This is a genomic window from Pseudomonas brassicacearum (assembly GCF_003732225.1).
Lineage (GTDB): Bacteria > Pseudomonadota > Gammaproteobacteria > Pseudomonadales > Pseudomonadaceae > Aquipseudomonas > Aquipseudomonas brassicacearum_E.
Genome location: NZ_MOBJ01000008.1, coordinates 230,687 through 286,339, shown reverse-complemented (window position 1 = coordinate 286,339; position 55,653 = coordinate 230,687). Strand labels below are relative to the sequence as shown.

The following is a 55,653-nucleotide window of genomic DNA, read 5'->3' as shown; positions in this document are numbered from 1 at the left end:
AACACCAGCGGCACCGCGCCGCCCAGTGGGGTGAACGAGTCGTGCATCGCGTTGACCGCACCGCATGAAGCCGCCGTGGTCACAGCCGCAAACAGGCTGGAGGCGCTGATGCCGAAGCGCAATTCCTTGCCCTCCATGTTGCCCGCTGCCATATCAATGCCCAGCGCGGAAAACTGTGGATTGCCGAGTTGTTCGTAATGGGTGACGGCCACCACCGCGATCACGAAGATGATCGTCATCGTCGCCAGCAGCGCCCAGCCCTGGCGTATGTCACCGACGACATGACCGAACACGAAACACAGCGCGGTCGGGATCAGGAAGATCGCGAGCAACTGGAAGAAGTTGGTGATGGCGGTCGGGTTCTCATAGGGGTGCGCCGAGTTGGCGTTGAAGAAACCACCGCCATTGGTGCCGAGCATCTTGATCGCCTCTTGCGAAGCGACCGGCCCCATGGCGATGGTCTGCTTGTCGGTGCTGGCGGCCTTGGTCAGCGGATTGCCCTGGGCATCCAGGGTCGGCAGGCCGGCGGCATTCAGCACCGGCGCCTGGTACTGCATGACCTCCATCGTCGTGACTTCCTTATAGGGGGCAAGATTCTGGATCGCGCCTTGGCTGACGAAGAACAGCGCGAAGATCAGCGACAGCGGCAACAACACCCACAACGTGATGCGGGTGAGGTCGGTCCAGGCATTGCCGATGCTGTCTGCACTGTGACGGGCGAACCCGCGGATCAGGGCAATCGCCACCACGATGCCGGTGGCGGCGGACAGAAAGTTCTGCACCGTCAGCGCGAGCATCTGGGTCAGGTAACTCATCGTTGATTCGCCGCTATAGGCTTGCCAGTCGGTATTGGTGACGAAAGCGGTGGCGGTGTTGAACGACGAGTCGGGCGTGACCGCGCCAAACCCCTGCGGGTTGAACGGCAGAACGCCTTGCAAGCGTTGCAAGGCATACACCGCCAACAACCCGAGCGCGTTAAACAGGATCAGCGCGAGGGCGTATTGAAGCCAGCCCATCTGCACGTCAGGTTTGACGCCGGCGAGGCGATACAGCGGCGACTCGATGCGCGAGCCGAAGGCAAATCGGCCCTCCATCACCGTGGTCAGCCAGCGCCCAAGGGGCCAGGCCAGAAGCCCCAGCGCCAGCAGAAAGGCGCCGAGTAAAACCCAGGCTTGAATAGTCACAGGAAGTCCTCCGGAAACAACAGCGCGGCGACCAGGTAAACCAGCAAACCAGCGGCGATCAGCCCGCCGAACAGATAGAAGCCCGTCATGACCGTCTCCTGTTAAGCGCGGCACAGCCTTGCGCCAGGCCGACCAGGGTGATGAAAAACAGGGCGCCGAGTAGCAAAAAGATGAAGTCCATGGCGTTTCCTCCGGTAATGAGGAAATGCTAGATCGACGCTTGGTAAGTTGTTGACAGGATTAGGGGCGGGGGAATAAAGATTTGATAAAGATGTTGTTCGGGTACGACGGGCTGTTTAAGGGTTCAGGACTGCATCAATACAGGTCCTACGTAAACCCAAGAATCCGTCACCTTGCCCCTTGATTGGATGCAGCTTATAGTCCGTTCCGTCGCCCATATGGCGACTGGGTTTGGCGACCTGACTAATGAGTGCGAGAGCTGACTGCTTATTTGCAGGCGCCTCCGCATCTGCTATGCCGCTTTCTATGGCGGCTGTGCGCGGGAGACCTTCGGGTCTGCCGGTTACTCGTTTCCGGTTCGCCAACCTGCGTACAGCTGCCACCATTTCGTTTGGCGACGATTTGTTGGCAGCCTCAACAATCTAAACGAGGCTTTAACTATGGATAGATACATGCCCCTCACCGGAATCGACCTGATCCCGGCCTCCCTGCTCATCGACACCCAAGCCCCACTCGACGTACTGCAAGCCACCGCCGACTACCGAATCCGCACCGTCACTCAAGTGCTGGAAAATATCGCTTTTCGTGCTGATATCGAGAGCGACACGGTGGTGCTGGCCGACTTCGCCAAACTGCTGGCCATTCCATTGCGCGATGGGTGTGATTTGATGGATGTGATTGGTAGACGCTTGCGGGAGGAGGCGGCGGGGTGAGTGAAGGCGGGTGCTCTGAAGGCGTGATGCCTGTCCGTTAAGCGTTTAAAAGATCGCAGCCTGCGGCAGCTCCTACGGATTTACGTAGGGACTCGACTGCCCGGCGTAGGAGCTGCCGTAGGCTGCGATCTTGGCTATTCTGCATGCACTGAAAGTCTGCGGTTTACTACGCCCTTGTACTAAAAGGGGCACTCATTACTAAAGGCAACAAGCGACCCAAAGCGGACATTAATTAAGTAAACTGTCTCAGGAACTCACAGGCAGTAACAAGAATGAGAAGCGAATAATGGCCAAGATTGAAGGATTTCGAATAAAAAATTTCAGAACTCTTAAAGACGTTACGCTTGGACGTTTGTGGAATCAACAGCGGTCCGAACCACTTACGCCTATGACTGCGGTCATTGGTAAGAATGGTGTAGGCAAGAGTACGCTGTTTGATGCCTTTGGATTCCTTGCGGACGCTTTAAAGTCTGGTGTTGAAGAGGCGTGCGACTCCCGCGGTAGAGGAGGATTTGAGCGTATTAGAGCGCAAGGTCAAAAAGGCCCTATCGATTTTGAGGTCTACTACAAAGAAGATGGCAACGCCCGGCCCATTACCTATGAAATCTCTATTGATATAGATAGTTCAGGCCGTCCTTATGTCTTGAAAGAGCGTCTCAGGCAGAGGCGCAAGGGGCAAACGCGTGGTTGGCCCTTCTCATTTCTTGTGCTGAATAGTGGAAAGGGTGTTGTATGGAAAGGGGATCAAGAAGGCCGTCAGATCGAGGAAGAACAAGGCGATTTCGACCTGATTGGACTGATGGAATCCATTAAATCAGGTGAGGCAGAAGAGGAGTCTAGAGAAACCGAAGTCGTTGAGCTGGAGGACATGCGCAAGCTCGGGATTGCTACCTTGGGCTCATTGAAACAACATCCGAGGATTTCAGCGTTCCGTAGGTTCATTGAGGGTTGGTACCTCAGCTACTTTACGCCGGACGCCGCCCGGAGCCTGCCACTCGCCGGCCCTCAAAAGCATCTCAACATCCATGGGGACAATCTTGGAAATGTTGTGCAATTCATGGAGCGGGAACATCCAAAACGTTTCCAGGCCATTCTGAACCGGATTGCGGAAAAAATCCCAGGCATCAACAAGATTGACACGGAAAAGACAAACGATGGCCGTTTACTGCTGCGTTTCAATGACAAAGGTTTTAAAGACCCGTTTTATTCACAACAAATGTCTGATGGGACATTGAAGGTCTTCGCGTATCTCCTGCTGCTCGAAGATCCGGCACCACCACCATTCTTATGTATAGAAGAGCCCGAAAATGGCTTGTATCACAAGCTTCTTGAAACTCTGGCGAAGGAATTCCGCGATCACGCTACAGGCCGCAAGGGAGGTTCTCAGGTTTTCATTACGACCCATCAGCCCTATCTGGTCGATGCCTTGGAGCCCGCCGAGGTCTGGATTCTGGAAAAGGGTTCGGACGGCTATTCGGTAATCCGTAGAGCAAGCGACGATGCGATAGTACAGAGCATGGTTGCTGAGGGGTTGCCTTTGGGTGGCCTTTGGTATAGCGATTATCTGGACGCGAGGTGAGCAGGTGCATTTCGAAATCCTTGTTGAAGACCAGTCCGGTAAAAAAGCGCTGAATATCCTAGTCCCCAAAATTATCGGCGCTGACCATACATTCAATATTCATCCATATAAAGGAATAGGCCGCATTCCGAAGAATCTCGGCGCAAACGAAAATGCCGGCAAACGCATCCTGCTCGACCAACTCCCGCGACTTCTTCAGGGCTATGGCAACGCGTTCGCCAAATACCCAGCAGATTGCCCTGCGGCTGTCATTCTGGTGTGTGATCTAGACAACAAGTGTCTCAAAGCCTTTCGCCAAGAGCTCTTTAATATCCTGAACGCCTGTAATCCTCGACCGGAAACCCGTTTTTGCATTGCAATTGAAGAGGGGGAAGCTTGGTTTCTTGGTGACATTCCTGCTGTCAAAACTGCGTATCCAAGGGCCAAGGGCGCTGTCTTAAGTGCATATGTGAATGATTCCATTTCTGGCACATGGGAGCGCTTGGCGGATGCAGTCTATAATGGCGGCTCAAGTGCCCTTTCCTCCAAAGGGTGGCAAGCAATCGGTGCCGAAAAATCTCAATGGTCTGAAAAAATCAGTCCTCACATGGACGTTGCGACCAACGCATCACCGAGTTTTGTCTATTTTCGGCAGAAGTTGCTTGAACTTGCTGGAGTTATAGAGTGATGGGTCAGCCTGACAATACGGTTCGAATTTTGGGGGCGGTTTCCTTAACTAATATCCCTACATGGCCGCTTGCCGCCTATCACGAAGGGCTGCTTCCGACTGTGGATTCAGCCGGTCGGCGTCTACGAAATTAGGGGCGATTCAGGTGGCCTCATGGTGTCCCGTCCTGAATAAGGTTTACACCTGTTTCAGGACTAGACAAAAAACTGATCCTGGCTTGGTCACTTTGTGGGCGATGCGTTTCAACGTAGGGGCTGGCGAAGCTTGCGATCTTTTGGTCCTAACCATGAGCAATCGGCCATGTTTTCAAACCAGTGGGGGTTTGAATGTGCACCACCAAATAGGGCTTTGAATTTGCTCCCAACCCATGAAGACGAACCGGCCCGGAAAAGTTGATTGCGCTGAGCAACGCCTGGACTTTCTCAGGATCAGGATCAAACACATCCAGCGCCACCAGCGAACACCCCTGATCCAGCATCGTGCTGGCGGGATGTTGCGCTTGTTCCCATTGAATCAATGTCGGCGCTGATCCATTCAGCGGCAGGTGGCCATCGGCAGGAATGGTGATCTGCCAGGACAACGTACCTCGGGTCATGGGTTCGGGTTCCCCGATAATGGCGCGGCAGGCTTCGCTTGTTGCGTGGATGTCGTCGGTGCGTGCGACCCAGGTCGCCAGGCATTGCGGCGTATCAGCGGCCAATTGGTCCATGCCGAACCAGCGTGGCCGGTCCGGGCGATTGGCGGACGGGTCCACGGCAATCACTTCCAGATAAGTCTCCGGGCCAAGGCGCAGCAACCGATTATGAGTGCCCATGCGCGGATGCACCCCGCCCGGTTGAAGCTCCACGCCGAGTGCGTTGGTGACGAAGGCACAGCCGGTGTCGAGGTCGGGGGCGACGATGGCGAGGTGGTCAAGGGTGGTTTTCATGCGCCGAACCTCCGGATACCTTTTATTAACGAGGTGGAAATAGTAACAACAGATACACCATGACGTTACGTTGACCGGTTGAGCGCGCCGCCCCCCTTTTTCTCAAAATCATCGATTTTTTGAAATTACACCACTCATGTATTGATTCAAATCGCGCAGATCCTTAATGCTCCAAGCGTGTGGCGGAATCTTTACACCATTCTCTTGCAAAGTTTTTGGAATCAAGTCTCCATTTGGACGAAGTATTATTGAAGACACAATAACGCCCGGATAATCATTTAGTCGTTTTTTGAAAGCGGATGTTGTAAGGTCAAGTGTAGGAGGATTGCTTTTATTAGCCAGTGGTCCTGTTCCTTTGAGATCTATTCCGTGGCACATGACGCATCTCTGCAAATAGAGATTTTTCCCATTGATATTATCCGCGAAGGATAGTGATGTTTGAATTAGCGATAAAATTCCTAGCGAAGCGATGAATGATATTTTCATTAATATGTGGGTTTTGTCTCGTCCGTGAATGCTAGAGAGCGTCTCTACTGAGCTAGCTTTAGTTTATCCGAAGCTGCTTTGCCATAGGCAAGTAGTTCTCATCGGATTGCCATAGATATCCGCCTCGACACAATGCTCTCGGAATACCTCAACAATGCTTCTGCATCATTTGTGTTCAAATCAAATTCAATCATTCGAACGACCTTCTCTATGGGTAGCAAGGTGTTCTGACTCTCGCGCCTGACGAAGTGCCATTTTGAACAAAGATGTTCCCATAAGGCGAATAAGGGAGCGCGTTGGCGCTAAGCAATTACTGGCGACGTTCAGCCGCATTATTCATTTCTTTTAAATGTGTAATCAGGTTTGCGGTAGGGATATATACGGTGTTGGTGTAATAAGCTTTGAATCCATAAGCAGTGATATACACTTGGCATGGGACGCTCTCTTGCCCCGCTAACAGAGTCTCTAATACTGCGCCCGAGGTGATTGGGGTCGGTATGGATATTTCTCTTTCTTCGGTTGTGTTGAATGATAGCGAAGAGCGGAAATAAAAGTGTCCATTTTTACTGGGTGTGGCGTCAGCCTCCAAAAGGCCTATGCCTCGTGTTTTGATTGTATGGTTTACATCGAAATTTTTGTCATGATTCAAGGAGCATACGAGTTTAGGGGTGTTTTGATTCTGTTTTTCGTAGATGTTGAAGACCTTGCTCAGGTTTTGATCTGATTCGAGCGTCACGTAAAGTAGCGCGTCGCCATAGTTTGCAAAACCTACAAACGTCAATGACGCAGTCGGGATGTTGGGTGTCCGAGCGCATGCGCTGCAAATCAGCGCAGTGGTCAATATTAGTAATTTTTTAGCTGACATCATTTTATGTTTTTCACGTACGCATCATAAAGGAAGTCCAGAGCACATTTTGCACCTTGGATCGGGGCAACCATCATGTGGCTCGCAAACGCGTGGTGTATGTTGACTGTTGCATTTATCGTGGGGCCTTGGCTCACAATCCATCGCTCTCCGAAGTTGGCAACGTGGTCTGATGCGTCCGATTTTACCGGATTGGCACGGATATTGATCCACGTGTCGGCGACGGGAGTTGGTTCAGAGTAGTAGATGTCAGAGCCTAACCAAACCAGAAAACCTTTGCCGACAGGATCCAAGGTTATCAGGAGCGCAATTTTGTAACCTTCATCAGACAGTATTTTCGAGAGGTGAGCGCCATTCCATCCGCCTAGGCTGTGTCCGACTATATAGATAGGGCATGATTTGTTAGGGATGAGATTGGTGATGTGTTTTTTGATGTCACCGCCCCCACGAGCCTCGTTATATCCCCATACGTATTTTGTGTATTTTTCAGAAAGTTGTGCGTTTGTCATTCTTTTTGACATTAGTAAGTCGACATCATCAATGTTGTGAAATGCGCCTTGGGAGTAATAGCTTTCTTGATCTCCAGCACCACCAATGTAAAAAATAATGGGTTTTGCGGTGGGTACAGGTACGGCCTTTATTTGTGAGTTATTCACCGGTGTCAGTGTGTGGGTTGCCGCCAGACTTGCTGTGTTGCCACTGGGTAAAATTATTTGCTCTGCTTCCATGTTCTCAATCTTCCAAAAATAACTTGATGCTTTCAGCCAGGTGCGAACTCACCACATGGGTGTAGCCCTGCGCATCACTGATCCCATGTTCAATGCTGCCGTTGGCGCGCTGAATACCGTAGGCATGGTTTGGAATAGGCTCACCCGTAGCTTCGTCGACCAGTTTTATCTTGTCGCTGAAGTGCACCGGCATCGACGATAACCCACTGAAGGGCGCAGGCACGAAGGTGTCACCGATAATGATAGTGCTCGCGCCTGCCGTCACCGTATTGCCATGAGCGCCAACGCTGCCGACGGTGGCGGCATTGAAGCCATTGATTAATACGGTTGAAGAGACGCCGCCGGTGATCGGGCTTCCGCACGCTGAGGTGTCGTTCAGGCGGGCCGCGCCCAGGCCTTCGAAGATCACATCTGATGAGCCGGTTACCAACGAATTGGTGCCGTGACCCGAAACTGGGCACGCAGTGGGATCAGTGATGCGCGCAGCAGGTTTGCCACTCATGGGAACGTCCTTTTCAGGTATTTAAAGGGGGTAGTAGAGGTCAATGGGGGCGTCTGAAAATCGCCAGCATTCATCCATGGGGTTGTACATGGCTCGGTGGTTTTCTTGGGGCGCACTGCAGGCCTTGAGTGCTTGCCAGGCGAGCTCAGTGCAGTCATCCATGGCGTGACAGGAATAATCATCAAGCTGGTTGAGCCAGGCGTTGTAATTGGGCATGCCAACGCTGCGGTAGGCATCAAGCAGTGTCTGCGCGACTTCCTCACCCCAATGCAGGAATCGCCCAGGTGCCCACGGGCCGGTCTGGGCATGGACAAACCAGCCAAGGCTCGGCAAACCACCATTTGCCAGGCGCAGGTAGCCACGCTGTGAGCTGAGCCCGCAGCACAGAAAGACGCTGAGCCAGCCTAGGTGGGCGTGGATGACATCAGTGGGGTCGAATTGTGCCAAAGGGATGGCGCGGTAGCCGCTGGTTGGCATTGATCGGGCGACCAATTCGGCGTCCAATCGCGACACGAATGCTTGTATGGCATTACCATTGCCGCAGGGTGTGCAAAGAATTTCGACCGGTGCGCGGGCAGGGATATCGCTGCTTCCCAAGATACGAACCAACCCATAAAGGCGAAGCGAAGTCTTCAAGCCGCTTGGGTGAACAGCTGGGGCCAGCGTGCAGCTGCTGGAGGGCGGCACGGTGCTTGGGGATGAGTGCATTAACTATTTACGTCCATGTAAATTTTCGGGGCGCAGGATGCACCAGACGGTGCGTGGCTTCAATCGCTTTTTCGAATTCAAAGCAGCCTCGCACGCATCTGCAAATCAAAGTGCACTAAACAAAGAGGGCGGCACCCTTCAAGCCCTGACCCAAAACCGCTATATCGCCTGACTCCCCACTGCCAGCTTGCTCAGCAACCACTCACTAAAACTTCGCGCCATCGGATTATTCTCACTATCACGATGGGTCAGCAGCGCCCAGTTAGGGCCGCGAATGGTTTCCTCAACCAGCGGTTGCAGCAGCCCATTGGCGAGCGCTGGCTGACTCAATAATTGGCTGACCAAGGCGATGCCGAGTCCTGCACACGCGGCGTCCAGCAGTAGGCCGGGGTCGGAGAAGTTCAGCCCCTGATCCTTCTGGCCTACATCGATGCCAGCTTCCACCGCCCAGTGACTCCAGTCCATTTCCCGCTCGCCATGGAGGGTGGTGCGCTGTGCGCTGGGCACCGCCAACAGGCTTGGGTGGCACGCCGGGTAAAGGCGATCGGCGTGCAGCACCTTGAAGCTGCATTCGGCCTGGGAGCTGATGTCGTCTCGCACGGCGAGGTCGATGGTCTGGCTCGTCATGTCCGGGACTTCATCGGTGCTGAAGATCCACAGATCAACTTCCGGGTGCTGGCGGCGGAAGTCTTCCAGGCGGGGCAGTAGCCAGTGACGGGCGAATGCCGGGGTGGTGTTGAGGACCAGTTGGTTGGGTTTTTGGTACTGCCCGAGGCGGCGAATGCCGACGGCCAGTTGTTGCAGCAGCGCCTGGGTGGTGCTGAGCAGGTCGTGACCGGCATCGGTCAGGCTGACGCTGCGTCCACTGCGATAGAACAAGGGTTGTTCAAGGTATGCCTCAAGGCTGCGAATCTGCTGGCTGATTGCCGACTGGGTGAGGTGCAGCTCTTCGGCGGCCTTGTGGAAACTGCCCAGCCGGGCGGCAGCTTCAAAGCCGCGAAGGGTGCCGAGAGGCGGCCAGTGCTTGAGCATGCTGATAAGTTCCTCTAATCATTTATCTACAAAATCCATCGTTTGTTTGCCCGTTTTTGCAGCCGTAGCATGCATGCCAAGACCGCATAGGCAGTTTTCATTGAACACAATGACTTAACTTAAAGGTGCTTGTCATGCAGCAGAATGAAATTCAAAACAATGGTTGGTTGATGCCGGCGGAATGGGTCAGGCACGCAGCGACCTGGATGGTTTGGCCGCACAACCAGGCGCTTTGGGAGTCGGGTTGGGGCGTCACCTTGGCGCTGGTGCAAGAGGATTTCGCTCGCGTGGCCAACGCCATTGCCCGTTTTGAACCGGTGAAGATGGTCGTTGATCCTTCTGCTGTCGCCAGTGCCAAAGCGTTGTGTGGGCCCAACATTGAACTGATCGAGCTGGCGGTGAATGACAGCTGGTGCCGGGACTCCGGCCCGAGCTTCATCTGCCACCCGCAACAGGGTCTGGCCGGTGTGAGCTGGCGCTTCAACGCGTGGGGCGGGAAGTCGGCCTTTGACCTGGACGAAACCCTGGCTCGCCGCGCACTCGATCACCTGGGCGTTCAGTGCTTTGCTCCCACGCTGAGTAACGAAGGCGGCGCCATTCATGTCGACGGCGAAGGCACGCTGATTACCACTGAGTCGGTATTGCTCAACCCCAACCGCAATCCGGGCATGAACAAGGCTGAGATGGAGGAGATCTTCACGCGTCTGCTAGGCGTGAAGAAGATCGTCTGGCTGCCGGGCGATCCAGACTATGTGACCGGCGACATGACCGACGGCCATGTCGATGGCGTGTGCGCTTTCGCCCGCCCAGGCGTGCTGCTGGTGGACGCCACTCATGACAAGAACTCGGTGTATGCCGAAGTTGTACGAGAAAACCGTCGCGCGTTGGAGCTGGCAACCGATGCCCACGGTCGACCGTTTGAGCTGATCGAGTTGTATGAAGCCACCGATGCCGTGGACACCGAGGCTGAAGTGTTTTGTGCTTCCTACACCAACTTCTACATCGCCAACAACGCCATCATCATGCCGGCCTATGGCATTAACGCCGACAAGGTAGCTGCGCAAGTGTTGGGTCAGGCGTTCCCTGGGCGCGAGGTGGTACCGGTGCGGATCAATCATCTGGCCCATGGCGGCGGCGGTGTGCATTGCATTACCCAGCAACAGCCAGCCTGGCCACTGAAGGGGTAATGCCATGACTATCCTGACTGTTGCCACAACCCAAATGCCCTGCACCTGGGATCTGAAACACAACCTCGATCAGGCCGAGCAGTTAGTGCGCGATGCGGCCGCTAAAGGCGCCCAGGTCATCCTGTTGCAGGAGCTGTTTGCCACACCGTATTTCTGTATCGAGCAAAGTCATAAACACTTGGCGCTGGCCGAAGAATATCAAGACAGCCATGTGCTCAAGCGCTTTGCCGCATTGGCCAGGGAATTGGGTGTGGTGCTGCCGCTGAGTTGGTTCGAGAAGGCCGGCAATGCCTACTTCAATTCGTTGAGCGTGGCCGATGCCGATGGGCAGTTGCTGGGTGTGTATCGCAAGACGCACATACCCAACGCCATCGGTTATCAGGAGAAGGAATACTTCAGCCCTGGCGATACCGGCTTTCGGGTCTGGGACACTGCTTTTGGGCGCATAGGTGTGGGCATCTGTTGGGATCAGTGGTTCCCCGAGACCGCCCGTTGCCTGGCGTTGATGGGCGCCGAAGTCTTGCTGTTTCCCACCGCCATTGGCTCTGAACCCGGCTGCGCAGCACTGGATTCACGTGACCACTGGCAGATGACCATGCGCGGCCATGCCGCCGCAAACCTTCTGCCGGTGGTGGCCGCCAACCGCATCGGTCAAGAAGTGGCGACCACCGATCCGACCCTGCAGATGAACTTCTACGGTTCATCCTTTATTTGCAACCACAAGGGCAAGCTCCTCGCCGAAGCGGACCGCGACAGCCTGGGTGTGCTGGTACACAGCCTGGACTTGTCCGCCATGCGCGAAGAGCGCCTGACCTGGGGCATTTACCGCGACCGCCGTCCAGACATGTACGGGGCGCTGTTAAGCCTGGATGGTCGTCACATTAATGCTCGCTGGAATACTCAAGGGGTTTGACATGAACGTGACCAATAAGCTTTTGCTCTGCTCCTTGGGATTGGTTCTAAGCGGTGTCTTGTCGTCGGTGCAGGCGGAGGAGAAGACCCTGAGGTTGTACAACTGGGCCGATTACTTCGCCGAGGACACCCTGTCCAAATTCACCGCCGAAACCGGGATCAAAGTGATCTACGACGTCATGGATGGCAGTGAGACATTGGAAGCCAAACTGATGGCCGGCGGCAGTGGTTATGACCTGATCTTTCCGGGCGACACCGTTGGCGAGCGTTTGATGCGCGCCGGCAGCCTGCAGCCGCTGGACAAGTCAAAGCTCACCGCCCTGGATGACATTGAGCCGGGTCTGCAGAAACTACGGACGCATTATCTTTACTCGAACAAGGCCACCGTCCCCTACACGTGGGGCACCATCGGCCTGACCTACAACGCCGAGCAGATCAAAAAGCGCATGCCGGATGCGCCGGTGAATAGCCTGGACATGCTGTTCAAGCCGGAACTGGCCGCCAAATTTGCGGACTGCGGTATCTCTCTGATCGATTCGCCGGACGAAGTGCTGGCGGTCGCGCTCAACTACCTCGGCCGTGAGCCGCGCAGCGCCAAGCCGGAGGACTTGGCAGCGGCCAGTGAACTCTTGCTGAAACTGCGGCCGTACATCCGCAAGTTCCAGTCGCAACCGGTGACCGATCTGGTGAACGGCAACTTGTGCCTGTCGCTCGGTTACAGCGGCGATATGACCCAGGCGCAACGCGCAGCAGATGCCGCCGGCAAGAAAGCGACGTTCCAGTATCACATCCCGCGCGAGGGCACCACGGTGTGGATGGACACCATGGCGATCCCCGTCGACGCCAGGCATCCAGAGTACGCCTATGCGTTCATCAACTTCGTCATGCGCCCGGAGAACATGGCCGCCATCAGTAACTTCACCGGTTACCCCACCTCCAACGCCAAGGCGCGTCCGAGCGTCGATGCAATGATGCGTAACAACCCGGATATCTACCTCGATGACGCCACTTACCAACGACTGATCCCGGGCAAAGACATCCCGCAGGCTGATATGCGTGCGCGCATGCGGGCGTGGACCAAGTTCAAGACAGCTTCCGCGAAATGACGGCAAAAGGGTTTCAGGCTAGGCACATTCTCCGTAGCAGCTGGCGAAGCCTGCGTTCGGCTGCGCAGCGGCCGTAAATCCGGCCTCCACGGTTAACCTGAAAAAACGCGGTGTCTGATTTTACGACTGCTGCGCAGCCGAACGCAGGCTTCGCCAGCTGCTACGGATCGTGTAGCGGCTTAGCTTATCGGCATTAAGTCTTGCCTTGGATTGGCAAAATTGGCGGCTGCAGGTGCGGTCCGCCAAGACAAAGCACGACAAGAACAGAGAGGTACGCATGTCGACACGTCGTGAGTTCATCAAGCAGGTATCGGTCGTTGCCAGTCTGGGCGCAGCGGCGTCCATGGGTCTGGGCCTGAATGCTCCCCGGGTGCAAGCAGCCATCAAGGGCAGCTGGCATATGCCGGACGAGGGCGACAAACACCAGCAGGCCTTTATCGCCTTTGGTGCTCAGGAGGCCATCCACGAGGACTTCACGCCTTACGTGCAAGATGCCTTGGGCCGGATCGCCCGCACCATCGCCAAATACGAGCCGGTCACCGTGTTTTATCGTGAGAGCGAGCGGGATCTGGCGGAAGAAAAATGCGGCACGGGCAACATCACCTTTGTTGTCACGGCGCTGGACGATATCTGGATGCGCGATATCGCAGCCAACTTCGTCATCGATGGTGAAGGCGGGCTCGGCGCCGTGGATTTCAACTTCAATGGCTGGGGCAACAAGCAGCAGCATGCCGATGATGCGCAGCTGGCCGCGTTGGTCGCCCGGACAGCTGACGCCAGCTACATCCGCAGCCAGTTGGTGGGCGAGGGCGGCGCTATCGAAGTGGATGGGCACGGCACGGGGATCATGACCGAAAGTAGCTGGATCAATGCCAACCGCAATCCCGGCTGGAGCAAGGCAGACGTAGAGGAAGAACTGAAAGCCAGACTGGGTTTGCGCAAAATCATCTGGCTGCCGGGAATCAAAGGCAAGGACATCACTGACGCCCATGTCGATTTCTACGCTCGCTTCGTCAAGCCGGGAGTGGTGATCGCCAACCTCGACAACGACCCTGAGTCCTATGACCACACAGTGACGCTTGCCCATCTGGACATTCTCAAGAATGCCACTGATGCCGATGGCCGCACGCTGCACGTGCACACCGTATCGCCTCCGCTCAATCCACGGAAAAGTATGTTCAGCAAAAACAATCCAGACTTCGCGCCAGGCTACATCAACTACTTCGTGATCAATGGTGCGGTCGTTGCGCCCGAGTTCGGTGACAAGGCGGCAGATACCAAAGCCTTTGACCTGTTGTCCGAGCTCTACCCGGACCGTGAGGTGGTGCAGCTCAATATTGACGCAATCGCCGCCGGTGGTGGCGGCATCCACTGTGTGACCAGTCACCAGCCTTTGGTTTAGCCCGGATCAACTCGTTGCCGTCTACAAACGCCAGATCCAGAAACGAATAAGGCGCCAAAGGCGCCTTATAGGGGTGTGTTAATCAGATGCCCTCGGTCATGACCGGCTGGCGTTCGGGCAGAGGGTTGACCGCGAACCGAACGGCCTGCTTCGCTGCCGTTCCATTAATTTTTGCACTCCGCCTTCACCACTCGGCAGGTACTCGGCGTGCCACCGGATTGGCTGGCATAGCGCATGCAATTATCCAGGGATTTTTGGCGAGCCATGTTCAAGGTGGAGCCCCAAGCCAGGCCGCCCTCGCCGGCAGTGGGTAGCGCTTTTGCGTAGCATTTTGAGCCTGTGCTTGAGGCCGAATAGCGATGCGCGGCAGCTTTGCCTGCACATCCCGCTGTCAGCGCCAGGTTGATGGCGAGCAGGGTGAGCAAGACCCATGACGAGCATTGGCGCGCTGTTTTTCCGGTCATCCCGTTTCCCTTGTATCAGGAGGTTAGAGGTGTGTTTGTGATCGTGCTCTACTCAGATTATACGGTGTCTCTGCTTTGTTGGACGAACCGATCAATCAACCACCTGGCGGCGGGTCCTGGCGGCAGATCCGTGCGATAGATGGCGTCGAAGGTATACAGCCCGCTTTTGTATTCCGGCATTTTCAGGTGGACGAGTCGGCCAGAGTCCAGATCTTCCCGGACCATGGTGATCGGCATGTTCCCCCAGCCAATGCCTTCACGTAGCAACATGTGTTTAGCCCCCAGATCGGCCAGCCTCCACGTGCGGGTACTGAGTACTGCAAATTCCTTGTCTTTTGTCAGGCGCGAGCGGTCGGACAGCACAAGCTGGGTGAACTCACGTCCAGCACCTGGAATATTCGAATCGCTTGAAGCCAGTGGATGATTGGGGGCTGCAACCGGAATCAACTCAACACTGCCGACCGCAATTCTTTCGATACCATCAATCCCCTCATTCATCGGACCACTGACGCCGACTGACGCGCCGCCGTTGATCACTAATTCAGTGACTGCGCCGAGCGCCTCCATATGCAAGTGGAGTGCAACCGTAGGAAATTCCTCTCGAAATGATTTGAGTGCGTCCACCACGCGCTCAGCGGGAAGCATGACATCAAGTACGACATGAACTTCAGCTTCGAGACCCTGAAGCAGGCCTTTTACTTTGGCGCGTAACCCATGAATACCATTGGCGATGGTTCTGGCTTCGGCCAGCACGGTGCGGCCGGCATCGGTGAGCTGGGGTTTACGAGTCGTATGTCGGTCAAACAGCGCCACGCCGAGTTGCATCTCGAGATTGGCGATCGAATAGCTGATGACTGAAGTGGCTCGGTGCAGTTTTCGTGCGGCGGCCGCAAAACTGCCGACCTCGACAACCGTCAGGAACACACGCAGTTGATCGAGAGTGGGAGTGCCTGGGTCTGAGGTCATTTCGATTTCCTCGAACGTAATCGTCGAAATTAGTCGGCTATTACGATTGTAGAGTGGGTGGCAGACTTTCTTCAACGCGGTGCTCCATGGTGGATGCACCCCACTGATGGAAGAACGACCATGTCCCAATCTACAGCTACTACCTCCCGCGACACCCTTGAACTGTCCAGCTCTGTCGCTACCACCACCGCCACGGCGGCTCTGGCCGGCCGTGTGTTCCTCAGCGCCATCTTCATCCTCTCGGGCATCTCCAAACTGAGCGCCCCGGCGATGATGATCGGCTACATCGGTTCGGTTGGTTTGCCGTTCCCGCAACTCGCACTAGCGTTGGCTATCATCATCGAAATCGGTGGCGGTATTGCGCTGATCGCTGGCTACCGCACCCGTACCGTGGCGCTGGTGCTTGCCCTGTTCAGCGTGGTCACTGCGCTGGCATTCCATAACAGCCTGGGCGACCAGAACCAGTTCATCCACTTCTTCAAGAACATCGCCATGGCGGGCGGCCTGTTGCAGGTCGTCGCGTTTGGCGCCGGTCGCTTCAGCCTCGACGCCCGTCGTCGCTGAGCCAATAGCGCCGCAGTGGATGAACGCGTGCGGCGCCTCTCTGGTTTCATCTTTCGAATTAATCCGAGGATTCACCATGAAAGCCATACGTGTGCATGAATACGGCAGCCCAGATGTGCTGCGCCTGGATGACGTCGCCGACCCGCTTGCGGGCGAGGGCGAGGTGTTGATCGATGTGGAGGGGGCAGGGGTCAACCCGATCGATTGGAAGCTTCTTTCTGGCGCCATGAAAGCCTTCATCCCGTTGCCATTGCCCTACACGCCGGGCGTCGAAGTGGCAGGAACGATTTCCGCGATCGGCAAGGGTGTGAGTGGTTTTGCAGTCGGCGATAAGGTCTTTGGTTTTATTGGCCTGGTCGGTGGCTATGCCACAAAGGCCGTCGTCTCGGCAGATCGTCTGGCGCTGAGACCGCGCAGTCTTTCCGCCTTGCAGGCCAGTGGTGTAGCAACGGCGGCACTGACGGCCTGGCAAGCGTTGCATGAGCACGCGGGCATCAAGGCAGGTCAGCGAGTGCTGATTCACGGCGCCGCCGGCGGAGTCGGCAGCCTGGCCGTGCAAATAGCCAGGCATGCCGGCGCCACGGTCATTGCCACAGCGTCGATCGGCAACCATGGTTATCTGAAAACAATCGGCGCGAATCAGCTGATCGACTACCGTCGCCAAGCCTTCGAGGAGGTGGTGGCGGATGTGGACATCGTGCTTGACCTGATTGGCGGCGAAACCCAGCGACGTTCCTGGAAAGTGTTGAAGCAGGGCGGGGTCCTGGTGTCGCCGGTCAGCGCGCCGGACGCGGAATTGGCGAAGGCGCACGGCGTTTCAGCGAAAAACTTCGCCACTCGGGCGGATGGCAAACAACTCACGGCCATCGCCGAGTTGTTTGATGCCGGCCAACTCTCCGTAGAGGTCGAAGTGTTTCCGATCTCGCAGGTGAAGCAGGCCGTCGAAAAAAGTATGGCCGGACATACACGTGGCAAGATCGTGCTTGATCTTGGCCAGTAAAAGTCAGGTAACAAAAGACCGCAAGCATGCAGGCGATCGCTTGATTGGATCGCCTGATTTGTTGAAAAAGTGCAGAAACTTTAACGGTTGAAGTGAATGAAAACGGGCGCCTTCAGGGCTAATGCCCGTCAGTTAAGGCAATACATTCTGTAAAACGAAGCAAAACCAGTGTGGGAGCGAGCTTGCTCGCGACAGCGGTGTGACAGTAAACGTTGATGCCTAATGTAATACCGTCATCGCGAGCAAGCTCGCTCCCACTTTTGATCTTTGCTGTTTCGAACCTGGTGTTCGCTTAACTGACCAGCATTACGCCTTCAGAACACCCGTTTTGTATGTCGAGCGAGTGGGTCATTAACTCACCACAATTGGCTGTGGATTCAACCGGTCGATGCCAGAACGATGTTTGTTCTCGACCCTTCGTCGCCTCTCGACCTCACAAGTAGCCAGTGACTGCTTTGATAAGTGAATGTGATCACACCTTTCAAGGTGTCTACTTCTGGTTAGGCCCTGTCTGTACAGAGAGGAGAGCACGATGAGCAACGAACAGGCGGCACCCGAGACGAAAGGTGTTGCGGTGAAGTTACTTGCAACGGTTGACCTTGGCCCCGAGATCGAGGGCATGGCAGGGCGCCAACTTAGAATGCGTATGGTCACCATTGAGCCTGGAGGCGTCTTCGGGCCGGTTCACAACCATAAAGACAGGCCAGGCACCGTCTACATACTGCAAGGAACGATCACTGACCATCGAAATGGAGTCGCCACGGACTATGGGCCGGGAGTGGGCTGGCCCGAGGATAGAAACACTACACACTGGCTTGAAAACAGAGGAACGATTGCGGCGGTGGAGATCTCGGTCGATATTGTCAGGCAAGAGTAAGCTCAGGCCCGACATCTAACTCGGTCAGCCCCCACTCGACGTGCTGCAAGCCACCACCGATTTACAGGTGTTGACCAATCATTCACTGATCTAAATCGAAAGGCCAAACCGATAATCGTGCTCTGTCCCTTCTTGCCGAGTCCCTTCTCGCCGAAAGGCATGATCGACCAAGAAGCCACACCGTTTGAGTACTTTTGCCGAGCCGATATTTCCAGCGTATACGTTGGCAACCAGTTGTTTAAGGTTCCAATGCAGCTGCGCCTCCTGGATCAGATGCCTCACCGCCAGCGTTGCCAGTCCCTGTCCGCAAGCGCTTTGAGCAATCCGATAGCCGACTTCTGCCGATCGCTCGGATAGGTCGATGCCTTTCAGGTTCGCTCGACCGACTATTTTTCCGTCAGGATCTTCGATGACAAATGGGTGCCAGGTTCCGGCGGCAAAATCGGATAAATAAGCCGCAATGTGGTCGGTGACGCCCTGTACCGAGTAAAAAGCCGAATCGCGTGCATCAATGTAGCGCTCGAACCATTCGCGATTGTCCAGTTCGAATCTCAGCAACGCCTCAGCATCGGTACTTTGCAGGGTACGAATTCTGACGGGCTTCATAAGGTCGCTCCCTGTTCTGGTAGAACTACTTGGATAATTGTGCAGTGGAACAACTGTCTGCGTTTCGAATCAGGCAATCCATTTGGGCAACTCTTTCCGTGTGCTCGCCTGATCGTAAAGGGATGCCGCTTTACTGGCTACCCAAGCGTCTTGAGCAAACGCGGCTAGGCGCGTTCACGCCGGCATAGTCGATCCTATGCCTACCGTACTTCCCGGAGCCTGTATCCAGTGTCTGACATGTCGACTAACGCCGCCTACACAAAACGCTTCAACGTCGTACTCGCCTACATCGACGCCAACCTCGAAGGTGTCCTTTCGGTGAAGACGTTGAGCCGTGTGGCGAACTTTTCGGAATTTCACTTCCATCGACAATTCACCGCATTCGTGGGGGTGCCTGTCTCACGTTATGTGCAACTGATGCGGCTACGACGCGCGGCGCATCGCCTGGCTTCTCTTGCGGATCATTCGGTGCTGGACGCCGCACTCGGTGCAGGCTTTGAAAGTCCCGAAGCGTTTTGCAGGGCGTTCAGGCGGGCGTTCGGTATGACGCCGAGTGCGTTCAGGAAGGAACCGAACTGGCAGGTCTGGAATGCGGTGTTTGCAATCCCTCACTTTTCCAGGAGCATCATCATGCAGGTACGAATCGTAGAATTTTCCGAAGTCAGGGTCGCGGCGCTTGAGCACTGCGGGCCAACCGGGCTCATCAATGAGAGTGTGCGCAGGTTCATCGAGTGGCGTATGCAGAGCGGACAGTCGCCGGTGGCATCGAGTCGGACCTTTGGCATTCCCTACAGCAACCCCGATACGACACCGCCGGAAGAGTTCCGCTTCGCAATCTGCGGCGAGATTCACGAGGCAGTGGCGCCGAATGAGTTTGGCATACGCGAGATCGTCATTCCTGGCGGCCGCTGCGTGGTGGTGCGACACGTGGGCTCGACGGATCATATCGGCGAGTCGATCTATCCGATCTACCGCGACTGGCTTCCGGCCAGCGGTGAGGAGCTTCGTGACCAACCGCTGTACTTCGATTACCTGAGTGCTTATCCCGAGACACCGCAGGATCAATGGCAGACTGATATTTATATTCCATTGCAATAGCGGTTGTGGAGCACGTTGCTTTCGACCTGGAGCTGTCGTTGCCGAATGTCCGGTCAGGTTAAATTGTGTTGAAAAAGTCGACTCTTCAGTGGGCAGCAGGGGCGATAGCCCCATTGTGAAGATTTGCCGGCTCAGGAATGCCAAAACTGTCCTACAGTTTGTGGGACGTCGCCATCCGATACGACGTCCCCCTTCCCACAAAACAAAAACAAGAGAATCGACTTATGACATTCGAGCCCCTTGCCAAATCGCTGATAGCAACTGCACTCGCTATTGGTTGCGCCTGCGCACAGGCTGCTTCGCAAGCCCCGGTCGCTGCCGAAAACGGCATGGTGGTGACCGCCCAACGACTGGCCACCCACGTTGGCGTCGACGTCCTCAAGGACGGCGGTAACGCAGTCGATGCGGCGGTCGCGGTCGGCTATGCGCTGGCGGTGGTTTACCCGGCGGCGGGCAACATCGGTGGCGGTGGTTTTATGACTATCCAGTTGGCCGATGGCCGCAAGACCTTCCTCGACTTCCGCGAGAAGGCGCCCCTGGCGGCCACCGCGAACATGTACCTCGACAAGGATGGCAACGTCGTCCCGGACCTGAGCTCGAAGGGACATCTGGCCGTCGGTGTGCCGGGGACGGTGTCGGGGATGGAGCTGGCGCTGAAAAAATACGGCACGATGAAGCGTGCCGACATCATCGCCCCGGCCATCAAGTACGCCGAGGACGGCTTCGTGCTTGAGCAGGGCGACGTCGACCTGCTCGATACTGCAACTGACCAATTCAAGAAAGATATTCATGACTCGGGCGCGATTTTCCTGAGCAATGGCGAGCCGCTGCAGGTTGGCCAGAAGCTGGTGCAAAAGGACCTGGCCAAGACGCTGCGGGAAATTTCCAGTAAAGGTGCTGACGGTTTCTACAAGGGCTGGGTTGCCCAGGCCATTGTCGACTCAAGCAAGGCTGGCAAGGGCCTCATCACTCAGGCCGACCTCGACAAGTATCATACCCGCGAGCTCGCGCCGATCGAATGCGACTACCGTGGCTACCACGTCGTCTCTGCGCCACCGCCAAGCTCGGGTGGGGTGATTATTTGCGAGATCATGAACATCCTCGAAGGCTACCCGATGCCAAGCCTGGGCTTTCACTCGGCGCAGGGGTTGCACTATCAGATCGAGGCCATGCGTCACGCCTATGTCGACCGCAACAGTTATTTGGGTGATCCCGATTTCGTCAAGAACCCGATAGCGCATCTGCTGGACAAAGCTTATGCAGAGAAGCTACGCGCGGCCATCGACCCGCAAAAAGCCGGTATTTCCCGCGATATCAAACCTGGGGTAGCGCCGCACGAGGGCAACAACACCACGCACTACTCGATCGTCGACAAGTGGGGTAACGCGGTCTCGGTGACCTACACCCTGAACGATTGGTTTGGGGCAGGGGTCATGGCCAGCAAGACTGGCATCATGCTCAACGACGAAATGGACGACTTCACCTCCAAGGTGGGCGTGCCCAATATGTACGGTCTGGTGCAAGGTGAAGCGAATGCCATCGCTCCAGGCAAAGCACCGTTGTCTTCAATGAGCCCGACGATCGTCACCAAAGACGGCAAGACAGTCATGGTCGTTGGCACGCCGGGAGGCAGTCGGATTATCACCGCGACCTTGCTGACCATCCTCAATGTGATCGACTACGGAATGAATATTCAGGAAGCAGTCGATGCACCGCGATTCCACCAACAGTGGTTGCCTGAAGAAACCAATCTCGAAGCGTTCGCCGTCAGCCCGGACACCCGGAAAATCCTCGAAAGCTGGGGGCAGAAGTTCATCGGTCCGCAGGATGCCAACCATCTTGCGGCGATTTTGGTCGGCGCACCTGCACTTGGCGCAAAACCGGTCGGCAAGAACCGCTTCTATGGCGCGAACGATCCGCGGCGTAACACCGGACTTTCGCTGGGCTATTGAGTGAGCGGCGGAGCCCTGGTTCAGGGCTCCGCTGAATGGCGTCTAACTCACCGCTTCGAAGCAACGCAAGCAGTCTTTGGCATGGAAGAAAGATGGCCAATAGCTTTCATTTCAGTCATTTGTACCGTTCGAAGGCGTTTATACTGCGCGGGCTTTTGATAAATGTGCGCTCAACCGCCTGGGTACTCACTTGAAACGCGACCTTCGACTTGCCACTTTGCTGACCTCCCTGGTGTGTGTATCCGTGGTGGTGCTGATTGCCTGGCAGATCTGGACAGCCCGTGAGAACACCCTGAGTGACATCGAAACCGACACGTTGAATTTGACCAATGCGCTCAACACGTACACCGAGGGCACGTTCAAGCAAAGTGAAGTGGTACTGCTGGGGTTGACCGACAGGATCGAGAAAGACGGCACCGGCCCGGAGCAGCTCGAGCGCCTGCGAGTGCTGGTTGCTCAGGAGATGAAGGCGCTGACGCAATTGAACAGCGTGGCGCTGTATGACGCTCAGGGGAACTGGATATTCTCGACCAACAAGCATGTCTCACCCAACAGCAACCACGCTGATCGAACGTTCTTCAAGCATCACCGCGACAATCCGGACCGCGGCATCTTCATCGGTCCGGCGATTCTCAGTCGTGCCACTGGCGTCTGGGTGATTTCGGTCAGTCGACGAATCGATCATCCGGATGGAAGTTTTGCCGGGGTGATCGCCGCCACCTTGAGTCTCGAGCACTTCCTCAAGCTCTATCGAACCATTCAAGTGGGGCAGTTCGGCGCGATCAGCCTGACTTCATCCGAAGGGCGTCTTCTGGTGAGGTATCCCTTTCAGGAGCAGGACATCGGGCGTGACCTATCACCGGCACCGATATTTTCCGAGTACCTGCGCAAGATGTCGTCAGGCACCGTGGATTTTGCTTCAAAAGTCGATGGTGTCCATCGAATCTACGCGTTCACCAGAAGTGATCAATATCCCCTCGTCACGACTGTTGCGGTGGGCCAGGACGAGGCCATGCAAGCGTGGTGGAGCCAGACCAGGCAAACGGTTGCGGTGGTGATGGTGTTGCTGGGACTCCTGATTACGCTTGGGCGCCGATTGATTGCCGATATCAGTCATCGTATTCGGGCAGAGGCAGAGCTGCGAACCACCCAGACTGCGCTGATCGAGCTTAACCAGACGCTGGAAGTTCTCGCCAGCGAGGACAAGCTGACCGGTCTTGCCAATCGCCGGCACTTCGATCAGTTTCTGGACATCGAATTCAAGCGCGCCAAGCGATTGCGAAGCCCTCTGTCACTGATCCTGATCGATGTGGATTTTTTCAAGCGTTACAACGATCACTATGGGCATCTCGCCGGAGACGAGTGTTTGCGGATAATCAGTCAGTCGATCAAACAGTGCGTGCGCCGTCCAGGGGACATGACCGCGCGCTACGGCGGTGAAGAAATCGCCATCGTGATGCCCAATACGGACGAAGCGGGTGCCCGCTCGGTTGCCGAGGCGATCCTGCTCGGTATTGCTCACGCGCGACTTGAACACCTGTCGAGCCCTTTCGGCATCGTGACCGCCAGCCTGGGGCTGGCGACTTTTACCACCTACGATAGCGACCATGATGAAAAGGCCCTGATCGACCTCGCCGATCGCGCACTGTATTTGGCCAAGTCACAGGGCAGAAATCGTCTGAATGTTGCCGCCACTGGCGTGCAAAACGAGTCTGCGTAATCCGCGACTGCGCACTCGCTTCAGGAGCAGGATGCTGCACTATTACGCAGCTAATGATGCGTCTTCGTCGATTTGGGAGACCTGAGGTAGAATGTCGCGCTATGGACGCTCTTCTGTTCATTTCTGCGTCCGATAATTAACACAACAGAATTAGTGTCACCCAAGTAGCTGAAGCCAATGACTAATAAGAAGTCAGCGCGGGAGGGGCCTAAACGTGAGACCGATAGTGTCTGTCGGTCTTATATGTCCACCCATCAGTCTTTCTGAGTGCAGGGTTCGACGGCATGCGGCATTGCATGCGGTGAGCCCGGGCACGTCATGATCAAGAGTGGTGGGTGGATGGCGTTCTATCCTAGGTATTACTGAATGTTAAAAAAAGTGAACACGGGGCTACTTGGCTTGGCCATGTCGATGGTCCTTATGCCCTTGCACGCAGCTGAAACAAAGAAAGTCGATGTGCTCCTCATCGGCGGCGGCATCATGAGTTCGACCTTGGGCGTTTATCTCAATGAGCTTGAGCCTGGCATGTCCATGGAGATGGTTGAACGTCTCGATGGCGTCGCCGAGGAAAGCTCGAACGGCTGGAACAACGCCGGCACCGGTCACTCTGCCTTGGCTGAGTTGAACTACACGCCAGAAGACAAGAATGGCAAGGTCGAGATCCCCAAGGCCGTTGAAATCAATGAAGGCTTCCAGATCACGCGTCAATTCTGGGCCTGGCAGGTCAAGAATGGCGTGTTGAAGAATCCCCATTCGTTCATCAACTCCACTCCGCACATGAGTTTTGTGTGGGGCGATGACAACATCAAGTTCTTGAAGAAGCGCTACGAAGCGCTGCAGGCGAGCCCGCTGTTCGCCGGCATGCAGTACTCGGAAGACCCGGAGCAGATCAAGAAATGGGTTCCGCTGATGATGGAAGGTCGTGACCCGAATCAAAAGGTCGCGGCTACCTGGACTCCGATTGGTACGGACGTGAACTTCGGCGAGATTACCCGCCAGTTCGTCGGCTATCTGCAAACCAAGCCGAACTTCTCGCTGAAGCTTTCGAGCGAAGTGGAAGACATCAAGCGCAATGAAGATGGCAGCTGGCGTGTTTCCTACAAGAACCTGAAAGACGGCTCGGAAACCCAGACCGACGCCAAATTCGTGTTCATCGGCGCGGGCGGTGGTGCTTTGCATCTGCTGCAGAAGTCGGGCATCCCTGAAGCACAAGAGTATGCAGGTTTCCCTGTCGGCGGCTCGTTCCTGGTGACCGATAACCCGGCAATCGCTGAACAGCACATGGCGAAGGCCTACGGCAAGGCGTCGGTCGGCGCACCGCCGATGTCGGTTCCGCACCTGGATACCCGCGTGCTGGATGGCAAGCGCGTGATCCTGTTTGGCCCATTCGCGACCTTCTCCACGAAGTTCCTGAAAGAAGGCTCTTACTTCGATCTGCTGACGAGCACGACCACGCACAACTTCTGGCCAATGACCAAGGTGGGCATCGAGCAATACCCACTGGTTGAATACCTGGCCGGTCAGCTGATGCTGTCGGACGACGACCGCATGAATGCCCTGAAGGAGTACTTCCCGAACGCCAAGAAGGAAGACTGGCGTCTGTGGCAAGCCGGTCAGCGCGTTCAGATCATCAAGCGCGATGAAGAGAAGGGCGGCATCCTGAAACTGGGCACCGAGATCGTCAGCTCCCAGGACGGCAGCATTGCCGGTTTGCTGGGTGCATCGCCAGGCGCGTCCACCGCGGCTCCGATCATGCTGGGCGTGCTTGAGAAGATTTTCAAGGACAAGGTCGCGACCCCGGCCTGGCAGGAAAAGCTGCACCAGATCATTCCGAGTTACGGCACTAAGCTGAACGACAGTCCTGAGCGTGTTTACCAGGAATGGACGTACACCAGTCAGGTTCTGCAACTTGCCACACCTCCTGTGATTGACAAGGCAGCGGCTGCGCCAACAGCCGCTCCTGCTCCAGCGAAACCACAGAAAGAAAGCAATCCGGCGGCTGATATGGCCCTGTAAGACGAAGCCCCGCCAAACGTTGTTTGGCGGGGCTTGCGCGCTGGACCGATCAGAAACAATAAAGCCCAGACTCGTGCTGGGCTTTATTGTTTCTGGAGTTTGTTCCGGCCAAAAAAGAGCGCCGATAAAAGCTCCCAACCTTTGTCAGGCGCCTATTTCCAAGCCACAAAAATGTATGGTCAGCCCATCTCCTGCAACCTCTTTGGCTGTTTTCGGTAAAGCTGGCTTGCGCTAATGCCGGTAACTCAAGGGATTTCAGACTCGGCACATTCCCCGTAGCAGCTGCCGACAGGCTGCGTTCGGCTGCGCAGCGGCCGTAAAATTAGACACCGCATTTTTTCAGGTTAACCGTGGAGGCAGGATTTACGGCCGCTGCGCAGCCGAACGCAGGCTTCGCCAGCTGCTACGAATCGCGTAATGGCATCTAGCGCTGGGCTTTATGGTTTCTGGCGTCTTTTTCGGACAAAAAAAGAGCCTCAAAGCTCTTTGATGGGGAGGAAGTAGAGCCCATGAGGCTCAAGATGCGCATGAAACAAGTGGTGAGCTTGGTAGGGGTTCAGATCACTCACCACCTACGCAACTGCAGGAGCATTTAACAGTTGCGTAAACCTATCGTAGGAAGGTGGAGGAGTACCCTCAAGTACCGTTAGTCGCGTGTCGAAAGGCCCCGTATCGACACCATCAAGTGATGTCCGGTGCCTGGAAAAACCGCTTCGGGATGGCGTCGGCGAAGGGGTAGAGCGAAAAGTACGGCCGGGCTTCGTCGATGACTCGCTGGACGGAGGGTCTGCGCATCAATCGGTCGAAATAGGCACTCAAGTGCTTGAATTCGCCCGGGAACGGCAAGAGCGTGCTGGCATAGAAAAGCGCCGGGGTTGCGGCGCAATCGGCCAGGCTGAAGTCTTGGCCGGCCATCCAGATTCGCGACGCCATACGATGGTCGAGCATGGCGTAGGCCGTCTCCAGCGTGGACCGTTGTTTGCTCAAGTCAGCGTTGGCACTGCGCAGGCGATCACCAACGATCTGTTGCATCGGCTCCTGCACATAGTTGTCGAAAAAACGGTCCCAGAGACGCACCTCCAGCGCGGTCTCCCAATCGTTCGGAATCAACGGTTGCTCACCCGGATAGTAGCGATCGAGGTACTCGATGATAATCGTGGTCTCTGGCAGAGCGCGCTGGCGCAGGTGGTCACTGATGACCGGGAACTTGACCAGTGGCCAGAGGGCTTGAAGCTCCGCCCGGTCCGCGTCGTCCGCAAGATTGATGATCCGCTTTTCGAATTCGGTAGCGTTTTCGTAGAGCGCGATCAGCACTTTGTGGCAGTACGACGATAGCGGATGATAGTAAAGAGTCAGCGACATCGTTCAACTCCTCAGTGGTGTTGCCCCTCATCATAGTCGCTGGAATGACGGCTCGAAGGGGATGACGAGCCACTATGGAACTGCGGGGCTCATAAAGATGAGCCCCGCAGGCGGTCAGACATTCCCCGACAGACTTCCTGTGTTACGCGCGGCGCGGTGCTTCAAGCGGCGGCGTGCCATCGCGAAACAGTGTCTTCAGTTGTGCGCGCAGTTCTGGCGAATCAATGTGCTTGTGAACACTGACCGCATGCTGCGCGGCGGCTTCCAGCAATTCCTTTTCAGAGTCGGCGGACAGCGCGACAGAACACTTGGTTGCACTCGGAAATTCGCGGCAATCGATGTATTTGCGCGTCATGATGTGCTCCTCCATACGAAGGCAGGCCTGCACCTGCGTGAACGAACCGCTCGACACGTCACGGAGTCCATCGAACACGATTGCGCGTCGCATCGAGTTTGGTAATCCATAAAGTATAGGTCGATCGCAGGATCGCCAAAGGCACTTACGGCGTACCGAACATCGCCGTCCAGTAAATTCCCGCGTCACTTTTCGGATCAACCGCATAAGCGGCGCCCAGCTCGCGGAACTGTGGGTTCATCAGGTTGGCGCAGTGACCGGGGCTGGCCAGCCAGCCATCGACCACCTTGCGTACGGTGTCTTGCCCGGCGGCGATGTTCTCGCCGATCTGCTGGCCGGCGTAGCCTGCCAGTTCGGCCCGATCACCTGGCGTGCGGCCATCGCGGTCCTTGTGATCGAAGAAGTTGTTATTGGCCATGGCCCGGGTGTGGGTCTGGGCAGCCGTCGCCAGCGCGGCGTTCCAGGCAAGTGGTTGCGTGGCGGCAAAGGATTGAGCGCCGCACTGGCGCGTTTGCTTGCGGGCAGTGTTGATCAGGTCGAGCAGCTTCTGTCCTTCCGCCTGCCAGTCGCCCAGGCGGCCGGTCAACAAAGGACGCGCCAGCACAATACGCCATGCATTTCCCTCGTGGCTGACGCCGATATCGACGAACTGCGGGTCCAGCACCACCTGACAGAAGCTTTCGCTTACGGCTTTCATGGCCGATTGCGCATCTCGCGGCCCGGACAACGTGATCGCCTGTACGCTGACCATCGGATAAGCCGTACGCGCCAGCGCTTGTTGCAGGTCGCCGACATTGTTGCCGGACAGGATCAGACGCGGGTCGGCCGCGAGCGGTGGCAGCTCCTGCGATACTTGGCCTGCGCAGCGCTGCACCTGGTTGCGGTAGGTGTTGATCGACTCGACCAGCTGCGACTCTTCGGTCGCCATGGCCGTGGCGGCGAACACCAGTCCCAGCGAAAACGTAGCAAGATGCATAACGGATGATATGACGCGCATGGAACTCTCCTTGAGCTGACTGCGCTCATGATGCGCGAATGAACCCCACCCAGTGCAATGCCTTTTTATGCTGAAGCCGATTTTGTCTTCGGCGTCATGGCCATAGGTATCTACACAAGGTTGAAACAGGGTGAAACACTACGTCCGTAGCAGCTGCCGAGTCTGCGAGGCTGCGTTCGAGGACGAAGTCCTCGCAAATCCTGTGCATACCATCTGGCTGGAAGAACGCGATACCCGACTTTACGACTGCTGCGCAGCCGAACGCAGCCTCGCGGGCTCGGCAGCTGCTACGGGAGTTGGAGCGCAAAGATGTGCAGTTTTTTATCGCGTCACGAGACGTCGGCGGGGAGAGACGGGCGGGTTGCCAGAGCTCGGGATCCCAGCGCGATGACGAGTGCAGCGGTGATCAGCGCCAGCGCGACAGCAAAGGTGATCCGCATACCGCTGGCAACCGCCTGGGGACTCACCGTTGTGCTGTCGGTCGTCGCCGATGCGAGCACGAACACCGCGCCCAACGCGGATGCACCGGTGATCAGCCCAAGATTGCGCGACAGGTTGAGCATGCCGGAGATAACACCGCGTTGGTCCGGGGGAATATCGGTCATGACCGCGGTGTTGTTGGCCGTCTGGAACAGTGCGTAGCCGATGGTAATGACGATCATGGGGGCGATGTAGCCGCAGATACCGAACGACTCCGGGATCACCGATAGGATGAGGCAGCCGGCCGCCACTGCGATGAGTCCGAAGAGGGTCATGCGTTGAGCGCCAAAACGGTCCGTAAGGCGACCTGCGGGCATCCCGGTCAGCGCCGCGAAAATCGGCCCGACCGACAAGACAAGTCCAGCAAGAGCAGCGTCAAGCCCGAGCGCATGCGCGAGATAGAAGGGCCCGACCACCAGCGTCGCCATCATCACCGTCGACACGAGCGCGCTCATGGCAAGGCTCCCGCTCAGCACGGGATCGCGGAACATCGCGACTCGAATCAACGGTGATGCAACTTTCGCTTCGACGAGCACGAAGAAGCCGGCGCCGAATACAGCAGCCAACAGCAGGGCCATGTTCAGTGGACCGAAACTGCCGCGCCCAATCGTCATGGCCAGCGCATAAGCCGCGAGCGTCAGAACCAGCAGCAGTGTGCCGCAAGGATCGAAGCCGGCACGAGCAGTCTTCGGCGTTTTGCTATCGGCCGGCAGGTAGCGATGCGCGAGCAGAAACGTCAGGAGTCCCAGCGGTACGGTGATCAGGAAGAGGGCCCGCCAACCGAGGCCGGCGATCAGCACACCGCCGAGCGATGGCCCCAGCGCGGTACCCATCGCAGACATCGTCCCGAGCAAGCCCATGGCGCTACCGGTCCTTGCCTTCGAAACCGTCTCGCCGACAAAGGCCATGGTCAGGGCCATCATGACGGCGGCGCCGAGACCTTGCAGCGCCCGGGCGACAATCAGCAGCCAGAGCGTGGGCGCGAAACCGCACAGCGCCGAGGCCAGCGTGAACACGAAGATTCCGCCCAGTAGCAGCCGCCGCCGACCGGTAATGTCACCGAGCCGTCCGACGCTGACGATCAGGGTGGTGATGGCCAGGAGATAAGCGATAACGATCCATTGGACTTCCTGGAAGGAGGCGTTGAAAGCCTGTGCCAGCGTCGGCAAGCCAACATTGGCGATGCTGGTGCCAAGCGAGGACAGCAGCATGGATAGCGAAAGGCTGGCGAGCGCCCACCGAGCTGAAGGTGTCTGTTGCGAACTTTCTGCTACTGCCTCAACGCGTCCTGCAATGATTGGCTTCATCATGTCCCCTTTGTCTGGCAACTCCCGAAACGGAGCTGTCAGAAATCTACGCCTGCGCATAACATGGCGGAAGGCGCAGTATTTGCACTTTATTCGTGCGTTTGACGCGCTATCACCATCACGCCATTCCAGGGGCGGTACATGTCGACACCTGATCTCAACTTGTTGGTCACCCTTGATGTGCTGCTCGCAGAAGGCAGCGTTGCACGCGCAGCGAAGCGCTTGCGGCTGAGTCCGTCGGCGATGAGTCGGGCGCTGGCGCGACTGCGTGAAACGACCGGCGATCCGCTGTTGGTCAGGGCCGGACGTGGTCTCGTTCCCACCCCTCGAGCGCTTGAACTGCGCGAGCAGGTCAGTCAGCTCGTGCAGGACGCCGAGGCGGTTTTACGTCCTGTTGAAAAGCTCAACCTCGACCAGTTGGTCCGCACGTTCACGCTACGCACCAGTGAAGGGTTTGTGGAAAGTTTCGGCGCGCAACTGATTGCCCGCGTTGGCGAGCAAGCGCCCGGCGTGCGGCTGCGCTTCGTGCAGAAGCCCGATAAAGACAGCACGCCACTTCGCGACGGGAGCGTCGATCTGGAAACGGGAGTGGTGGGGAAAGACTATGGTCCGGAGGTGCGTACGCAAGCGTTGTTCCGGGACCGTTTCATTGGCGTCGTGCGCATGGGGCACCCACTGAGTCAAGGCGCGATCACGCCCGCCCGCTATGCGGCGGGCAGGCACATTTATGTCTCCCGGCGGGGGCTCGACAAGGGACCTATCGATGAAGCCCTGAAGCCGCTCGGGCTTGCGCGGGAAGTGGTGACCATCGTCGCCGGCTTTTCGACCGCGCTGGCTCTCGCCCGGGCCACGGACCTGATCGCCAGTGTCCCTGAACGGCACACCGCCAACCTGCGCGTCGGCATGCACAGCTTTGTGCTTCCACTCGCCATACCGACGTTCACCGTCTCAATGCTTTGGCATCCACGGGTGGATGCCGACCTGGCGCATCGCTGGTTGCGTGGGTGCCTTCGGGAAGTGTGCGCGCAGCAGTGCAGCGATTTGTCTGTGGATGCAAGCGCTGTCGAGGATTGAAGTTGTTGAGTCAACGATCGTTCCGGTTTACGGACGACCCGACGATGAGGCTGTAAACTGGCCGCTCCCTGCACGACCGTCCCTTTACCACCTCAAGCAAGAGATCCCCATGGCAAACCACGACCTCACCTTCATCCCCGACCCCGACCCGGAATCCATCTCATCCGATGTCGCCGGTTTCGGTGGCCTGCTGGTCTCCACCCAGATCCCCACCCGTGCCGACGGCAGCCTGGAGCTGGGCGGTATCGCCCTGCAGAGCGAGTGCACTCTGCAGGCGCTCAAGGTAGCGCTGGAGCGCGCCGGCAGTTCCATGGACCGCGTCCTGCATCTGACCATCTACCTCACCGACATGGCCGACCGCGCCGCCTTCAACGAGGTCTACCAGCGCTTCTTCGCCAAGCCCTGGCCGGTTCGCGCCGCCGTTGGCGTGGCCGCCCTGGCAGTCGAAGGCATGCGCGTGGAAGTCACCGCGATGGCAGCCAAGGGCTGAGCGCGCAGGCTTATCCCGTGAGCTTGTCCGGCGGCCCCGCTCAGCGAGCGGCCGCCACCGGGCAGCACACGGGGACGGTCAAGCGTTACGCCGAGACAATGCAGAGGCCCTGAAGACTCAGCGACAAATACTGTCTGCCAATCTCCTGGCCTGCTGAGTCGCGGCCTCACGCGCACTGCGATCAACGTCTTCGCCCATGATGGTTTTCTCGACAATCACCGAATGCACATCCGTCACGCCGACGAATTTCAGCCAGGCTTCAACATAGGGCTTCTGAAAGTCGAAGCGCGTTGCCGGGGTGATCGACTGCGCCGAAAAATCCAGGCCACGGGCGTACATCACCACGGCGGTTTTGTTGAACAGCATGCCTTCCAGGCCGCGCTCCGCGTCAAAGCTGAACAGGATGTCTTTCTGCGATACCAGGTCGATGAAGTGCTTGAGTTTGTACGGGATACTGAAGTTCCACAGCGGTACGGACATCACCAGCACATCCGAGCGGTGCAGGTGATCTGCCAACTCTTTCAACGTGTTCCAGGCGTCTTGTTGTGCCGGGGTCAAGGGTGTGCCATTGAGTCCGGCGTATTTGGCCTCCATTGCCAGATCATCGAACTCCGGTAAAGCCATGTTCCAAAGGTCGAGCGTGATGATTTCGGTGTCCGGGGCGTGTTCTTGATAACGCGCAATGAAGCTGCGGGCGACTTCAAGAGAGGCCGAACGCTGCTTGCGTGGAGAACATTCAATATGCAGAAGAGTAGTCATGGCGCGCCTCGAGTGGTGGGGGAGATAGAGCAGGTAGGCGCATTGCAACATAGCTGGATTTGAAATATAAATCGTAAATTAATACGCCATTGATCACGTATAAAACTATGTTCGATACCCTGCTGCTCAAAACATTTGTCACTGTCGTCGATGAAGAAGGCTTCAGCCGCGCAGCCCAGAAGCTGCACCTCACTCAGTCTGCGGTCAGTGGCCACGTGCGACGATTGGAAGAACAGATTGGTAAACCCCTGTTGACGCGTACCACCCGCTCCCAGCAATTGACTCCCGATGGCGAGCGCCTGCTCTCTTATGCGCGCACGATCCTTGTGCTGAACCGTGATGCCTGGGCAGAACTGACGCGCACGCCGTTTCACGGACGGCTGCGGATCGGGGTGTCCGAGGATTTTGTCGAATCGCGGTTACTGCGTACTTTTCAGGAGTTCGCGGCGCAGTACCCGGGCATGGAGATCGACGTGCAGGTGGGCATTCCTGGCACGTTGCTGAACCTGATGAAGCAAGGCCATCTGGAGCTGGTCATCGGTTCTCTATGCGAAACCAGCGAAGCGGGGCTGCTGCTGTGGCAAGAACCGCTGGTGTGGGCCTGGTCGGCGCAACCCGTCACCCAGTTACCGACGCCGTTGCCGCTGGCCCTGTTCCCCGAGCCGTGCCCTTATCGAGAAATAGCGCTGACGCGGCTGGCTCAGGCTGGGATCGCCCAACGCACGGCGATGTTATGCAGCAGCGCTGCCGGGTTGCGGGCGGCGGCGCTTGCAGGCTTCGCGGTAGCGCCCATGACACTCAGCCAGTTGGGACAAGGACTGGCGGTTCTTGGGGGCGAACACGGGTTGCCGGATTTGCCGGATGCGCAATTTCGGTTGTTTACCTCTCCTGAAGCGGATCAGCCGATTGTGGCAGCGGTCACTCAGCTCATTGTGGAGTATTGCTCCACGCGGAGGGCTTGAGAGTCATTTGCGAAGGGCTGCTGTCGACCCATTGCAGGCGCTCAAGTGACAGAACACAGATTTACTTTTTTCACTTTCACGCTTTGTCTTTCACTCAGAAAAGTGGAGGCGAGCCGGTGCGGGGCACGCCACAATTCATGCTGACTAAAGCACCGCGTCACACGGTCGGAACTGTTCCACCATCAATCACATATTCGGTGCCAGTAATGGAGCTCGCAAGCGGCGAGACAAGGAATGCGATGAGATCAGCGACTTCCTTTGGTCTGGCGGGGCGTCCGATCGGGATACCTCCCAGCGAGCCCATCACGATTTGGCGGCCACCCTCATAATCGGTGCCGTTCTGCCTCGCGATTTCCTTCACAAAGGCGACTGAGGCCTCCGTCTCCACCCATCCCGGTGACACCCGGACCACACGCACGCCCTTGGGGCTGACCTCTTTGGAAAGACCCTTGCTGTAGTTCGAAAGCGCGGCCTTGGCAGCGGCATACGCCAGGGTGGATTCAGGTAGCGGCAGCTGGTTCTGGATAGAAGTGACATGGATGATGACGCCCGAACCCTGCTTGAGCAGCATGGGCAGTAGTGCTCGGTCGAGGCGAACTGCCGAGAGCAGGTTCAGGTCCAGAGCCCGCTGCCATTCCTGGTCATCGAGCATCGCGTAGCCACCGGCGGGAGCCGATGATCCACCTGCGACATGAACGATGATATCGAGCCCGCCGAGACGATCATGGACGGCATCAATGACGCTGGCACATCCCTCGCTGGTGGTGATGTCCGCCGAGACGAAGATGTTCTCGGGCAGGTGCTCGGGACGCGAACGCGCCGCTACCAGGACTTTTACCCCAGCCTCGTGTAAGCGGCTGACGACGGCTTCTCCAATGCCCTTGGTTCCTCCGGTGACCAATGCCCGGCGGCCTTCGAGTTCCAGTGCGATGCTCATCAGCGGATCTCCAAGGATGCGATTTTGCTGTCGTCGAGTACAAAGGTGTAGGTGAGCTCGACGGGGCTACCAGGAAAGTTTCCGCTTAGCCGAGCGAGCAGGGTGACGGTCAGTCCTTTCTGCGAGCTACTCAATGGCTCGATGCTGTATTGATACTCGGCCTGCGAGGCTTGCTTCCAGGCTTTGATAGCCTCCAGTCCCTTGTAGGTGTGGCCTTCGTCGCGCACGGTGGCGTCCGTGGCGAAGCAGCGCTCCAGTATCTTGATGTCGGTATTTTTTTCAGCTGCAAGGTAGGTGGCGATTGATTCAGGCAATTCGATTTTCATGGCGTATTTCCTCGCTGATGTGAGGATGGCTTCACCCACATGCTCGCTGTAGGCTTACCAAATGGCAAGAACCCACGAAAAAGTAAGTTAGGTAAATATGAGAGAGATTTATACCCCGTCGACCGCGGCCTGCAGCGTGGAAGCAGTGCTCCGGCAACTCGAAGGCCGCTGGAAATTGGTGATCCTGTTCCACCTCTTCGGTGGCCAGGTGCAACGCTTTTCCGAGCTGGAAAAGCTAATCCCCGAGATATCCCAGAAGATGCTCGCTCAGCAGTTACGCCAGTTGGAAGCGGATGGCATTGTGCATCGCACTGTCTATCCGCAAGTGCCGCCTAAAGTGGAATATCGCATGACAGAGTGGGGCCAGGCACTGTGTCCGGCATTGGATGCACTATTGCAATGGGCGGAACTTAGGGAGACGCTCAATCCAGATGCTTGAGCCCCCGAGGTTTCGCAGCCTCACATGAGAGGCTGCTATTGGCCGATTACTGCCTGTCGCGACCGGCTGAATACGTCAGACTGGTGGTGATGCTGACGACATGGCCGCTGCCTTGTTTTTCCATCTCGGCGATGGCGAGTTGGGTGATGTAGAAGAAACCATTCAGGTTCACCGACAGCACAGCAGCGTAGTCTTCGTGGGTAGGCTTTGGATCTTGACGCAGGACCGGCTAACGGGTGTCCCCCATTTCCTCATTTCGCGCCGAACAGCATCGTCCAATAGACGCCGTTGTCGCTACGCGAGTTCGCGGCATAGGCCGCGCCAACCTGGGTAAACATCGGGTTCATCAGAATGGCGCAATGCCCGGGGCTGGCCAGCCAGCCGTCCATAGCCTTGCCCGGCGAACGCTGCCCGGCGGCGATGTTCTCTCCGATCTGCCGGCCACCGTAGCCGGCGGCCTTCGCTCGGTCCCACGGCATATCACCGTTGGGGTCCTGGTGCGCGAAGTAATTGTCGTTGGCCATCGCCCGGCTGTGCCCCTGCGCTGCTGTCCCCAGGGCGGCATTCCAGGTCAGCGGCGGTGCAGCGGCGAAGCGCTGACGACCACACAGGCGCGGTTTCGCCCGTGCCGCGTTGACCTGTGCCAGCAACGTCTTGCCCGCCGCTTGCGGGTCGTCCAGATGCCTATCGAGCAAGGGCCGCGCCAGCACCACCTGCCATTCACTCTCGTCGCGATACACGCCAATATCGGCGAACTGGGTATCGAGCAGGGCCCCACAGTAGCGACTCTGGAGCATGTCAAAGGCCTCCTCGGCATCTTCTGCGTCGACCAGACGGATAGTCCGCACAGACACCGCCTGATAGCCGGAATCCTTCAACGTCTCCCGCGTAACGCCTCCATAGCCGATCGGCAAGGCCAGGTTCGACTTCAGAGCCAGCGGCGTCAAGGCTTGAACCGTGCGCCCCGCGCAGCGCTGCGGTTGGGCGCGGTAGTCGTTGATGTCCTCCACCAGTTGCCTTTCCCCGCCGGCATGGGCGGGACTGGCGAACAGGGGGAGCAAAGGAATAAGGCAGAGCGAGAAAACGCAGGAGGAGCGAACGGTCTGGCGCATGAGGCGGGCAGCTCTGATGGGATGACGACGGTAATGGTGATAGTGGGCTGAGGAATGACCGCAGAGCGTTTCGCTGTATTGGCTCGCAAATGAATTCCAAGGCTGGGCTAAGACTGTGGGCCTCAACACAAGTTTCACGAGCAAAGGGGGGAATTTATTGTTGGAGTCGTGCATCGGCTCCTGGCCGATTGCTGCCCTCCGCGAAGGGCAGCTGTGCGTCGTTTGCTGCCTCTTGCGACCACCCACTTACGGTAACGGGCGGCGCTGCGCAGTAGTCATGACTACTGATGTCATTGAGTGCTATTCAGACCGCCCGCGTCCGGGTAACTGCCAGGCTTTTCTGTCAGTGGTAGCCTTGGTCATCGACTCACGTAATGTCCCAGGCAAGTAGAGACGCTTTCAAGCGTGATATCTAGCGCCGCGACATGACCGCGTTACGCACGGGTAAAGGGGCTTGTTCGGGATGTTGCCGCAAAAAATGCCTGATCGCTTGATCCTGGCGGTCCACCACGCACACGTTCACGCTAGGGCGTGGGACGGTGCATTCGCCAAGCGCGAGGAACCCGCAGTTCAATACGCCGTACACCGCAACCGGTTGCGCGACGGCCGAGCAGTCGTAGACCATCTCGCCAAGGTAATTGAGCTGCCCTTGGGTGACGGTGAAACGCAGCGGTTTGGAGTAAGCCCCCATTACCCCGCGACGGTGACCCAGGCGGCTCACCTCATAGTCACCGGCAGGTAGCCATGCCGAGTAATCATCCTTGGGTCCCCAACCATAAGTCTTGTCACTCTTGATATCGCGAAATTCAAGGTAGGTTCCGTAGGGGCCGCCCTCCAGCAGCGTGCCGACCACTAGACCAGCGTTTTGCGCGTTGTAAACGGGCGAATTCAACGCCATTTCACCTGGCATTGACGAACAACCGGCCAGTAATCCGATCAGGCCAATTGCAAAGATGTTGTGCGAGTCAAGCATTCCGCTACCTCGGTGGGAGACGAAGAAAATCCATAGAGAAATTCAGGGAAGACAGGCGCGCTGGACGGCGGCGACTGCCTTCTCTAGCATGATGGCCTTTCGCCTACTTGTACATCGAGGACGATATATCAACATGTTCTGTTTTTCCCAAGGGCGCATGCGTGGCGCTGTAAGCATTGCCGCACTGTTACTTGGCGGGTGCAGTTTCAACGGTTCCTATCCGGACGCCAGTGGACCCGATGCGGCGAAGCTGCGCTTTATCAGCAGCAATGAAAACTCGACGCTCGACTTGTTCGATGCCGAACACTGCGACGGCCAGACTACGGGGCTGCTCAATAACCTGTTCTCCGCCAATACCCGGCGACGGGCGGCCATGAGCGCCGCTGTACCCGACGATGCCAAGGCCTATTTGGAAGTGAGGCTGCAACCGGGCCATGAACTGTTCGCGCGAGCCAACACCTTAAGCACCGGCAGCGTGTGCACCGTGGCGTTCAACTTTACCCCGCAGAGCGGCGGCGAGTACGAAGCGGACTTCCGCTACGTAGGTCGCAATTGCCAGGTCACCCTCAGCCGTCTGCGCCAGATCGATGGAAAGGTTGTGCGCTCGCCGATCGCGCTGACCAACAAAGGCCTACCCGCCTGCGTCGGCCACAACCCTATTTTCCCCAAGTCCGCCGAAGCACAGCCGCAGTCGGCGGAGCGTGCAGCACTGATCGCGCAGATTGTCGACGCCAGTGTCATCGCGAAAATGAAGCCCGACGCCGACGATTCCTCTTCGGTCCAGAAAGCAGTGTTCGACAAATCGATGGCGGAACGCAAACAGCGCCTCGGCTTCAGCCTGCCCGATGCCTATTGGACTGAATATCACCAGAACCTGGAGCAGTTCGCCAACGAGATGAGGGGCATCAAGGCCCGTTCATTGCAGTTGTACAAGGATTACTACACCAACCGACTGGGCCTGCTCGACACCCCTACGATCAAGGAACTGCTGCCCGACAGCGAAGCGGCTGACCGTAGCAAGGCGATGTCGACCGATAATGTAATGCTGGAGTACTACTACCGAACCCAGCGAGAACTGCTGAAGGAAACACTGAGCGCACATCAGGCACGCATGGCCGATCTGGATCAGCGCTTTGGGGTGTGCAAGCGTTTCGCGGCCTGCTGGCAAAGTTGAATCGGGGCCCGGCATGAAAATGCCGACCGCCGCACGTACGCCGCCTTAGCCCTGACAGAGGCGCTGCCCTGTAGCGGTAGCGGCAACTCAGATTAGAAACCTTGCCTCGTGCAACAGCATGACGTGGCAGGGATCCGAGCTTTGAAAAAAAACTTTGCCGATGGCCTATCGATGAGTGACAGCTATCGGCCAAAAGCTGCCATCCAGCGTACACGAATTTAGCGCAATTCAAAAAGAGCTTCGAGCAGCTTTCCATTCGTATGGGTGGATGAACAGGCTATCTCAGAGATGCAGAAGCATAGGCATTCAGATGGGGTAGCTCACAATCGACTGACTACCATCTAATAGAACCATCTGATCCCCCTCCAGCCCAGCATTGGGAAATGCAGCGTAAGGCAGGTGTCTTGAGTCGAGTTTCACGTAAAGTGTTTTGTCAGTGGGCTTCACAGGCGTTGCGCCAGAGGGATAAATTCCCTGTCCTTTTTCTGTGATCAAAAATGCCAGCGGAAAAAATGACAAGAGACTTAGGGTCGCAATGTGTCCTTGGTTTTTGCAAGCAAACATTTTTATGCTCATGTGCCTACGGTGCGGATAGAACCAGACATAGAAATCATGAGTGTCATCGGTGGCGGTATCGTCCCCCATGACAAACTTTTGTAACGGGGCATAGTAGGGAACAGGCACAGGCTCTTGCAGGCATTCCTTTACAGTGGTTGCTGAGAGTACGTGTCCAACCATTGCGCGGCAAAATCTCACCCCATCAAATTATCCCTGGCAACGCAGCGGCCCGGTGCGCTCGGCTATCGGTCCAGCAGAGGTGCCAGCAGTGCACACATGCCGCGCCAGTGCGAACCTTCCCAGTAAATCCGTTGGCAGGCGTCGCAGCGCAGGAAGCGCGAATAGAGGGCGCCAACGCGCGGTGGCACCTGCGGCCGGGCCAGTTCCGGGCTGATCTCGTGCAGCGGCAGGTTGCAATGAAGGCACAGGCTGAATGGCCGCGCGCTACGCGCCAGGTCGAGGCGCTCGTACAATTCGCGCAGCTGCAGCGACGGTTTCAGGGCATGCACGTAACAGCCGTGGCTGATGATCCGCCGCTTGAGCAGTTCGCGGTCGCGGGTTAGCACGATGCGTCCTTGCTGCGCAGCGATCTCGGCGATCTCGCCATCCTCGAAGCCATTGTCGTAGAGGGTGTCGAAGCCGCTCATGCGCAGCAGGCTGGCCAGCCCGCCAAGGTGCGCATCAGCGACGAAGCGCAGCACCCGTAAAGGTTGTGCACGAACCTTGAGCAGCGGGCTGATGTCCAGCGCTTCGAACTTGGGATACACCGCCAGCCGGTCCCCGTCGAAGATCACTCGCTCAAGGCCCACCGACTCGCCGTTGAGCAGCACCAGTTCGACCTCGGTGTGCGGTATCCCGAGCGCCTCGATCATGTGCTTGACCGTCGCCCCTCGCGCGCACTCGCAGGTAAAGGACTGCCGCCGCCGTTCGGCCGGCAGGAAATCGTTGAGCTCCTCGTAGAAGCGGAAGGTTGCACGGGTCATGCTGAACAGTATGGCAGGGCTGCAGGATGGGCGAGTCCAGCCCGGAGATCTTCTTCGGCAGGCCCCATCCACCCACCGTTCATCCGCCAGGTTCGGTAACCCTTATTGACAGAAAAATGCATCAGGAGAATACTCGGCCAAATATTCATATATATGTCTAGATAACAAGGTGAATAAAGTCTATGAATTCCCTGTCCAGTGATGTCCGCCTACCGCTTTATCAACGCCTGCGTGATCAGTTGGCTGAGCAGATTGCTAACAATCGCTGGCGTCCGGGGGAGGCCATTCCCACTGAAGCTGCGCTTTCAGCGGAGTACAAACTGTCCACCGGCACCGTGCGCAAAGCGGTCGACGCGCTGGTCAGTGAGGGTGTTCTGGAGCGTCAGCAAGGTCGAGGCACCTTCGTTCGTCGGCCTCAGTTTCAATCTTCGCTTTTCCGATTCTTCCGCTTCCAGACCGCTGCGGGTGAGCGCCAGGTACCGGAGAGTCGCATCCTGTCTATTGAGCCGGTGGCTGCACCTTCGGCGGTGGCCCATGCGTTAGGGCTGCCAATCGACTCTCCGGTTATTCGCATTGTCCGCGTTCGTCTTCTGGATGTTCAGCCGGTACTTGCCGAAGAAATCTGGCTGCCTCGCAGCCGGTTTCAGCCGCTACTGGAGATTGACCTGAATCGAAAAGGGCCATTGCTTTACCCGATTTACGAAGAAGTCTGCGGTCAGGTCGTCGCCTCTGCCGAAGAAACACTCACCGCCGAGTCTGTAAATGACGTGCATGCGCGATTATTGAAAATACCGATCAACAGTCCCGTGGTGGTGATCGAGCGTCTGGCGCGTGACTACGCCGGTGCGCCTCTGGAGTGGCGGCGCTCCCGTGGGCATGCCGAGCATTTCCGTTACAGCGTGGACATTCGCTAGCGCATTGCCTGAATAGCGGATCGCTCACCGGCGAATCGATCGCTGCCGGATTCATCGTTTTGTTTGCCATGACTGGCCTCGTAGCGGCGCGGTTCGCTCTCGGCTGCCTCGTGTTCCACTTATAAGGATAAGAAATCATGTTCAGCTGGTATCGCCAAGTCACTCCTCGGGAGCGCAAAACGTTTTGGGCCTGCTTTGGTGGATGGTCGCTGGACGCACTGGAAGTACAAATGTTCGGCCTGGCAATTCCGGCGTTAATTGCTGCCTTCGCCCTGACCAAGGGCGATGCCGGGCTGATTAGCGGCGTCACGCTAGTCACTTCGGCCATCGGCGGTTGGGTAGGGGGGACGTTGTCTGACCGCTATGGCCGGGTGCGTACGTTGCAGTGGATGATTCTGTGGTTCTCCTTCTTCACCTTTCTGTCCGCCTTCGTCACCGGGTTCCAGCAGTTGCTGATCGTCAAGGCGCTGCAAGGCTTCGGCATTGGCGGTGAGTGGGCTGCTGGCGCGGTACTGATGGCCGAAACCATCAACCCGAAATACCGCGGCAAAGTGATGGGCACCGTACAAAGTGCCTGGGCCGTAGGTTGGGGCGTGGCGGTCGGGGTTTTTGCGTTGATTTATTCTTTCGTACCGCAAGACATGGCCTGGCGTGTGATGTTCATCGTTGGCTTGTTGCCGGCGCTCCTGATCATCTGGGTACGGCGCAATGTCGAGGAGCCCGACAGCTTCCAGCGTCTGCAAAAAGAACACGCCATCGCGCAAAGTTTTTTCAAATCCCTGGCCGGTATTTTCCGTCCTGAACTGATCCGCGTGACGCTGTTCGGCGGGCTGTTGGGCCTGGGCGCACACGGCGGGTACCACGCCGTGATGACGTGGCTGCCGACATTCCTCAAGACCGAACGCAACCTGTCGGTGCTGAACTCTGGCGGCTACCTTGTCGTGATCATCTTTGCCTTCTGGTGTGGCTGCGTCGTCAGCGGATTCTTGATCGACCGTATTGGCCGCCGCAAAAATATCGTGCTGTTCGCCCTGTGCTGCGTCGTTACCGTGCAGTGCTACGTGTTCTTGCCCCTGACCAATACCCAAATGCTATTCCTCGGTTTTCCGCTCGGCTTCTTCGCGGCGGGCATTCCGGCCAGCCTCGGCGCACTGTTCAACGAGCTGTACCCGGCGGACGTGCGCGGCGCTGGTGTGGGGTTTTGCTACAACTTCGGCCGAGTGCTCTCGGCGGTATTCCCGTTTCTGGTCGGCCATATGAGTGATTCCATGTCACTGGGCTCGGCCATTGGCATCGACGCCGGGATCGCTTATGGCGTGGCAGTTATCGCTGCCCTTTGCCTGCCGGAAACACGTGGTCGCAGTCTCGACGCTGCGATCCCATCCGTCTCGGTGAAAGGCCGCGAGAGCGCCCGAGCGTGATGATCATTACTTGCGATAGATAAAACCCATGTCCGATACCTGTTCAACATCGATCACTGGCATCGATTCCCATGCTCATGTCTTTAGCCGGGGGCTGAAGCTGGCCGTTACACGGCGCTACGCCCCTGACTACGATGCCACGCTTGCGGAGTATCTGAATCACCTGGGCGCCCATGGTTTGAGTCATGGCGTATTGGTGCAGCCGAGTTTTCTGGGTATCGACAATAGCTACCTGTTGGCGGCGCTGAGGCAAGTGCCGGAGCGGTTGCGAGGAGTGGTCGTGCTGGAGCCAGGTGTTAGTCGTGCCCTGTTGAATGACATGGCTCACATAGGCGTGGTCGGCGTTCGCTTGAACCTGATGGGCAAGGCGGTACCTGATTTTCGCAATCGTGCCTGGAGAGAATTTTTCAGCCACATCGCTGATCTTGACTGGCATGTCGAATTGCATCGAGAGGTAAAGGATCTGCCGGCACTGATCCATCAATTGACACCATTCGGTTTGAAGTTGGTTATTGACCACTTCGGACGGCCGGATGCCCGTTCGGGAGTTGATCAGCCAGGGTTTTCCGAGTTACTGGAGTTGGGATCGAGAGGGTCGATCTGGATGAAGGTATCGGGAATTTATCGTTTGGGAGGTACGCCGCAACAAAACATCAATTTCGCCCGATCGGCATTACCGCTGTTGGAGCAAAGTTTCGGCCTCCACCAACTTGTATGGGGCAGCGACTGGCCACACACGCAGCATGAGAAAAGCATCGATTTCGGCACCGTAATCGATCAGCGACAAGCCCTGGAGTGTTCGATGCAACTCAGCCATTCGTTGCTCGTGCAAGCACCTCGACGGTTATTCGGTTTTGCAAAACGTGAAGGCTGAAGCTCACCCGCGTATTTGCAGATGACCATTCATCCTACCCACGTGTAACGAAAGCTTGCAGAAAGTCTGAAATACCACGTTGCAGTCAAACCCCTCGTGCCGCATCGAGAGGTTCTGCGCAAGAGCAGCCTATTACAATTACAAGAGAGCGGTTTCCATGAACAAGTCATCCAATACTGAAATTGAAAAATCGACCATGCGCAAGTTGGGGGTTCGCCTGATACCCTTTCTCGTACTCTGTTATTTCATCGCCTACATTGACCGGGTCAATATCGGCTTCGCGGCGCTGACCATGAACCAGGATATCGGCCTGACGGCCAGTGCCTTCGGATTCGGTGCCACACTCTTTTTCGTCGCTTATGTACTTTGCGAAATGCCCAGTAACATGGCCATGGAGCGCTTCGGTGCCCGCCGGTGGATTGCGCGCATCATGATCACGTGGGGCATCGTCGGTTTCTGTTCGGCCTTTGCGGTCGGGCCAATATCCTATTCGATTTCCCGATTCCTCTTGGGTGCAGCCGAAGCCGGCTTCTTTCCAGGAGTCATTCTTTACCTCACGCAATGCATCCCCAAAGCGTACATGGCTCGAATAGTTGCGCTATTCATGGTGGCGATACCACTCTCCAACTTTCTCGGCTCACCTGTGTCGGCGCTGCTGTTGCAATTAGACGGTCTGGCAGGATTCAAGGGATGGCAGTGGTTGCTTATGCTTGAAGCCATTCCCGCCATCACGCTGGGATTGCTCGCGCTGAAAGTGTTGCCCAATCGGCCAAGCGAAGCGAAATGGTTGACTCAGCAGGAACAGGATTGGCTAGGCGAGCAACTGACTAACGATAAGGCCGCGCGCGAAAGTGGTATTCCTCAGCACGCTCATAGCATAAGCGGCACCCTCAAGGCCGTGTTTACCAACAAATATGTATGGGTGCTTTCGATTATCTACATGGGCAGTTCGGCAACCAGCAACACGCTGTCGTTGTGGATGCCGCAGATCCTGAAATCGTTCCATCTGACCAACATGCAAACGGGTCTGCTGAACATGATTCCGTTCGGCATGGCCGCAGCTTTCATGATTTTCTGGGGACTGCGTGCGGACAAGAGCGGGGAGCGGATCAAGAGCACTGCTATTCCGCTAGCCATTACTGCGGTGAGCTTCGCTGCCACGCTGTTCACGGACTCCCTGAGCATTACGCTGGTACTGCTGACGCTCGTATTGATGGGTAACTATGCGATCAAGGGGCCGTTCTGGGCACTTTGCTCCGAATCCCTGCCGCCGGCGACTTTGGCCACAGGGATTGCAGCGATCAATACCTTTGCCCACTTGGGTACGGGCGCCATGAGTTCGGTGATCGGTGTACTGCGTGATCAGACCGGGAGCTTTCCAATTGCACTGATGCCGCTCTGCGTATTGACCGCTATCGGTTCGCTATTGGTGTTTCTGATTGGCAAACAGAACGGTCGCGCGAAGCAAATCGCTACGGTCAGCAGCTGACCCATACAGCCTCTCAGGCTCCGCATAGGTCGGCCAAAAGCGGTGCATGACCAGGGTTCGTTTTGGGCCGATACGCGAGCGATAGGACCGGGCGAACCATGGCCCTGGTCGCATAAAGTTGAAATGCACGGCATTGCTCGACAGAATCGCGCCCCGATCCGGCCATAGGTGCTGGACGTTCGTGGTGAAAAGGGGCGGCAGTTGAACGAACAGACATTGTCCATGCGCCTGGAGCGCGTGGCGGCGCATGTGCCAGCAGGTGCGCGCCTGGCCGATATCGGCTCGGATCACGGCTACCTGCCGGTAGCGTTGATGCGCCGTGGCGCCATCGCGGTGGCGGTGGCCGGCGAGGTGGCATTGACGCCGTTTCGCTCGGCCGAACGCACCGTGCGCGAGAACGGCCTGGACCAGCGGATCAGCGTGCGCCTGGCCAATGGCCTGGCGGCGATCGAGCCGGGAGACGGGATCACGGCGATCAGCATCTGTGGCATGGGCGGCGAGACGATCCGCGACATCCTCGACAGCGGCAAGACGTGCCTGAACGGCCAGGAGCGCCTGATCCTGCAGCCCAACGGCGGCGAGCAGCCACTGCGCCAATGGTTGATGGAAAATGGTTACCGGATCCTTTGCGAGGAGGTGCTGCGGGAAAACCGCTTCGACTACGAAATCATCGTCGCCGAGCGCGCCGGGCCCGTGATGTACACCGCCGAGGAGTTGTACTTCGGCCCGCTGCAGATGCAGGCACGCAGCCCGGCGTTCCTGGGCAAGTGGCAGCGCATGCTGCGCCAGAAGCAGAAGACCCTGACCAGTTTCGCCCGAGCGCGGCAGGTAGTGCCCGAGGAGAAGGTGCAGGACGTCGCCCGACAGGCCCGGTGGATTACCGAGCTGCTGGCTTGAGCCCAACTGCCCGATCACGCTGTCTTCGAGGTTCGACGTGGTGTTGGCGACGTAGCTCGCGTCGACCTTATTCTCCAAGAAGGGTCAGAGTTCTGGTGTCTGGCTCGCCAGCGAAGAACTGATCGAGGGCCTGCTGGAATAGGGGGTGTTCGGGCTTGATGCTGGCGAACAGCGTGAGGCAGGAGCGCAATTTCAGGTCATCGGGGTGGCCAAGGATTTGCAGTGCGCTCTTGTCGCTGTGTTGCAGGAGGGTACTGACGCTTTCCTCCAGCCGTGGCCCCAGCACGTCATGCAGCAGATAGGCCCGGGCTTCGGCAGTACCAGAAATGGCAAAGCGTTCGGCTATCTCGCTACGCCCGAGGCCATGCAGTTGCGGGAAGATGAACCACATCCAGTGACTGGTCTTGTGCCCGGCACGCAACTCTTCCATGACTCGGGTAAAAACCGGGCGCTGGGCCTCGACGAAACGAAGAAGATTGAAGGGATCGTGCACGTTTGTACTCCCTGAGTTGGCAGACACTGCAAAGCCTGGCGGCGCGGGCCGTTTGAACCAGGACGCAGAAACGCAACGCCGTAGTAGGTCGCGCCGAATGATTCAGCCTGTAATGGTATGACACATCGGCGAAGGCAGCAGTTTCATCGAAAGCTGACGCAGGCCACCGGGTGGCGGTTTTCTGTTGTTCTACCTCGATGCCGAGCAACGTTTGCAGGGTGCCTGCGGCTGGGGCCAGGGTAATAGCGTCGCCAAGGACATCAAGCTGTGCGAACGGCTGATCGCTAACCAGAACCAGCTCTCGGTGGACACTTTGGCCGACGCCGATGTGCCGCTCAAACAATTGCTGAGGAGCTGACATGCGTGAATTCCTGCGCCACAGTTGGGGGTTTCATGGTCGTGTCGCCAACTGCGAACAGGTCCAGGTGCCCTTGAGCTTCGCTCAGCATCGACCCTGGCTGGAGCGTTTCCTGGGTTGGTGGCGTTATGGGATCGAGGATTGGCTGGCCCGACCGAACACGCCCGCCAGCCTGTCCTTCACCTGTGAACTCGGCCCACCGCCCTATGCCATCACGGGGGCTGACGGAGGCGAGATCACCGATCGCTGGGCCGAGGCGCTAATGCTCAAGGACTTGATACGCGATGTCTGGAACGACTGCCAGGCACGACCTCAAAATGGTCACTGATTTAACGCACGACGGGTCGCGACCGGCAGCTTTCGAATCATAACGGTCTTTGATTGCCTGGAGGAAAGCTGTCAGTCAGCAATACTCACGTGGCGGTCGAGCGACAACCACCATGAGGAGGGCGAAACCATTATGAAAAACGAGCAGATCGACTCAAAGGAAGGAGAGGCGGCAGGCTCTGCCTCTCAGCTGATAGATGCGCGAATCAAGGAGCTGAGTGATTGGCGGGGCGAGACGCTCGCTCGGGTCCGAACGCTCATCCGGCAGACCGACCCCGAGGTGGTCGAGGAATGGAAGTGGAGAGGTGTTCCAGTGTGGTCGCACGCCGGAATCATCTGCACCGGTGAGACGTACAAGAGTGTCGTGAAGATGACCTTCGCCAAGGGCGCCTCGTTGGAAGATCCTTCAGGTCTCTTCAACTCCAGTCTCGAAGGCAACACCAGACGTGCCATTGATTTGCATGAGGGCGACAGGATTGATGAAGAAGCATTGAAGGCGCTCATTCGCGCTGCCGTGGCTCTGAACACTCAGGCATCGCGCAAAAGGTCGTGAGCGTTGAGCAACTCGTAGGCAATCTCCGGATGCATCTCCAAACCACGGCGAATGGCTGCAGGGATCGATTGGCGGGTTTTGCGACACAGGCCGGGTTGATCCAGGAGGTGAATACCGATGCCGCGCATACTTCGCACTTCGTGGAAGCTTGGGGTGATTTGCAGGCGAATGCCTAACTGCTCGTACATCCGACGCTGCATATGCTCGAGGTCGGTCAGGCTCCGAAGATTCTCCAGTCGCTCGAGCAGGCGCTTTTCCTCCTGACGGGTCAGGTACAGGATGCGCAAATCACTGCTGGGTACGTCCAGCAGCTGTTCACGCCCGCAGTCGCAGGCGCCGGGCGGGCAGGATTGTCGAATCTGCAAAGTGGCTGTCATGGTCTCCAATCATAGCTACCCGCAATCACCTTTGCCCATCGGGTTCGTCGCGACTTGATTGCGCCAGGACGGAGCAGGGTTTGGGGGCGTGTATAACCGCCCCGTAGTGATCGCTGCTCACGCCCAAGTTTTTCCGAGCGCTTCCAGACCGGCCTTTTGCAGGTCCTGCGGGCTCATGACAAGACGAAATTTGCAGCTAGCCTGGAAGTTGAGAAAGAACGGTTCTGCAAAACTGGGGATTTCAGACGGGTCTTGTACGTTGATCAGGAAAATCCCGCAGCGCATTCCATCCAGCTCAGTAAAGTAGGTAGTCTCCGGTTTGATGCTCTCCAGAATACGCCCTATCAGTTCGCCTACCCTCCCGGCTCTGACGAGAGCGTTGAAGGGTTCATGGGGGAACTCGACCATCAGTAGCATTTTCATCATTCGATTCTCTATTCAAGTGGCTGCCTCGTCTCCCTGCCTTTGCGCCTGGCGCTCATGTCGCCAAGCCTGCATTCAACCGTTCCAGCGGTGTGTGATTAAGAATAGTGAAGTATGAGCTAACGCCCATTCGGGGTTACGGGCGGTCATCAATCTGCCGCATTGCCACCAAGCGATCGAACATGGAATGCATATAGTTTTCTTCAGGTTGGCAGGAGCAGGTCGTAAGACAGTTTGCTGATCAGGATCGCCAGCAACACCAGGAACAGCGCCCGGACAAAGGGCACGCCTTTACGAACCGCCAGCCAGGTACCGGTCAACGCACCCAGGATGTTGAATGCCGCCATGGGAAGGGCGATCAGGTAGAGCACGTTACCTGTCGGAATGAAGAATATCAGCGCCGCTACGTTGGTCGCGATGTTCACCAGTTTGGCCGACGCCGAGGCATGCAGGAAGTCGAAGGCGAAGCAGCGGATAAACAGGAAGATCAGGAAGCTGCCGGTGCCGGGGCCGAACAGTCCGTCGTAGAAGCCGATGGCACCGCCGATGATGACCGCCAGCAGTTTTTCCCGGGTACCGATGCGCATGGGTGTGTGCAGGGCGCCGAAGTCCTTTTTCCAGAAGGTGTAGATCGCCATCAGCACGATCAACACCAGCACCGCCGGCCGGATCATCGACTGCGGTACCGACGACACCGTGGCCGCTCCGAAGAAGGCCATGACAAAGGCCGCACAGGCGGCGGGGATCACCAGCCCCCAGTCGATCACCACTTTGCGCACGAAGGACCGGGCCGCGAATGCGGTGCCGCAGGCTGCCGCGACCTTGTTGGTACCCAGTAGCGCCGCCGGTTGTGCCGTGGGCAGCACGTTGAACAGCGCGGGTATCTGGATCAGTCCGCCGCCGCCCACCGCCGCATCGATCAGGCCGGCGGCGAAGGCGAACACGCAAAGGATGACAATATCGATCATGAAATCAGGCTCTGACGATGAAGGGTTGGTGAAGGTCCAGCGGTGTGGGTTGAACGGGAAGGTTAACGGAAGGGCCTTTTTTGTGTTGCAATGCCACGTTGTGAAAAGTGCAATGAGGTGGGCAGTGGCACTGAATATGTTGGGGGAGCTGGAAGCCTTTGCGACGGTGGCTCGCAAGCGCAGTTTCGTCGCGGCGGCACGTACTCTGGGGCGCTCCCCCAGCTCGCTGACCCGTGCCGTTCAGGCCCTGGAGGAAAGTGTCGGGGTCAAGTTGTTCAATCGCTCGTCGAATGCCGTGAGCTTGACCGAGGCGGGTGAGCACTTGTTGCCCCACGCTTACAAAATGCTGGATCTGCAACGCGAGGCGGATGAAGACCTGGCCGGTCTCAGTGGACTGGCTTACGGCTGGATCCGCTTTTCCGCCCCCGAGCTTCTCGGACACGGGGTATTGCCCCGATTGATCGCGCAATACTGCGAGCGTTATCCAGACGTGAACGTCGATGTGATTTTCACCGATGAGAGCATCGACCCGGCCAAGAGCAAGCTGGACTTCTCGATTCGCGGCGCGTTTCCGCAATCCAGTGACCTGATCGGCTTTCCGCTCTGGAGTTATTCACGTTACCTGTATGCCAGCCCCGGGTATCTGGAGCGGCGCGGGATGCCCGATTCCATCGAGGCGCTGGAAGCGCACTCGCTGATCCTGCATACGGCGCCGCGGATTCTCAAGGAGTGGAATTTTCGCCGTGAGCAGCAGGCCATCAGCTTTCGGGTTCATCCGAAGTTTCGTTTCAGCTCCGGCGTGGCGGTGTTCCAGGCGGCCCTGGCGGGCGTCGGGATCGCCCGCCTGGCGGACTGGCTGGCGGAACCCGAAGTGGAAGCGGGGCGCTTGCTCCGGGTCTGTCCCGAATACACGCTCACCTCCAGTGCTGGCGAAAGCCCGCAGATGCACGCGGTATACCCGGCCGGGAATCTGCCGCTGCGGGTGAAGTCGCTGCTGGAGGTGATTCGTGGTTTTGGCGATAGCCTGGACCGAAAGCATGCTTTTTGAGCCAGTGAAGGGGGCTGCTGTAATAGCCGCAGTTGAAGGCGCGTGCGGTGTTACCCGACGCGCCGGTCGGTCATTTGCTGGCGTCCAGCACGATGCGGTAGCGCGCCTTGCCACTGCGTAGGTGATCGATGGCTTCGTTGACCCGGCTCATGGGAAAGTGCTCAACCTGCGGCAGGATCTGATGACGTACGCAGAATTCCAGCATGGTCGCCGTGGTACCGGGCGAGCCGACCGGCGAGGCGGACAAGCTCTTTTGTTGGGGAAGCAGATCGAACACGTGCACTGGAATAGCGCCGGGCACTGCGCCAACAAAATGCAGGCGGCCCTTGCCGCGCAGGGTTCCGAGCATGGCTGGCCAGTCGAGGTCGGCGTTGGCGGTGACCAGGAGAAAATCCAGGGTGCCGGCGATGGACTTCAGCGCATTGCTGTCGGTCGACGTGACTACGTTGTGCGCGCCCAGGCGCCTGGCTTCGTCCTGCTTGCTCAACGACGAGGTGAAGGCCGTGACTTCGCAGCCCCAGGCATTGAGGAAGCGTAGTGCCAGATGACCGAGGCCACCGATTCCCACCACACCGACCCGGTCAGTGGGCTTGACGTCGAATTCCACCAGCGGGTTGAACACCGTCGAACCGGCGCAGAACAGTGGTCCTGCCATGGCCGGGTCGAGTCCGTTCGGTATTGGAAGAGCCCAGGCCCAGTGCGAACGCAGGCGGTCGGCGAAGCCTCCGTTGCTGCCGACGATGGTGGGTTGGGCTGTGCCGCACAGATGGTGGGAGCCTCCAATGCACGAGGAGCAATGCATGCAACTGCCCTTGTACCAACCAATGCCCACCCGTTGTCCCACTTCGAGACCACGTACCTGTGTGCCCACTCGCACGATGCTGCCGACCACCTCGTGGCCGGGAATAAAGGGGTAGTGGCTAATGCCCCATTCGTTATCGATCAGCGACTGGTCGGAGTGGCAGACGCCGCAATACTCCACGGCGACTTCCACCTCCTCGTCCCCCAAAGGACCGGGATCGTAGCTATAGCGCTCCAGTGGAGCGCCGGCCGCCGTTGCGGCCCAGCCGGTGAAGGAAGTGAGTTCGGTGCTATCGCTCATTGGATACCTCCGGATCAGGAGACAGGGTTTTGGCACCTCAGGTGCCGCGGCAGAGCCAAGGAAGTGTAGCGTATCGCTTGCCGTCGTCTCGGTTGCCGATGTCTTGGGGGCAACACATCAAGCGTTAAGCGATCACTCCATTTTGTTGGGTATCAGCGACCGTCTGGCGACCCACCTTGAACCATGCGGCGTACAGCGCCGGGACGAAGAAAATCGTCAGTAGCGTCGCCACGGTAAGGCCGCCCATGATCGCAATGGCCATCGGCCCCCAGAACACACTGCGCGTTAGCGGAATCATTGCGAGCACGGTGGCCAGCGCCGTCAGCATCACCGGACGGGCCCGGTGAATGGCGGCATCCAGCACAGCATTCCACGGGTCGCGTCCTTCAGCGATTTCGGTTTGCACCTGGTCGATCAGGATCACCGAGTTGCGCATGATCATGCCACCCAGCGCGATGATGCCCAGGATCGCGACGAAGCCCAGCGGTGACTGGAACACCAACAGCGCGGGTACCACACCGATCAGGCCCAGCGGTGCAGTCAGCATCACCATCCACATGCGGGAAAAGTTCTGCAGTTGCAGCATCAGTAGCAGCAGGATGGTGATCAGCATCAGTGGGGCCACGGCGAGCAGCGCCTTGTTGGCCTTGTCACTTTCCTCCACCGCGCCACCCACGTCTATGCGATAGCCCGTCGGCAGTTTGGCTTCGATGTCCTTGAGCAACGGCTGGATTTCCTGTGTCACCGATACACCTTGCTCGCCATCCTTCACGTCGGCACGCACTGTGATCGCCATGTCGCGGTTGCGGCGCCACAGCACCGGTTCTTCCAGTTCAGAGTGCACCTGTGCGATTTGCGACAGCGGCACCACCGTGCCCTGACGCGTGTAGAGGTTGATGTCTTTCAGTGTGTCGAGGTTCAAGCGTTCCTCAGGCACGGCACGCGCCACGATGTCGATCAGGTCCTCGTGTTCACGCAGCTGCGACAGGGTTGCGCCGTTCATCACGGTCTGGGTCGCCAGCGACACGTCGGCCGGTGTGAGGCCCAGCGCGCTTGCCTTGTCCTGATCAAGCTGCACTTTCAGCGTGCGAACCGGATCGTTCCAGTCGAGCTGGAGATCGCGCACCTTCGAGTTGGACGCGACCACCTTCTCCACATCGCGGGCGATTTGGCGCACCACCTGGGTATCGGGCCCCACGACGCGGAACTGCACCGGGTAGCCGACGGGCGGACCCAGTTCAAGCCGGGTTACGCGCACCCATGCCTGCGGAAACTGCTGCTCGGCTGCGGTCATCAGCCGCGCACGCACCCGCTCGCGCGCGTCCAGATCCTTGGTCATCACGACGAACTGGGCAAAGCCCGGATTCGGCAGCTCGGGGTTGAGCGAGAGATAGAAGCGCGGTGCACCGGCGCCGGTGTAGGCGGTGAAGTACTTGACCTCGTCGTCCTTCGACAGCTGCGCCTCCATCCGCTTCACCTGCTCGGCGGTCGCCGCGAAGGACGAACCTTCTTTCATGCGCAGGTCGATGACCAACTCAGGGCGCGAACTGTTGGGGAAGAACTGCTGCGGCACAAACTTCATACCGGCCAGCGCCAGCGCCAGGGCGCCAAACGTTGCGCCGATGACCACCCAGCGGCGCTCGATGGCGGTGTCGATCAGGCCGCGCAGCTTGCGGTAGACCTTCGTGTCATACGGATCGCCGGCATGCTGGTGCTTGCCGAAGTCCTTGGGCAGCATCTTGACCGCCAGGTAGGGTGTGAAGATACCCGAGCAGATCCACGAGAACAGCACCGCGGCGCCGACGATCCAGAAAATGCCACCCGCGTACTCACCGGTGGTGGACTTCGAGAGGCCGATAGGCAAGAAGCCCACGACGGTGATCAGTGCGCCGGTCAGTCGCGGCATGGCGGTGGACTGATAGGAGAAGGCGGCCGCCTTCACGCGGTCCATGCCGGCTTCCATTTTCACCACCATCATTTCGATAGCGATGATCGCGTCATCAACCAGCAGGCCGAGCGCAATGATCAGTGAACCGAGCGAGATGCGCTCGAGATTCCAGCCCATCGCCATCATCACCAATGCCACGCCACCCAACACCAGCGGCACCGAGGTCGCGACAACAAGGCCTGTGCGCCAGCCCAGACTGGCCAGGCTCACCGCGATCACAATGATCAGCGCTTCCATCAGTGACCGCTCGAAGTCCCAGATCGCGTCCTTCACCGTGGAGGGCTGGTCGGCCACGCGTTCCAGTTCCACGCCGTGCGGCAGCTCGGACTGGATCTTGTCGACCGCCATCCCCATCGCCTTGCCGAGGTCTACGATATTGCCGTCGCTGGTCATCGTGATGCCAAGCATCAGCACCGGCTGGCCATTATGGCGGACCGTGTAGGTTGGCGGATCCTCAAAACCGCGCGTGACGGTTGCGATGTCGCCGAGCTTGATCAGCCGGCCGCTCGCGGCGATGGGCACGTTGCGGATAGCGTCTTCGCTGGCGAACTGACCGCTCACGCGCACCATGACGCGGTCGCCATGGGTGTCGATCTGGCCTGCGGGCAACAGGGCGTTCTGACTCTTGAGGCTTTCGGCGATGGCCAGCGGTGTAATGCCCAGCGCTGCCAGGCGCTCGTGCGAGAACTCGACGTAGACACGCTTGGCCTGCTTGCCGATGACATCGATCTTCTTGACCATCGGCACCTTCAGCAGGCTGCGCTTGATGTCCTCGGCCGCGTCCGACAGGTCGGCGTGGCCAACGCCGTCGCCCTTGACCGCGTACATCAGGCCATACACGTCGCCGTACTCGTCGTTTACGATTGGGCCGATCACGCCGTCAGGTAGCTCACGGTTCAGGTCGTTGAGTTTCTTGCGCGCCTGGTACCAGGCCTCGCGCTGGTCTGCCTTGGAGGTGCCGCCGCGCACGGTAAGCGTCATGCCTGCGTAGCCTTGCCGCGCGTAGGTGACCACCTTCTCGAAGTTGTCGAGCTGCTCGAATTTCTTCTCCATGCGATTGAGGACCTGGTCCTGCAACTGCTGGGCGGTGGCGCCTGGCCAGATGACAATGGCGGTCATGGAGGGCACGGAAAAGTTCGGATCCTCGAGCTGACCGAGCCTGGTGAAGCTGAAGGCACCGGCCACCGCGACAATGAGGAGCATGAACAGGACGATGGCGCGATGGCGCAGCGCCCAGTCGGTGAGGTTGAAGTTGTTCATCGGGCAGCCTGCTGCGTGGTGTTCGCGTCAACGATCGCCGCGCCGGGGAGCGCGACCTTCATTCCGGACGTCATCTTCTGGACTCCAGCGGTGACGACCAATACACCGGCCCGCGGCCCGGAGACGAGCACCTCGTCGTTGCGGTAGCCCCAAACGGCCACACGCTCCAGCTCGACGGTGCCTACCGGATCCTTGCCCGCGGGCGTGACTACCCACAGCGCCGGCTGGCCGGCGCTTTGCGTCAGTGCTGTCGCCGGTACGGCCGCCACCGAGACACTGGTCATCATGCGCTCGGCCATTACCGTGGCGGTGGCGCCCAGCGGCAGCGCCTTCACCGGCTTAAGCCGTGCGCGATAGGTGCGCGTTTGCGCCGCAGCCTGCGGCGACAGCTCGCGCAGCGTGACATCGAAGGTCTCGTTCGGCGCACTGGCCAGTGATGCCTTGAAGTGCGCCCCCTTGAAGACGGACAGCTGATCCTCGGGCACATCGACGACGATCTCGGATTCATCCGGATTCGCCACCGAGACTACCGGTTGGCCCTCCGCCACGACTTGCCCCGCCTCAAAGCGCACAGCCGTGACGACACCGTTATGCGAGGCGCGCAGCACGGTGTACTTGAGCCGGTTGCGCGCGAGTTCAAGCTTTCGTGCCTCGACCTCGGCGGTCGCATGCGCGGTCTGGGCATTTGTATGTGCACGCTCGTCGTCGGCCGCACTGACCGAGCCGTCAGCCTTCAGCGCGGTCAGGCGCTGGCGCTCCGAGTCGGCCTGGTGCGTTTGTTCGACGGCAACCGCCCACTGCTGTTGCGACGCTTCCTCAGCGAGGCGGTAGTCGCTGTCCTCCAGCACAGCCAGTATGTCGCCTTCGCGCACCATCTGGCCTACATCGACTTTGCGCTGGGCGACCTTGCCGCCTACGCGGAAGGCCTGGTCGACTTCATGTCGCGACTGTACGGTGCCCACGTAGCGACTGACTTCGCGGGCATTGTCGTAGTTGATTTCAACGGTGCGGACCGGCCGTGGTGCCTGCACGGTGGGCTGGTCCGGGCTACACGCGGACAGCATGACGGCGACGGCCAGGGCGCCGGCCGCAGTAAGGGAATTCTTCAAGGCGGTTCCTCTTTGAAAAACGACAGGTTCTCAGGAAAGTGGTGGCTGGTCGGCTTTGGTGGCAGCAGTGGGGGTGGCGGGTTGCTCGAATACCTGCCAACCCCCGCCCAGTGCTTTGTAGAGCTGCACGCTATCGAGCAGCAGTCGGGTGTTGCTTTCGTTGGCGTTCAGGCGTGCCGCCAGGCGCGCCCGCTGCGAATCCAGCAGTGGCAACAGGTCGATCTGCCCGCGGTTATAGAGTGACTGGGCACGGTTCTGCGCAGATTCCGCGGACGCGGCGGCCAATTGCAGCGACCCGGCGCGGCGGCGTTCCTGCGACAGCGTGACGAGGGCGTTCTCCACATCCTCGAGCGCCCGTACGA

The 55,653-nt window shown here is 57.9% G+C and carries 58 protein-coding genes and 3 pseudogenes (2 of these 61 only partly in view); 29 read left to right on the top strand and 32 right to left on the bottom strand.

The genetic code is table 11. The features are described 5' to 3' along the window. Both kdpA and kdpF read right to left on the bottom strand, forming a co-directional pair. A protein-coding gene (kdpA, locus tag BK659_RS13420) for a potassium-transporting ATPase subunit KdpA (protein WP_123425536.1) crosses the window boundary here: on the bottom strand, positions 1–1,184 show its 5' portion. It extends 589 nt beyond the left edge of the window; the window shows 1,184 of its 1,773 coding nt (coding positions 1–1,184); the start codon lies at positions 1,182–1,184; its stop codon lies beyond the left edge, outside the window. Further along, on the bottom strand, positions 1,181–1,273 hold the full coding sequence (gene kdpF / locus BK659_RS13415) for a K(+)-transporting ATPase subunit F (RefSeq protein ID WP_019689681.1): 93 nt from the start codon (positions 1,271–1,273) through the stop codon (positions 1,181–1,183). Before kdpF ends, kdpA begins: the two co-directional genes overlap by 4 nt. Before the next feature lie 531 nt (positions 1,274–1,804). Here kdpF and BK659_RS13410 point away from each other — a divergent pair. From BK659_RS13410 to BK659_RS13400, 3 genes are all read left to right on the top strand, one after another. Further along, positions 1,805–2,077: a hypothetical protein gene (locus BK659_RS13410; RefSeq protein WP_123425535.1), complete on the top strand. Its 273-nt coding sequence runs from the start codon at positions 1,805–1,807 to the stop codon at positions 2,075–2,077. A 286-nt stretch (positions 2,078–2,363) separates the two neighbouring features. Further along, positions 2,364–3,656: an AAA family ATPase gene (locus BK659_RS13405; protein ID WP_123425534.1), complete on the top strand. Its 1,293-nt coding sequence runs from the start codon at positions 2,364–2,366 to the stop codon at positions 3,654–3,656. 4 nt (positions 3,657–3,660) lie between these two features. After that, entirely contained in the window at positions 3,661–4,323 is a 663-nt protein-coding gene (locus tag BK659_RS13400) for a DUF4276 family protein (RefSeq protein WP_123425533.1), read from the top strand. 280 nt (positions 4,324–4,603) lie between these two features. Here BK659_RS13400 and BK659_RS13395 read toward each other — a convergent pair whose 3' ends face one another. The 6 genes from BK659_RS13395 to BK659_RS13375 all read right to left on the bottom strand — a co-directional run bounded on the left by BK659_RS13395 (position 4,604) and on the right by BK659_RS13375 (position 8,336). Beyond that, on the bottom strand, positions 4,604–5,251 hold the full coding sequence (locus BK659_RS13395) for a VOC family protein (RefSeq protein WP_123425532.1): 648 nt from the start codon (positions 5,249–5,251) through the stop codon (positions 4,604–4,606). Between the two features lie 108 nt (positions 5,252–5,359). Further along, on the bottom strand, positions 5,360–5,737 hold the full coding sequence (locus BK659_RS28000; RefSeq protein WP_123425531.1) for a c-type cytochrome: 378 nt from the start codon (positions 5,735–5,737) through the stop codon (positions 5,360–5,362). Positions 5,738–6,047: 310 nt separating this feature from the next. Further along, entirely contained in the window at positions 6,048–6,605 is a 558-nt protein-coding gene (locus BK659_RS27655; protein ID WP_148050436.1) for a hypothetical protein, read from the bottom strand. Beyond that, on the bottom strand, positions 6,602–7,330 hold the full coding sequence (locus BK659_RS13385) for an alpha/beta hydrolase (RefSeq protein WP_123425530.1): 729 nt from the start codon (positions 7,328–7,330) through the stop codon (positions 6,602–6,604). Before BK659_RS13385 ends, BK659_RS27655 begins: the two co-directional genes overlap by 4 nt. 4 nt (positions 7,331–7,334) lie before the next feature. Continuing rightward, positions 7,335–7,832 (bottom strand): PAAR domain-containing protein, encoded by a 498-nt coding sequence (locus BK659_RS13380; protein WP_123425529.1) that lies wholly within the window; start codon positions 7,830–7,832, stop codon positions 7,335–7,337. Between the two features lie 21 nt (positions 7,833–7,853). After that, the gene (locus tag BK659_RS13375; RefSeq protein WP_148050435.1) at positions 7,854–8,336 is read right to left on the bottom strand and encodes a hypothetical protein; all 483 of its coding nucleotides are present in this window, start codon (positions 8,334–8,336) and stop codon (positions 7,854–7,856) included. Between the two features lie 160 nt (positions 8,337–8,496). Here BK659_RS13375 and BK659_RS27650 point away from each other — a divergent pair, with 160 nt between their 5' ends. Next, entirely contained in the window at positions 8,497–8,712 is a 216-nt protein-coding gene (locus BK659_RS27650; RefSeq protein ID WP_148050434.1) for a hypothetical protein, read from the top strand. On the opposite strand, the gene BK659_RS13370 is transcribed toward BK659_RS27650, so the two are convergent. After that, positions 8,700–9,572 carry a LysR substrate-binding domain-containing protein gene (locus BK659_RS13370; protein WP_123425527.1) on the bottom strand — a complete coding sequence of 291 codons (873 nt, stop codon included), beginning with the start codon at positions 9,570–9,572 and terminating at the stop codon, positions 8,700–8,702. The two genes, BK659_RS27650 and BK659_RS13370, sit on opposite strands and share 13 nt — an antisense overlap. Before the next feature lie 134 nt (positions 9,573–9,706). On the opposite strand from BK659_RS13370, the gene BK659_RS13365 reads away from it, so the two are divergent. The 4 genes from BK659_RS13365 to BK659_RS13350 all read left to right on the top strand — a co-directional run bounded on the left by BK659_RS13365 (position 9,707) and on the right by BK659_RS13350 (position 14,179). Continuing rightward, entirely contained in the window at positions 9,707–10,759 is a 1,053-nt protein-coding gene (locus tag BK659_RS13365; RefSeq protein WP_123425526.1) for an agmatine deiminase family protein, read from the top strand. A 4-nt stretch (positions 10,760–10,763) separates the two neighbouring features. Next, the gene (aguB, locus tag BK659_RS13360) at positions 10,764–11,672 is read left to right on the top strand and encodes an N-carbamoylputrescine amidase (RefSeq protein WP_123425525.1); all 909 of its coding nucleotides are present in this window, start codon (positions 10,764–10,766) and stop codon (positions 11,670–11,672) included. Position 11,673: 1 nt separating this feature from the next. Further along, complete coding sequence (locus BK659_RS13355) at positions 11,674–12,777, top strand: extracellular solute-binding protein (RefSeq protein ID WP_123425524.1); 1,104 nt, start codon at positions 11,674–11,676, stop codon at positions 12,775–12,777. Positions 12,778–13,054: 277 nt separating this feature from the next. Further along, positions 13,055–14,179: an agmatine deiminase family protein gene (locus BK659_RS13350; protein ID WP_123425523.1), complete on the top strand. Its 1,125-nt coding sequence runs from the start codon at positions 13,055–13,057 to the stop codon at positions 14,177–14,179. A gap of 164 nt (positions 14,180–14,343) precedes the next feature. Here the strand turns inward: BK659_RS13350 and BK659_RS27995 are convergent, their stop codons facing one another. Both BK659_RS27995 and BK659_RS13340 read right to left on the bottom strand, forming a co-directional pair. Further along, positions 14,344–14,643 (bottom strand): hypothetical protein, encoded by a 300-nt coding sequence (locus tag BK659_RS27995; protein WP_123425522.1) that lies wholly within the window; start codon positions 14,641–14,643, stop codon positions 14,344–14,346. A gap of 57 nt (positions 14,644–14,700) precedes the next feature. Further along, entirely contained in the window at positions 14,701–15,609 is a 909-nt protein-coding gene (locus BK659_RS13340; RefSeq protein WP_123425521.1) for a LysR family transcriptional regulator, read from the bottom strand. 120 nt (positions 15,610–15,729) lie between these two features. Between BK659_RS13340 and BK659_RS13335 the strand changes: the two genes are divergently transcribed. The 3 genes from BK659_RS13335 (at position 15,730) to BK659_RS13325 (ending at position 18,050) form a co-directional block, all read left to right on the top strand. Further along, positions 15,730–16,173 carry a DoxX family protein gene (locus tag BK659_RS13335; protein WP_123425520.1) on the top strand — a complete coding sequence of 148 codons (444 nt, stop codon included), beginning with the start codon at positions 15,730–15,732 and terminating at the stop codon, positions 16,171–16,173. Between the two features lie 76 nt (positions 16,174–16,249). After that, positions 16,250–17,173 carry an NADP-dependent oxidoreductase gene (locus BK659_RS13330; protein ID WP_123425519.1) on the top strand — a complete coding sequence of 308 codons (924 nt, stop codon included), beginning with the start codon at positions 16,250–16,252 and terminating at the stop codon, positions 17,171–17,173. Positions 17,174–17,705: 532 nt separating this feature from the next. Further along, positions 17,706–18,050: a cupin domain-containing protein gene (locus BK659_RS13325; RefSeq protein ID WP_123425518.1), complete on the top strand. Its 345-nt coding sequence runs from the start codon at positions 17,706–17,708 to the stop codon at positions 18,048–18,050. Between the two features lie 90 nt (positions 18,051–18,140). Here the strand turns inward: BK659_RS13325 and BK659_RS13320 are convergent, their stop codons facing one another. Beyond that, positions 18,141–18,656 (bottom strand): GNAT family N-acetyltransferase, encoded by a 516-nt coding sequence (locus tag BK659_RS13320; RefSeq protein WP_123425517.1) that lies wholly within the window; start codon positions 18,654–18,656, stop codon positions 18,141–18,143. Between the two features lie 228 nt (positions 18,657–18,884). On the opposite strand from BK659_RS13320, the gene BK659_RS13315 reads away from it, so the two are divergent. The 4 genes from BK659_RS13315 (at position 18,885) to mqo (ending at position 25,442) form a co-directional block, all read left to right on the top strand. Next, a complete protein-coding gene (locus tag BK659_RS13315; RefSeq protein WP_123425516.1) occupies positions 18,885–19,754 on the top strand; it encodes an AraC family transcriptional regulator in 870 nt (289 codons plus the stop codon). A 224-nt stretch (positions 19,755–19,978) separates the two neighbouring features. After that, positions 19,979–21,706 carry a gamma-glutamyltransferase gene (gene ggt, locus BK659_RS13310; protein ID WP_123425515.1) on the top strand — a complete coding sequence of 576 codons (1,728 nt, stop codon included), beginning with the start codon at positions 19,979–19,981 and terminating at the stop codon, positions 21,704–21,706. Between the two features lie 190 nt (positions 21,707–21,896). Then, positions 21,897–23,426: a sensor domain-containing diguanylate cyclase gene (locus BK659_RS13305; protein WP_185015360.1), complete on the top strand. Its 1,530-nt coding sequence runs from the start codon at positions 21,897–21,899 to the stop codon at positions 23,424–23,426. Between the two features lie 366 nt (positions 23,427–23,792). Beyond that, on the top strand, positions 23,793–25,442 hold the full coding sequence (gene mqo / locus BK659_RS13300) for a malate dehydrogenase (quinone) (protein ID WP_123425513.1): 1,650 nt from the start codon (positions 23,793–23,795) through the stop codon (positions 25,440–25,442). Between the two features lie 681 nt (positions 25,443–26,123). Here mqo and BK659_RS13295 read toward each other — a convergent pair. From BK659_RS13295 to BK659_RS13280, 4 genes are all read right to left on the bottom strand, one after another. Beyond that, positions 26,124–26,804 carry a glutathione S-transferase family protein gene (locus tag BK659_RS13295; protein WP_123425512.1) on the bottom strand — a complete coding sequence of 227 codons (681 nt, stop codon included), beginning with the start codon at positions 26,802–26,804 and terminating at the stop codon, positions 26,124–26,126. Positions 26,805–26,946: 142 nt separating this feature from the next. Beyond that, positions 26,947–27,159, bottom strand: coding sequence for a DUF1059 domain-containing protein (locus tag BK659_RS13290; protein ID WP_123425568.1), 213 nt, complete (start codon positions 27,157–27,159; stop codon positions 26,947–26,949). A 145-nt stretch (positions 27,160–27,304) separates the two neighbouring features. Continuing rightward, positions 27,305–28,156: a CAP domain-containing protein gene (locus BK659_RS13285; RefSeq protein ID WP_123425511.1), complete on the bottom strand. Its 852-nt coding sequence runs from the start codon at positions 28,154–28,156 to the stop codon at positions 27,305–27,307. 329 nt (positions 28,157–28,485) lie between these two features. Further along, on the bottom strand, positions 28,486–29,943 hold the full coding sequence (locus tag BK659_RS13280; RefSeq protein ID WP_123425510.1) for an MFS transporter: 1,458 nt from the start codon (positions 29,941–29,943) through the stop codon (positions 28,486–28,488). Positions 29,944–30,084: 141 nt separating this feature from the next. Here BK659_RS13280 and BK659_RS13275 point away from each other — a divergent pair, with 141 nt between their 5' ends. Together BK659_RS13275 and BK659_RS13270 are read left to right on the top strand one after the other, a co-directional pair. Beyond that, positions 30,085–31,017, top strand: a complete 933-nt coding sequence (locus BK659_RS13275; protein ID WP_123425509.1) for a LysR family transcriptional regulator — start codon at positions 30,085–30,087, stop codon at positions 31,015–31,017. A 109-nt stretch (positions 31,018–31,126) separates the two neighbouring features. Next, positions 31,127–31,507 carry a RidA family protein gene (locus BK659_RS13270; RefSeq protein ID WP_123425508.1) on the top strand — a complete coding sequence of 127 codons (381 nt, stop codon included), beginning with the start codon at positions 31,127–31,129 and terminating at the stop codon, positions 31,505–31,507. 117 nt (positions 31,508–31,624) lie between these two features. On the opposite strand, the gene BK659_RS13265 is transcribed toward BK659_RS13270, so the two are convergent. Then, positions 31,625–32,266, bottom strand: coding sequence for an FMN-dependent NADH-azoreductase (locus BK659_RS13265; protein ID WP_123425507.1), 642 nt, complete (start codon positions 32,264–32,266; stop codon positions 31,625–31,627). Positions 32,267–32,373: 107 nt separating this feature from the next. On the opposite strand from BK659_RS13265, the gene BK659_RS13260 reads away from it, so the two are divergent. Continuing rightward, entirely contained in the window at positions 32,374–33,228 is an 855-nt protein-coding gene (locus tag BK659_RS13260) for a LysR substrate-binding domain-containing protein (RefSeq protein ID WP_123425506.1), read from the top strand. Positions 33,229–33,385: 157 nt separating this feature from the next. On the opposite strand, the gene BK659_RS13255 is transcribed toward BK659_RS13260, so the two are convergent. Continuing rightward, on the bottom strand, positions 33,386–34,165 hold the full coding sequence (locus BK659_RS13255; RefSeq protein WP_123425505.1) for an SDR family oxidoreductase: 780 nt from the start codon (positions 34,163–34,165) through the stop codon (positions 33,386–33,388). Beyond that, on the bottom strand, positions 34,165–34,491 hold the full coding sequence (locus BK659_RS13250) for a nuclear transport factor 2 family protein (protein WP_123425504.1): 327 nt from the start codon (positions 34,489–34,491) through the stop codon (positions 34,165–34,167). Before BK659_RS13250 ends, BK659_RS13255 begins: the two co-directional genes overlap by 1 nt. Positions 34,492–34,588: 97 nt before the next feature. Between BK659_RS13250 and BK659_RS13245 the strand changes: the two genes are divergently transcribed. After that, a complete protein-coding gene (locus BK659_RS13245) occupies positions 34,589–34,930 on the top strand; it encodes a winged helix-turn-helix transcriptional regulator (protein ID WP_123425503.1) in 342 nt (113 codons plus the stop codon). 76 nt (positions 34,931–35,006) lie between these two features. On the opposite strand, the pseudogene BK659_RS13240 reads toward BK659_RS13245, so the two are convergent. The 3 genes and pseudogenes from BK659_RS13240 to BK659_RS13230 form a co-directional block, all read right to left on the bottom strand. Continuing rightward, positions 35,007–35,132 (bottom strand): annotated as a pseudogene (locus tag BK659_RS13240) (SDR family NAD(P)-dependent oxidoreductase); the annotation flags it as partial. A gap of 49 nt (positions 35,133–35,181) precedes the next feature. Next, a complete protein-coding gene (locus BK659_RS13235; protein WP_123425501.1) occupies positions 35,182–36,042 on the bottom strand; it encodes a CAP domain-containing protein in 861 nt (286 codons plus the stop codon). A 412-nt stretch (positions 36,043–36,454) separates the two neighbouring features. Continuing rightward, on the bottom strand, positions 36,455–37,015 hold the full coding sequence (locus BK659_RS13230) for a hypothetical protein (protein WP_123425500.1): 561 nt from the start codon (positions 37,013–37,015) through the stop codon (positions 36,455–36,457). 133 nt (positions 37,016–37,148) lie between these two features. On the opposite strand from BK659_RS13230, the gene BK659_RS27990 reads away from it, so the two are divergent. Next, on the top strand, positions 37,149–38,189 hold the full coding sequence (locus BK659_RS27990; RefSeq protein ID WP_259740254.1) for a hypothetical protein: 1,041 nt from the start codon (positions 37,149–37,151) through the stop codon (positions 38,187–38,189). 306 nt (positions 38,190–38,495) lie between these two features. Here the strand turns inward: BK659_RS27990 and BK659_RS13220 are convergent, their stop codons facing one another. Next, positions 38,496–38,927: a hypothetical protein gene (locus tag BK659_RS13220; protein WP_221178153.1), complete on the bottom strand. Its 432-nt coding sequence runs from the start codon at positions 38,925–38,927 to the stop codon at positions 38,496–38,498. Positions 38,928–38,989: 62 nt separating this feature from the next. Then, on the bottom strand, positions 38,990–39,730 hold the full coding sequence (locus BK659_RS13215; RefSeq protein WP_123425499.1) for a Mut7-C RNAse domain-containing protein: 741 nt from the start codon (positions 39,728–39,730) through the stop codon (positions 38,990–38,992). A 182-nt stretch (positions 39,731–39,912) separates the two neighbouring features. Between BK659_RS13215 and BK659_RS13210 the strand changes: the two genes are divergently transcribed. From BK659_RS13210 to BK659_RS13190, 5 genes are all read left to right on the top strand, one after another. Continuing rightward, positions 39,913–40,644 (top strand): GntR family transcriptional regulator, encoded by a 732-nt coding sequence (locus BK659_RS13210; protein WP_123425498.1) that lies wholly within the window; start codon positions 39,913–39,915, stop codon positions 40,642–40,644. A gap of 137 nt (positions 40,645–40,781) precedes the next feature. Then, on the top strand, positions 40,782–42,065 hold the full coding sequence (locus BK659_RS13205; protein WP_123425497.1) for an MFS transporter: 1,284 nt from the start codon (positions 40,782–40,784) through the stop codon (positions 42,063–42,065). A gap of 28 nt (positions 42,066–42,093) precedes the next feature. Beyond that, entirely contained in the window at positions 42,094–42,939 is an 846-nt protein-coding gene (locus BK659_RS13200; RefSeq protein WP_123425496.1) for an amidohydrolase family protein, read from the top strand. Positions 42,940–43,096: 157 nt separating this feature from the next. Then, complete coding sequence (locus tag BK659_RS13195) at positions 43,097–44,428, top strand: MFS transporter (protein WP_123425495.1); 1,332 nt, start codon at positions 43,097–43,099, stop codon at positions 44,426–44,428. Between the two features lie 201 nt (positions 44,429–44,629). Continuing rightward, positions 44,630–45,325, top strand: coding sequence for a tRNA (adenine(22)-N(1))-methyltransferase (locus tag BK659_RS13190; protein ID WP_311196689.1), 696 nt, complete (start codon positions 44,630–44,632; stop codon positions 45,323–45,325). Between the two features lie 67 nt (positions 45,326–45,392). Here BK659_RS13190 and BK659_RS13185 read toward each other — a convergent pair whose 3' ends face one another. Then, a complete protein-coding gene (locus tag BK659_RS13185; protein ID WP_123425493.1) occupies positions 45,393–45,818 on the bottom strand; it encodes a DUF1810 domain-containing protein in 426 nt (141 codons plus the stop codon). 157 nt (positions 45,819–45,975) lie between these two features. Here BK659_RS13185 and BK659_RS13180 point away from each other — a divergent pair. The 3 genes and pseudogenes from BK659_RS13180 to BK659_RS13170 form a co-directional block, all read left to right on the top strand. Continuing rightward, positions 45,976–46,176, top strand: a pseudogene (locus BK659_RS13180) (pyridine nucleotide-disulfide oxidoreductase); the annotation flags it as partial. A 13-nt stretch (positions 46,177–46,189) separates the two neighbouring features. Next, positions 46,190–46,504: pseudogene (locus BK659_RS13175) on the top strand (sugar phosphate isomerase/epimerase); the annotation flags it as partial. Positions 46,505–46,636: 132 nt separating this feature from the next. Continuing rightward, positions 46,637–47,056: a DUF1801 domain-containing protein gene (locus BK659_RS13170; RefSeq protein WP_123425492.1), complete on the top strand. Its 420-nt coding sequence runs from the start codon at positions 46,637–46,639 to the stop codon at positions 47,054–47,056. On the opposite strand, the gene BK659_RS13165 is transcribed toward BK659_RS13170, so the two are convergent. The 3 genes from BK659_RS13165 to BK659_RS13155 form a co-directional block, all read right to left on the bottom strand. Then, positions 47,032–47,433: a hypothetical protein gene (locus BK659_RS13165; protein ID WP_123425491.1), complete on the bottom strand. Its 402-nt coding sequence runs from the start codon at positions 47,431–47,433 to the stop codon at positions 47,032–47,034. The genes BK659_RS13170 and BK659_RS13165 overlap by 25 nt on opposite strands. Before the next feature lie 117 nt (positions 47,434–47,550). Next, positions 47,551–47,856: a panthothenate synthetase gene (locus BK659_RS13160; RefSeq protein ID WP_123425566.1), complete on the bottom strand. Its 306-nt coding sequence runs from the start codon at positions 47,854–47,856 to the stop codon at positions 47,551–47,553. A 203-nt stretch (positions 47,857–48,059) separates the two neighbouring features. After that, positions 48,060–48,824 carry a sulfite exporter TauE/SafE family protein gene (locus BK659_RS13155; protein ID WP_123425490.1) on the bottom strand — a complete coding sequence of 255 codons (765 nt, stop codon included), beginning with the start codon at positions 48,822–48,824 and terminating at the stop codon, positions 48,060–48,062. 124 nt (positions 48,825–48,948) lie between these two features. Between BK659_RS13155 and BK659_RS13150 the strand changes: the two genes are divergently transcribed. Further along, entirely contained in the window at positions 48,949–49,872 is a 924-nt protein-coding gene (locus tag BK659_RS13150; protein WP_123425489.1) for a LysR family transcriptional regulator, read from the top strand. Between the two features lie 70 nt (positions 49,873–49,942). Here the strand turns inward: BK659_RS13150 and ahr are convergent, their stop codons facing one another. The 4 genes from ahr to BK659_RS13130 form a co-directional block, all read right to left on the bottom strand. Next, positions 49,943–50,974 (bottom strand): NADPH-dependent aldehyde reductase Ahr, encoded by a 1,032-nt coding sequence (ahr, locus tag BK659_RS13145; RefSeq protein WP_123425488.1) that lies wholly within the window; start codon positions 50,972–50,974, stop codon positions 49,943–49,945. 124 nt (positions 50,975–51,098) lie between these two features. Continuing rightward, entirely contained in the window at positions 51,099–54,182 is a 3,084-nt protein-coding gene (locus BK659_RS13140) for an efflux RND transporter permease subunit (RefSeq protein WP_123425487.1), read from the bottom strand. Beyond that, positions 54,179–55,291, bottom strand: coding sequence for an efflux RND transporter periplasmic adaptor subunit (locus BK659_RS13135; RefSeq protein WP_123425486.1), 1,113 nt, complete (start codon positions 55,289–55,291; stop codon positions 54,179–54,181). Before BK659_RS13135 ends, BK659_RS13140 begins: the two co-directional genes overlap by 4 nt. 30 nt (positions 55,292–55,321) lie before the next feature. Continuing rightward, positions 55,322–55,653 carry the 3' end of an efflux transporter outer membrane subunit gene (locus BK659_RS13130; protein ID WP_123425565.1) on the bottom strand. Its footprint extends 1,174 nt past the window's final position, so the window shows 332 of its 1,506 coding nt (coding positions 1,175–1,506); its start codon lies off the right edge, out of view; it ends in the stop codon at positions 55,322–55,324.

Bases quoted from the DNA above. Each gene is read 5' to 3' on its own strand.
- BK659_RS13290 (WP_123425568.1), bottom strand. From the start codon at position 27,159: ATGACGCGCAAATACATCGATTGCCGCGAATTTCCGAGTGCAACCAAG.
- BK659_RS13140 (WP_123425487.1), bottom strand. From the start codon at position 54,182: ATGAACAACTTCAACCTCACCGACTGGGCGCTGCGCCATCGCGCCATC.
- BK659_RS13335 (WP_123425520.1), top strand. From the start codon at position 15,730: ATGTCCCAATCTACAGCTACTACCTCCCGCGACACCCTTGAACTGTCC.
- BK659_RS13265 (WP_123425507.1), bottom strand. From the start codon at position 32,266: ATGACTACTCTTCTGCATATTGAATGTTCTCCACGCAAGCAGCGTTCG.
- BK659_RS13395 (WP_123425532.1), bottom strand. From the start codon at position 5,251: ATGAAAACCACCCTTGACCACCTCGCCATCGTCGCCCCCGACCTCGAC.
- BK659_RS13380 (WP_123425529.1), bottom strand. From the start codon at position 7,832: ATGAGTGGCAAACCTGCTGCGCGCATCACTGATCCCACTGCGTGCCCA.
- ahr (WP_123425488.1), bottom strand. From the start codon at position 50,974: ATGAGCGATAGCACCGAACTCACTTCCTTCACCGGCTGGGCCGCAACG.
- BK659_RS13320 (WP_123425517.1), bottom strand. From the start codon at position 18,656: ATGAAGCCCGTCAGAATTCGTACCCTGCAAAGTACCGATGCTGAGGCG.
- BK659_RS13170 (WP_123425492.1), top strand. From the start codon at position 46,637: ATGAAAAACGAGCAGATCGACTCAAAGGAAGGAGAGGCGGCAGGCTCT.
- BK659_RS13330 (WP_123425519.1), top strand. From the start codon at position 16,250: ATGAAAGCCATACGTGTGCATGAATACGGCAGCCCAGATGTGCTGCGC.
- BK659_RS27655 (WP_148050436.1), bottom strand. From the start codon at position 6,605: ATGATGTCAGCTAAAAAATTACTAATATTGACCACTGCGCTGATTTGC.
- BK659_RS13370 (WP_123425527.1), bottom strand. From the start codon at position 9,572: ATGCTCAAGCACTGGCCGCCTCTCGGCACCCTTCGCGGCTTTGAAGCT.
- BK659_RS13155 (WP_123425490.1), bottom strand. From the start codon at position 48,824: ATGATCGATATTGTCATCCTTTGCGTGTTCGCCTTCGCCGCCGGCCTG.
- BK659_RS13210 (WP_123425498.1), top strand. From the start codon at position 39,913: ATGAATTCCCTGTCCAGTGATGTCCGCCTACCGCTTTATCAACGCCTG.
- BK659_RS13215 (WP_123425499.1), bottom strand. From the start codon at position 39,730: ATGACCCGTGCAACCTTCCGCTTCTACGAGGAGCTCAACGATTTCCTG.
- BK659_RS13270 (WP_123425508.1), top strand. From the start codon at position 31,127: ATGGCAAACCACGACCTCACCTTCATCCCCGACCCCGACCCGGAATCC.
- BK659_RS13350 (WP_123425523.1), top strand. From the start codon at position 13,055: ATGTCGACACGTCGTGAGTTCATCAAGCAGGTATCGGTCGTTGCCAGT.
- BK659_RS13255 (WP_123425505.1), bottom strand. From the start codon at position 34,165: ATGAGCATCGCACTGGAACTCGAAGGCCGCCGGGCATTGGTCACCGGA.
- BK659_RS13230 (WP_123425500.1), bottom strand. From the start codon at position 37,015: ATGCTTGACTCGCACAACATCTTTGCAATTGGCCTGATCGGATTACTG.
- BK659_RS13410 (WP_123425535.1), top strand. From the start codon at position 1,805: ATGGATAGATACATGCCCCTCACCGGAATCGACCTGATCCCGGCCTCC.
- BK659_RS13365 (WP_123425526.1), top strand. From the start codon at position 9,707: ATGCAGCAGAATGAAATTCAAAACAATGGTTGGTTGATGCCGGCGGAA.
- BK659_RS27990 (WP_259740254.1), top strand. From the start codon at position 37,149: ATGTTCTGTTTTTCCCAAGGGCGCATGCGTGGCGCTGTAAGCATTGCC.
- BK659_RS13220 (WP_221178153.1), bottom strand. From the start codon at position 38,927: ATGGTTGGACACGTACTCTCAGCAACCACTGTAAAGGAATGCCTGCAA.
- BK659_RS13250 (WP_123425504.1), bottom strand. From the start codon at position 34,491: ATGAAAATCGAATTGCCTGAATCAATCGCCACCTACCTTGCAGCTGAA.
- BK659_RS13295 (WP_123425512.1), bottom strand. From the start codon at position 26,804: ATGTCGCTGACTCTTTACTATCATCCGCTATCGTCGTACTGCCACAAA.
- BK659_RS13260 (WP_123425506.1), top strand. From the start codon at position 32,374: ATGTTCGATACCCTGCTGCTCAAAACATTTGTCACTGTCGTCGATGAA.
- ggt (WP_123425515.1), top strand. From the start codon at position 19,979: ATGACATTCGAGCCCCTTGCCAAATCGCTGATAGCAACTGCACTCGCT.
- BK659_RS13275 (WP_123425509.1), top strand. From the start codon at position 30,085: ATGTCGACACCTGATCTCAACTTGTTGGTCACCCTTGATGTGCTGCTC.
- aguB (WP_123425525.1), top strand. From the start codon at position 10,764: ATGACTATCCTGACTGTTGCCACAACCCAAATGCCCTGCACCTGGGAT.
- kdpF (WP_019689681.1), bottom strand. From the start codon at position 1,273: ATGACGGGCTTCTATCTGTTCGGCGGGCTGATCGCCGCTGGTTTGCTG.
- BK659_RS13245 (WP_123425503.1), top strand. From the start codon at position 34,589: ATGAGAGAGATTTATACCCCGTCGACCGCGGCCTGCAGCGTGGAAGCA.
- BK659_RS13160 (WP_123425566.1), bottom strand. From the start codon at position 47,856: ATGAAAATGCTACTGATGGTCGAGTTCCCCCATGAACCCTTCAACGCT.
- BK659_RS13195 (WP_123425495.1), top strand. From the start codon at position 43,097: ATGAACAAGTCATCCAATACTGAAATTGAAAAATCGACCATGCGCAAG.
- BK659_RS13165 (WP_123425491.1), bottom strand. From the start codon at position 47,433: ATGACAGCCACTTTGCAGATTCGACAATCCTGCCCGCCCGGCGCCTGC.
- BK659_RS13325 (WP_123425518.1), top strand. From the start codon at position 17,706: ATGAGCAACGAACAGGCGGCACCCGAGACGAAAGGTGTTGCGGTGAAG.
- BK659_RS27995 (WP_123425522.1), bottom strand. From the start codon at position 14,643: ATGACCGGAAAAACAGCGCGCCAATGCTCGTCATGGGTCTTGCTCACC.
- BK659_RS13340 (WP_123425521.1), bottom strand. From the start codon at position 15,609: ATGACCTCAGACCCAGGCACTCCCACTCTCGATCAACTGCGTGTGTTC.
- BK659_RS13385 (WP_123425530.1), bottom strand. From the start codon at position 7,330: ATGGAAGCAGAGCAAATAATTTTACCCAGTGGCAACACAGCAAGTCTG.
- BK659_RS13235 (WP_123425501.1), bottom strand. From the start codon at position 36,042: ATGCGCCAGACCGTTCGCTCCTCCTGCGTTTTCTCGCTCTGCCTTATT.
- BK659_RS28000 (WP_123425531.1), bottom strand. From the start codon at position 5,737: ATGAAAATATCATTCATCGCTTCGCTAGGAATTTTATCGCTAATTCAA.
- BK659_RS13200 (WP_123425496.1), top strand. From the start codon at position 42,094: ATGTCCGATACCTGTTCAACATCGATCACTGGCATCGATTCCCATGCT.
- mqo (WP_123425513.1), top strand. From the start codon at position 23,793: ATGTTAAAAAAAGTGAACACGGGGCTACTTGGCTTGGCCATGTCGATG.
- BK659_RS13285 (WP_123425511.1), bottom strand. From the start codon at position 28,156: ATGCGCGTCATATCATCCGTTATGCATCTTGCTACGTTTTCGCTGGGA.
- BK659_RS13205 (WP_123425497.1), top strand. From the start codon at position 40,782: ATGTTCAGCTGGTATCGCCAAGTCACTCCTCGGGAGCGCAAAACGTTT.
- BK659_RS13280 (WP_123425510.1), bottom strand. From the start codon at position 29,943: ATGAAGCCAATCATTGCAGGACGCGTTGAGGCAGTAGCAGAAAGTTCG.
- BK659_RS13405 (WP_123425534.1), top strand. From the start codon at position 2,364: ATGGCCAAGATTGAAGGATTTCGAATAAAAAATTTCAGAACTCTTAAA.
- BK659_RS13355 (WP_123425524.1), top strand. From the start codon at position 11,674: ATGAACGTGACCAATAAGCTTTTGCTCTGCTCCTTGGGATTGGTTCTA.